Annotated in this window: 50 protein-coding genes (1 of these 50 running past the window's edge); 25 read left to right on the top strand and 25 right to left on the bottom strand. The window is 58.5% G+C overall.

The genetic code is table 11. From position 1 onward, the window contains the following. Positions 1 to 10: 10 nt before the first annotated feature. Positions 11 to 640 carry a helix-turn-helix transcriptional regulator gene (locus K3J57_RS12980; protein ID WP_259792270.1) on the top strand — a complete coding sequence of 210 codons (630 nt, stop codon included), beginning with the start codon at positions 11 to 13 and terminating at the stop codon, positions 638 to 640. Positions 641 to 743: 103 nt separating this feature from the next. Here K3J57_RS12980 and K3J57_RS12975 read toward each other — a convergent pair whose 3' ends face one another. From K3J57_RS12975 to K3J57_RS12915, 12 genes are all read right to left on the bottom strand, one after another. Further along, positions 744 to 1508: a CbiX/SirB N-terminal domain-containing protein gene (locus K3J57_RS12975; protein ID WP_259785108.1), complete on the bottom strand. Its 765-nt coding sequence runs from the start codon at positions 1506 to 1508 to the stop codon at positions 744 to 746. Beyond that, complete coding sequence (locus K3J57_RS12970; protein WP_259792268.1) at positions 1465 to 3036, bottom strand: nitrite reductase; 1572 nt, start codon at positions 3034 to 3036, stop codon at positions 1465 to 1467. The genes K3J57_RS12975 and K3J57_RS12970 overlap by 44 nt, the downstream gene beginning before the upstream one ends. Next, positions 3011 to 4225: a heme d1 biosynthesis radical SAM protein NirJ gene (gene nirJ, locus K3J57_RS12965; RefSeq protein WP_055192833.1), complete on the bottom strand. Its 1215-nt coding sequence runs from the start codon at positions 4223 to 4225 to the stop codon at positions 3011 to 3013. Before nirJ ends, K3J57_RS12970 begins: the two co-directional genes overlap by 26 nt. Positions 4226 to 4229: 4 nt before the next feature. Beyond that, complete coding sequence (ahbB, locus tag K3J57_RS12960; RefSeq protein WP_259796217.1) at positions 4230 to 4715, bottom strand: siroheme decarboxylase subunit beta; 486 nt, start codon at positions 4713 to 4715, stop codon at positions 4230 to 4232. Next, positions 4712 to 5161, bottom strand: coding sequence for an Lrp/AsnC family transcriptional regulator (locus tag K3J57_RS12955; protein WP_173486818.1), 450 nt, complete (start codon positions 5159 to 5161; stop codon positions 4712 to 4714). The genes ahbB (K3J57_RS12960) and K3J57_RS12955 overlap by 4 nt, the downstream gene beginning before the upstream one ends. Then, the gene (ahbB, locus tag K3J57_RS12950) at positions 5158 to 6153 is read right to left on the bottom strand and encodes a siroheme decarboxylase subunit beta (RefSeq protein ID WP_259796215.1); all 996 of its coding nucleotides are present in this window, start codon (positions 6151 to 6153) and stop codon (positions 5158 to 5160) included. Before ahbB (K3J57_RS12950) ends, K3J57_RS12955 begins: the two co-directional genes overlap by 4 nt. Positions 6154 to 6156: 3 nt before the next feature. Further along, positions 6157 to 7323: a cytochrome D1 domain-containing protein gene (locus K3J57_RS12945; RefSeq protein ID WP_259792259.1), complete on the bottom strand. Its 1167-nt coding sequence runs from the start codon at positions 7321 to 7323 to the stop codon at positions 6157 to 6159. After that, entirely contained in the window at positions 7320 to 7676 is a 357-nt protein-coding gene (locus tag K3J57_RS12940) for a c-type cytochrome (protein ID WP_259776011.1), read from the bottom strand. The genes K3J57_RS12945 and K3J57_RS12940 overlap by 4 nt, the downstream gene beginning before the upstream one ends. Beyond that, entirely contained in the window at positions 7669 to 8430 is a 762-nt protein-coding gene (gene cobA, locus K3J57_RS12935; RefSeq protein WP_173486815.1) for a uroporphyrinogen-III C-methyltransferase, read from the bottom strand. Before cobA ends, K3J57_RS12940 begins: the two co-directional genes overlap by 8 nt. Before the next feature lie 233 nt (positions 8431 to 8663). Beyond that, positions 8664 to 9092: a cupredoxin domain-containing protein gene (locus K3J57_RS12930; protein WP_254449734.1), complete on the bottom strand. Its 429-nt coding sequence runs from the start codon at positions 9090 to 9092 to the stop codon at positions 8664 to 8666. A 194-nt stretch (positions 9093 to 9286) separates the two neighbouring features. Continuing rightward, positions 9287 to 11086 carry a NapC/NirT family cytochrome c gene (locus tag K3J57_RS16060; protein WP_311196485.1) on the bottom strand — a complete coding sequence of 600 codons (1800 nt, stop codon included), beginning with the start codon at positions 11084 to 11086 and terminating at the stop codon, positions 9287 to 9289. A 116-nt stretch (positions 11087 to 11202) separates the two neighbouring features. Beyond that, positions 11203 to 12876, bottom strand: a complete 1674-nt coding sequence (locus tag K3J57_RS12915; RefSeq protein WP_259785098.1) for a cytochrome D1 domain-containing protein — start codon at positions 12874 to 12876, stop codon at positions 11203 to 11205. A 957-nt stretch (positions 12877 to 13833) separates the two neighbouring features. Between K3J57_RS12915 and K3J57_RS12910 the strand changes: the two genes are divergently transcribed. Further along, positions 13834 to 16971: a bifunctional diguanylate cyclase/phosphodiesterase gene (locus tag K3J57_RS12910; RefSeq protein WP_259796213.1), complete on the top strand. Its 3138-nt coding sequence runs from the start codon at positions 13834 to 13836 to the stop codon at positions 16969 to 16971. A gap of 140 nt (positions 16972 to 17111) precedes the next feature. Here the strand turns inward: K3J57_RS12910 and K3J57_RS12905 are convergent, their stop codons facing one another. After that, on the bottom strand, positions 17112 to 17795 hold the full coding sequence (locus K3J57_RS12905; protein WP_259796211.1) for a haloacid dehalogenase type II: 684 nt from the start codon (positions 17793 to 17795) through the stop codon (positions 17112 to 17114). A gap of 117 nt (positions 17796 to 17912) precedes the next feature. Beyond that, a complete protein-coding gene (locus K3J57_RS12900; RefSeq protein ID WP_259796209.1) occupies positions 17913 to 18677 on the bottom strand; it encodes a DeoR/GlpR family DNA-binding transcription regulator in 765 nt (254 codons plus the stop codon). Positions 18678 to 18902: 225 nt separating this feature from the next. Between K3J57_RS12900 and glpD the strand changes: the two genes are divergently transcribed. Together glpD and glpK are read left to right on the top strand one after the other, a co-directional pair. Beyond that, on the top strand, positions 18903 to 20510 hold the full coding sequence (glpD, locus tag K3J57_RS12895) for a glycerol-3-phosphate dehydrogenase (RefSeq protein WP_259796207.1): 1608 nt from the start codon (positions 18903 to 18905) through the stop codon (positions 20508 to 20510). Between the two features lie 71 nt (positions 20511 to 20581). After that, complete coding sequence (gene glpK / locus K3J57_RS12890; protein WP_259796205.1) at positions 20582 to 22069, top strand: glycerol kinase GlpK; 1488 nt, start codon at positions 20582 to 20584, stop codon at positions 22067 to 22069. A 2-nt stretch (positions 22070 to 22071) separates the two neighbouring features. Here glpK and arsB read toward each other — a convergent pair whose 3' ends face one another. From arsB to K3J57_RS12870, 4 genes are all read right to left on the bottom strand, one after another. After that, the gene (arsB, locus tag K3J57_RS12885) at positions 22072 to 23079 is read right to left on the bottom strand and encodes an ACR3 family arsenite efflux transporter (RefSeq protein ID WP_375542844.1); all 1008 of its coding nucleotides are present in this window, start codon (positions 23077 to 23079) and stop codon (positions 22072 to 22074) included. A 201-nt stretch (positions 23080 to 23280) separates the two neighbouring features. Further along, positions 23281 to 26331, bottom strand: a complete 3051-nt coding sequence (locus K3J57_RS12880; RefSeq protein WP_259796203.1) for an efflux RND transporter permease subunit — start codon at positions 26329 to 26331, stop codon at positions 23281 to 23283. Between the two features lie 9 nt (positions 26332 to 26340). Further along, positions 26341 to 27390 (bottom strand): efflux RND transporter periplasmic adaptor subunit, encoded by a 1050-nt coding sequence (locus tag K3J57_RS12875; protein WP_259792239.1) that lies wholly within the window; start codon positions 27388 to 27390, stop codon positions 26341 to 26343. Continuing rightward, positions 27387 to 27914: a MarR family winged helix-turn-helix transcriptional regulator gene (locus tag K3J57_RS12870; protein WP_259785064.1), complete on the bottom strand. Its 528-nt coding sequence runs from the start codon at positions 27912 to 27914 to the stop codon at positions 27387 to 27389. The genes K3J57_RS12875 and K3J57_RS12870 overlap by 4 nt, the downstream gene beginning before the upstream one ends. A gap of 378 nt (positions 27915 to 28292) precedes the next feature. Here K3J57_RS12870 and K3J57_RS12865 point away from each other — a divergent pair, with 378 nt between their 5' ends. The 9 genes from K3J57_RS12865 (at position 28293) to K3J57_RS12825 (ending at position 40052) form a co-directional block, all read left to right on the top strand. After that, positions 28293 to 29378: a TRAP transporter substrate-binding protein gene (locus K3J57_RS12865; RefSeq protein WP_173486804.1), complete on the top strand. Its 1086-nt coding sequence runs from the start codon at positions 28293 to 28295 to the stop codon at positions 29376 to 29378. A gap of 98 nt (positions 29379 to 29476) precedes the next feature. Then, positions 29477 to 30466 carry a TRAP transporter small permease subunit gene (locus K3J57_RS12860; RefSeq protein ID WP_259796201.1) on the top strand — a complete coding sequence of 330 codons (990 nt, stop codon included), beginning with the start codon at positions 29477 to 29479 and terminating at the stop codon, positions 30464 to 30466. Between the two features lie 14 nt (positions 30467 to 30480). Then, complete coding sequence (locus K3J57_RS12855; protein ID WP_259796200.1) at positions 30481 to 33135, top strand: TRAP transporter large permease; 2655 nt, start codon at positions 30481 to 30483, stop codon at positions 33133 to 33135. 213 nt (positions 33136 to 33348) lie between these two features. Beyond that, on the top strand, positions 33349 to 34938 hold the full coding sequence (locus tag K3J57_RS12850) for an ABC transporter substrate-binding protein (protein WP_173486802.1): 1590 nt from the start codon (positions 33349 to 33351) through the stop codon (positions 34936 to 34938). 9 nt (positions 34939 to 34947) lie between these two features. Beyond that, positions 34948 to 35904, top strand: coding sequence for an ABC transporter permease (locus K3J57_RS12845; RefSeq protein WP_055192810.1), 957 nt, complete (start codon positions 34948 to 34950; stop codon positions 35902 to 35904). Beyond that, on the top strand, positions 35901 to 36716 hold the full coding sequence (locus K3J57_RS12840) for an ABC transporter permease (RefSeq protein ID WP_055192809.1): 816 nt from the start codon (positions 35901 to 35903) through the stop codon (positions 36714 to 36716). Before K3J57_RS12845 ends, K3J57_RS12840 begins: the two co-directional genes overlap by 4 nt. Next, a complete protein-coding gene (locus tag K3J57_RS12835) occupies positions 36713 to 38350 on the top strand; it encodes an ABC transporter ATP-binding protein (protein WP_259785047.1) in 1638 nt (545 codons plus the stop codon). The genes K3J57_RS12840 and K3J57_RS12835 overlap by 4 nt, the downstream gene beginning before the upstream one ends. 173 nt (positions 38351 to 38523) lie before the next feature. After that, positions 38524 to 39360 carry an alkaline phosphatase family protein gene (locus K3J57_RS12830; RefSeq protein WP_259785046.1) on the top strand — a complete coding sequence of 279 codons (837 nt, stop codon included), beginning with the start codon at positions 38524 to 38526 and terminating at the stop codon, positions 39358 to 39360. Further along, positions 39357 to 40052 carry a fumarylacetoacetate hydrolase family protein gene (locus tag K3J57_RS12825; RefSeq protein WP_259792230.1) on the top strand — a complete coding sequence of 232 codons (696 nt, stop codon included), beginning with the start codon at positions 39357 to 39359 and terminating at the stop codon, positions 40050 to 40052. Before K3J57_RS12830 ends, K3J57_RS12825 begins: the two co-directional genes overlap by 4 nt. A gap of 17 nt (positions 40053 to 40069) precedes the next feature. Here the strand turns inward: K3J57_RS12825 and K3J57_RS12820 are convergent, their stop codons facing one another. Continuing rightward, positions 40070 to 40738 (bottom strand): GntR family transcriptional regulator, encoded by a 669-nt coding sequence (locus K3J57_RS12820; RefSeq protein ID WP_259792228.1) that lies wholly within the window; start codon positions 40736 to 40738, stop codon positions 40070 to 40072. Positions 40739 to 40988: 250 nt separating this feature from the next. Here K3J57_RS12820 and K3J57_RS12815 point away from each other — a divergent pair, with 250 nt between their 5' ends. Then, a complete protein-coding gene (locus tag K3J57_RS12815) occupies positions 40989 to 41954 on the top strand; it encodes a hypothetical protein (protein WP_259792226.1) in 966 nt (321 codons plus the stop codon). A gap of 86 nt (positions 41955 to 42040) precedes the next feature. On the opposite strand, the gene K3J57_RS12810 is transcribed toward K3J57_RS12815, so the two are convergent. Both K3J57_RS12810 and K3J57_RS12805 read right to left on the bottom strand, forming a co-directional pair. Next, positions 42041 to 42721, bottom strand: a complete 681-nt coding sequence (locus K3J57_RS12810) for a Crp/Fnr family transcriptional regulator (RefSeq protein ID WP_259796197.1) — start codon at positions 42719 to 42721, stop codon at positions 42041 to 42043. Positions 42722 to 42830: 109 nt separating this feature from the next. Beyond that, a complete protein-coding gene (locus K3J57_RS12805; protein ID WP_173495887.1) occupies positions 42831 to 43469 on the bottom strand; it encodes a GntR family transcriptional regulator in 639 nt (212 codons plus the stop codon). Between the two features lie 279 nt (positions 43470 to 43748). On the opposite strand from K3J57_RS12805, the gene K3J57_RS12800 reads away from it, so the two are divergent. From K3J57_RS12800 to K3J57_RS12780, 5 genes are all read left to right on the top strand, one after another. After that, on the top strand, positions 43749 to 45344 hold the full coding sequence (locus tag K3J57_RS12800; protein WP_259796195.1) for an ABC transporter substrate-binding protein: 1596 nt from the start codon (positions 43749 to 43751) through the stop codon (positions 45342 to 45344). A 71-nt stretch (positions 45345 to 45415) separates the two neighbouring features. After that, on the top strand, positions 45416 to 46423 hold the full coding sequence (locus tag K3J57_RS12795; RefSeq protein WP_055192799.1) for an ABC transporter permease subunit: 1008 nt from the start codon (positions 45416 to 45418) through the stop codon (positions 46421 to 46423). 5 nt (positions 46424 to 46428) lie between these two features. Then, positions 46429 to 47325, top strand: a complete 897-nt coding sequence (locus tag K3J57_RS12790) for an ABC transporter permease subunit (protein ID WP_055192798.1) — start codon at positions 46429 to 46431, stop codon at positions 47323 to 47325. Positions 47326 to 47328: 3 nt separating this feature from the next. Further along, the gene (locus tag K3J57_RS12785; protein WP_259773312.1) at positions 47329 to 48321 is read left to right on the top strand and encodes an ABC transporter ATP-binding protein; all 993 of its coding nucleotides are present in this window, start codon (positions 47329 to 47331) and stop codon (positions 48319 to 48321) included. Then, positions 48318 to 49292: a dipeptide ABC transporter ATP-binding protein gene (locus K3J57_RS12780; protein WP_259785031.1), complete on the top strand. Its 975-nt coding sequence runs from the start codon at positions 48318 to 48320 to the stop codon at positions 49290 to 49292. The genes K3J57_RS12785 and K3J57_RS12780 overlap by 4 nt, the downstream gene beginning before the upstream one ends. Positions 49293 to 49552: 260 nt before the next feature. On the opposite strand, the gene K3J57_RS12775 is transcribed toward K3J57_RS12780, so the two are convergent. Next, entirely contained in the window at positions 49553 to 50644 is a 1092-nt protein-coding gene (locus K3J57_RS12775) for a M24 family metallopeptidase (protein WP_259792217.1), read from the bottom strand. A 136-nt stretch (positions 50645 to 50780) separates the two neighbouring features. Beyond that, positions 50781 to 51557: a transporter substrate-binding domain-containing protein gene (locus K3J57_RS12770; RefSeq protein WP_259775990.1), complete on the bottom strand. Its 777-nt coding sequence runs from the start codon at positions 51555 to 51557 to the stop codon at positions 50781 to 50783. A 221-nt stretch (positions 51558 to 51778) separates the two neighbouring features. On the opposite strand from K3J57_RS12770, the gene K3J57_RS12765 reads away from it, so the two are divergent. The 4 genes from K3J57_RS12765 to K3J57_RS12750 all read left to right on the top strand — a co-directional run bounded on the left by K3J57_RS12765 (position 51779) and on the right by K3J57_RS12750 (position 54428). After that, positions 51779 to 52498 carry an amino acid ABC transporter ATP-binding protein gene (locus K3J57_RS12765; RefSeq protein ID WP_173486787.1) on the top strand — a complete coding sequence of 240 codons (720 nt, stop codon included), beginning with the start codon at positions 51779 to 51781 and terminating at the stop codon, positions 52496 to 52498. Between the two features lie 10 nt (positions 52499 to 52508). Then, complete coding sequence (locus K3J57_RS12760) at positions 52509 to 53273, top strand: amino acid ABC transporter permease (protein ID WP_259787070.1); 765 nt, start codon at positions 52509 to 52511, stop codon at positions 53271 to 53273. A 116-nt stretch (positions 53274 to 53389) separates the two neighbouring features. Continuing rightward, a complete protein-coding gene (locus K3J57_RS12755) occupies positions 53390 to 53731 on the top strand; it encodes a carboxymuconolactone decarboxylase family protein (RefSeq protein ID WP_259773309.1) in 342 nt (113 codons plus the stop codon). Between the two features lie 151 nt (positions 53732 to 53882). Next, positions 53883 to 54428 carry a VOC family protein gene (locus K3J57_RS12750; protein WP_055192792.1) on the top strand — a complete coding sequence of 182 codons (546 nt, stop codon included), beginning with the start codon at positions 53883 to 53885 and terminating at the stop codon, positions 54426 to 54428. A gap of 43 nt (positions 54429 to 54471) precedes the next feature. Here K3J57_RS12750 and K3J57_RS12745 read toward each other — a convergent pair whose 3' ends face one another. Further along, complete coding sequence (locus K3J57_RS12745; RefSeq protein ID WP_259792215.1) at positions 54472 to 55119, bottom strand: HAD-IB family phosphatase; 648 nt, start codon at positions 55117 to 55119, stop codon at positions 54472 to 54474. A gap of 103 nt (positions 55120 to 55222) precedes the next feature. Continuing rightward, a complete protein-coding gene (locus K3J57_RS12740) occupies positions 55223 to 56032 on the bottom strand; it encodes a FadR/GntR family transcriptional regulator (protein ID WP_259792214.1) in 810 nt (269 codons plus the stop codon). A gap of 279 nt (positions 56033 to 56311) precedes the next feature. Here K3J57_RS12740 and K3J57_RS12735 point away from each other — a divergent pair, with 279 nt between their 5' ends. Both K3J57_RS12735 and K3J57_RS12725 read left to right on the top strand, forming a co-directional pair. Continuing rightward, entirely contained in the window at positions 56312 to 57364 is a 1053-nt protein-coding gene (locus K3J57_RS12735) for a TRAP transporter substrate-binding protein (protein ID WP_259796193.1), read from the top strand. 162 nt (positions 57365 to 57526) lie between these two features. After that, a protein-coding gene (locus K3J57_RS12725; RefSeq protein ID WP_311196484.1) for a TRAP transporter large permease subunit crosses the window boundary here: on the top strand, positions 57527 to 57671 show its beginning. Its footprint extends 1946 nt past the window's final position; 145 of the gene's 2091 nt are visible here — the first part of the coding sequence; its start codon is at positions 57527 to 57529; the stop codon falls past the right edge of the window.

Raw genomic sequence — 57671 nt, 5'->3', positions numbered from 1 at the left:
CGGGAGCTCTTTGAGTTTCTCAGACCAGATTATTCGGATTGCCAATATCGAATTTGAAGGGGTTGCGTTCAAACGATATGATACGATCGCCGATTTCAGGACTTCCAAAGCCGCCCAAGGAAACCTGATTGCGGTCATCGTGGAAGAAGCCCTTGCGGGTCAACTGGGTGATCTTCTGGAAATGTTCCAAGAGCTAGAAGCAACATGTCAGGTCGTCCTCGGCTATCGGGATGCCAAGCTGGCGGTTTCCGTTTTTCAGAAACTATCCGGGCAGGGGGATCAATGCGAGGTCAGCTATTTGCCCATGGGGTTGCAGTTTGACATCTGGCTGTCAGTTCTGCGCCTGCTGCTATGTGGCGGGAAATTCATTCCGGTTGAGATGGTGGCGGATATGTCCGGCGGACCGGAAGACAGTCTGCGGATCGCAAATGCTGATGCCGGTCTTTCCGAGTTGACCGAAAGGGAACGGGAAGTTCTGGCTCTTGTGTCCGAGGGCAAGCCCAATAAAACCATCGCAACCGAGCTTGATCTGTCCGAACATACAATCAAGCTTCATATCCACCATGTGATCAACAAGCTTGGCGTGCGCAACCGGACTGAAGCGGCGATCCTGTTTCTGGGGGGGGGACGGGCAGCGTGAAGGCTGGCCCGTCACGAATGTCCCGCAACCCGGAAACGGTTTGGGGGATGGCGCGCAAGATACCTAAAGCGTTTAGGACGAGCGAAGCATCCGAGGCCGTTTTTTAACCGCGACGCCGCTTGGAAAGTGCCAGGCTCAAGGCGTCGATGGCAATTTGCTCGGCACCTTCGATATGGCTGATGGATGGCATGATGGTCCCCTCAAACCCTCCCATCTTCAAAGCTGCGGGAACGTCCAATCGCACATGGTCACCCTTCATGGCAAAGAACGGCAGGCAGATTGCGCCGGGTCCCAGGGCCTTGGCCTTATCGCCGATTGATGGTTCCTGTTCCAGAAAGCCAAGTTCGATCGCGAGGTCTGGCAACTCGGCCTGTAGCCGGTCTGTGAACAGGCGGGCCGAGGCGGCAGGGGCGTCACCAAATGCTGACCCATGGGCCACCACCAGCAATTTGTCCGATCCGGTTGCGGCCAGTTCTTTGCGGACATTTTCCGCGGCTACTTTTGGCAGGGACGAAGCCAGACCGTAGGGGGGCATGATGCTGACCACAATCCCAAGCGCCGCTTCTGAAATCCGTTTGATCAGGGCGGTGCGCACGAACCAGCCATCTGCCATGAAAAGGGGGTAAATGACCCCCCCATCTTCCATTTGTGCAAGCTGCGCCTCCAGTTTTCCGGGGGCTGCCAAAGTGGCCGAACGGATCACATGATCCGGGAGAGCCGCCTGAATAACGGCTGCATATTCCGCCAGCGCCTCTTCCGCCGGTTCCGGGTCCGAGGGCTGGCCGTGTGAAACGATCAGCGCCTCGATCGGTGCTTGGTCTTCATCAGTGGCTGGTGCCTTCGGAGAAGGTGATTTTGTTCCAGACATTATATTTCCCTGATGGTTTGCGCATGGGCAGGCGGTTTACGATTTCCAGCGTCTTTGCGTCATAGATCAATACTTCGCCTTTGTCTTCCCAAACTGATACCAGCGCGTGGCTGCCATCCTTGGTGAACTCAACATGGGCCACGGTCGCGCCGGGGACGGGTTGAAGCGTTTTGACGATCTCAAGCGTTTCCTTGTCGATGATATGCATCTTGTCCTTGTTGGGGCCAAAGAACACATCCGCCCAGACATAAGGCGAGTTTTCATGGCTGCGCATGAAGAACCCGGGCCCTTCCGTCTTGATCTGCTTCACGGTCTCCCAGCTTTCCATGTCGATGACAGACACGGTTCCATCTCGTAGATGCGGGGTGGCCATCACGGTTCGGTCCCCGCGTTTCCACGTGATCCCAGACCCGAGATGCGGCATGCCGGGCAGGTCAAGATCAGCGACTTTCTGGCCAATCACCAAATCGATCACCAACCCTCCGGCCCCTTCGCGTGATGCGCCCATCACGTATTCGTAAGACTGGTCAAAGAAGAAATCATCCAGGAAATCCGGCGTGGTGATCCGGCGGATGGGAAATCTGGTTTCCTGTGGAACCGGGCCTTCGATCTTCCAGTCATGGGCTAGCCCGCCGGCAAAATAGTTCATATCCGGGTATTCTGCATAGGACACTTCCCAGATTTCCGGCACGTCCTTCAGCGCCAGAACGAAACTTTCGCGGGGGGGCGCCTGATAGACGGCAGACACGCGCGAGGGGGTGCCATCCTTGCCCACGACCTCATGCACCTCGGCCACTGACAGGTCTTCGGTCGACAGGATGGTCAGTGAATTGGGCAGATAGCTGGCCACCGCAAGCCATTTCCCGTCGCCCGACATGGCGATGTTGCGACTGTTCAGGCCCGCCCGAACCCGGCCAACCTCCTGCAAAGACCAGATGTCATATTTCTGCACCCAGCCATCGCGTGACATGATGAAAACATAATGCCCATCCGGGCTGAATTTCGGTCCGCCATGCACGGCGAAAGGTGTGGCGAAACGATCAAGCCGTTCAAAGGTATCGCCATCCAGAACCGACACGTGGTGATCACCGGTTTCCACCGCCAGCGTGATGTTCATCGGATCGGATTTCCAGACCGGCGCAGGGGCGGCCACATAGTCTTCGTTCAACATGCGGCTGGCCATGATCTCGTCTTTGCCCCAGGGCGGGATCTCATCCAGCGGAGATTTGAGGTATTCCGCCAGCGCCTTGATCTGCTCATCCGACAGGTCTTCGCCAAATCCGGGCATCTGGGTGGCAACGCGCCCTTCGCGGATGACCGCTTCGATTTTTGGTCCCCTCATGCGCTTGAGCGTTTCCGGGATCAAGGCGGGGCCAGCGGCGCCAAGACGGTTTTCCAGATGGCAATCGGCACAATATTCCTTGTAATCCGCGACCGGATCGGCGCTTGCGGTGCCACTCAGCACCAATGCCCCGAGACCGACCAGCCATGCGCGCGAGCGTTTAAAAGAACTGATGTTTCGGGTCATTGCTCTTTCCTCGGAACGGAGTGGTTTCAAGACGTTCGGCATCGGCCACGCCGATCTCGTCATTTGTAAGGTAACAGGCGGGATCTTCCGCCCAGGGATCACCGGTCACCTGCAAGGCGCGAATGCGGGTGTTGCCGCCGCAGATATCCTTGATCTTGCACGCGCCGCAACGTCCCTTCAGTGGGCGCGGGCGGGTGCGCAATGTGGCCAGCATCTGGTCATCGCTGGTCCACCATTCGGAAAACTTCTTCTTCTTCACATTGCCAATGGTGTAATCGGACCAGTAGGTGTCGGGGTGCACATATCCCAGATAGTCGATATTGGCGACGCCCAGACCAGAGGAGTTCCCCCCCCAGGCGGTCAGGTGTTCGCGCAGATTGGCCACCTTGTCGGCGTCAAACCGCTCCTCTGCCCATTGCAGGAAATAGCCCGCATCGGCGTCATTGTTGCCGGTCACGATGTCCAGTGGCTTGTCTTCCGATACAGCCTGCCAGGCGCGTTCCAGCAGCATGTCCAACCCTTTGCGGGTCATCTGGTGATGCGCATCTTCGCCACGGTGCTTGTCGCCCCGCCCGGCGTAAACCAGGTGCGAGAGGTAAAACTTGTCCACCCCTTCGTCGTCACAAAGCTTCAGCAGATCCGGCAGGTGGTGCTGGGTGCCTTCGGTCAGGCAAAAACGCAGCCCCACCTTCACGCCGCGCTTCTTCAGCTCGCGCACACCGCGCACGGCGGCATCATAGGCGCCGTTCACACCGCGGAACCAGTCATTTGTCTCGCCGATCCCGTCGATCGAGATACCTACATAGTCAAACCCGATCTCGGCCACCTTGTCGGCGGTTTCACCAAAGATCTTGGTGCCGTTTGTGGACAGCGCCAGCACACGCACCTTGTCCCGCGCGGCTTTCGCCAGTGGGAACAGATAGGGGCTGTCGAGCGGCTCGCCGCCTGAAAGGATCAGCGCCGGGACCTTGAAATCCCCCAGGTCGTCCAGCACGTTCATGGCCTGCGCTTCATCGAGCTCGCCGGGGAAATTCACATCCGCCGACACGGTATAGCAGTGACGACACCGCAGGTTACACCGGCGGGTCAGGTTCCAGATCACCACCGGCTTCACCATTCCCGAACCGCGGCGCTGGCGCACCGGGGTCGGATTGACAAGTTGGTTCATATATTCGGTCAGGCGGAACATTGGTTCACCCTTTCTTACGAAGCCGAAGCCCCGTCTTTTTCAAAATGCGGGTGGAATAGAGAATGTCTTTGCCGCGCAGCGCGTCACCCAGAATGCTGGTGATTTCGGCGCGTTTCTCTTCCACTTCGCCTGCGGTTTCGCCATGGATCATGGCAAACAGGTTATAGGGCCAGTCGGGCAGTGCCCGGGGGCGTTCATAGCAATGGGTCACGTAAGGAAGTGCGCCGATCTTCTGGCCCAGCTCCGTCAGCTGATCGTCCGCCACATCCCAGACGCTCATCCCGTTTGCGGTCATCCCCAGCTTGTAGTGATTGGGGGCGGCAGCAATGCGGCGGATCACGCCGCTGTCCTTCATCGCGGTGATCCGCTCCATGATTTCGGCTTCATCCAGTCCAAGAATGGCCCCCAGATCAGCATAGGGCGTGGGCGAGAGCGGCAGACCCGACTGGGTTACCTCAATGATCTTGCGGTCTGTTGCGTCGATAGTCATGCCGCCACCCGGAAGCCGATGTAGAATTCCTGCAGTTTGGGGAATTGGTGGACCGTCAGTCCGGTTTCCCCTTCGATCACATCCGCGATCTGGCCAATCCCTTCGGGCGTTTCGCAGGCCAGAACAAACCACATGTTCAGCGAATGCTTGCGTTCATAATTATGCGCCACCTCAGGATGTGCATTGACCTTTGTTAGGACCGCTTCAAATTTGTCCTCGGGCACGGCCATGGCGCAAAGGCAGAAGGCCCCCCCCATGGCAGCGGCATCAAAGAACGGCCCAAAGCGGGTCAGGACACCGGCATCTTTCATGGTGCGGATCCGGTCCAGAAGCTCGGCCTCGGTGATGCCCAGATCGTCAGCCAGCGGCTGAAACGGGCGGTGGGTCATGGGCAGGTCATCTTGCAGCGCGTTGATGATCTGGCGGTCAATCTGGTCCAAAGTCATGCGGGGACCTCCGTATTGCGGGCGCGGTCGATCAGCGCCCCTTTCTGTTTGAAGCAGCGGGTGGAAAAGAGCACCTTCCGGCCCGTGCCGGAAAGCTCAGGCAGGCTGGCCGCCCTCTCAATATTTTCCAACGCCACTTCGCGGGATTTTGCGTGGAACATGGTGTAAAGGCGCCAGGGCCAGACGTCCTCGACCGGGCGACGTTCATAGCAGAGCGTCACGCCCTTTTGCGCGGCCAGTTTCGGGCCGATCTCGCCAATCTGATCTGCGTCCACATCCCAGACCACCATTGCGTTTGAGGACCAGCCCAGTTTGCGGTGGCGCACGATCACCCCCAGGCGTGAGATAAGCCGGGCCTCTTGCAGGATGCGGATACGCGCACGAAGATCCTCTTCGTCCCGGCCCAGTTCGGTGGCAAGGTCGATATAGGGTGTCGCAGAGAGGGGCATGCCCGAGGACAGCGCCGCCATGATCGGCCGGTCGCCCTCTGTCAAAACAGAGCGGTCCACCTTGCGGGCGGGCGGCATTGCCTCACCCTTGCCGGTCAGTTTGAAGCCAAGGTCAATGTTGAACGGGCGCACCAGCCGCAGATCAAGCACCCGCAGCCCGGTGCGTTCACTGATCCGCTCCAGTGCCGCGTCCACATCTGCGCGATCCGGGCCGGTCATGACAAACCAGATGTTCCAGATATCTTCGCGCAGATAGGAGTGATTCACGCCGTCTTCTTCATTGATCAGGGCAGCGATCTCTTCGATCTGGTCTTCGGGTGCTGCCACGGCGGCAAGTGTCGAGGCCGAAACAGTGTTGGGTGCGCAGGTGGCGCCGATCCGGCTGATCTGCCCGTCATCAAGCAGGCGTGCATATCGGCTCAGAACGGCATCTTCGCCAATGCCCAACGCGCTGCCAATGGCCTGAAACGGGCGCTGCGAGAGGGGGAACTCCCGTTGCCACCCGTCCAAGAGGGCGCGGTCAATGTCATCAAAATGGTCCACGGGTCACAGCCCCGTGCGGTGGGCGCGGGCGGTAAAGAAAATGCCTGAAGGGCTGTCGGCTTCAATTTCACGCAACAGCTCAAACGTGCGCGTGTCGTAGATCTTGACCTTGTTTTCATCGCGCACCGAGACCCAGATTTCATTGCCGCGCGGGGTGAATTCCATGTGCAGCACGGCGGGGCCGGGTTTGAATTCGTGAATGATTTCTTTCGAGACGCTGTCGATCACCTGGATCGTGTCATTCAGCGGGTGGGCAAAGTTCACCCAAACCTGCCGCCCGTCGGGGCGCGCCATCGCAAAAACAGGCTGGCCATAGGTTTTGGTGCGCGCAGTTTCCTCAAGCGAGTTTGCATCGATCCAAAGAACCTCGTGATGGCCCACAGCGGGCAACACAAACTCGGCGCCGGTATGCGCCCAGCCTTCGAGGTGGGGCATTTTATAGACGGGCATTTCTTCTTGTCCGCGGCCATAATTCGGCAGCACACGGATCGGTTCGGGTGTCTCATCCCAAAGGTCCAGCGCAGTCAGCCCGTCCTCACCAAACAGTCCGGTGATATAGGTGCGGCCATTGGCAGTGACCAGCGCATCATAGGGGTTTTTGCCCATATCAGGGATCTTGGTGATCTGGGCTTCGCCCCCCGTGGCCACGGCCGACATGTCGGCAATCCAGGTCTCCCCGGTGTCCCACATGGTAAAGACGAAACGGCGACCCGGCGCATCCACAAGGCCAATGGTTTTCGACCCGGTGGGAATATCGGCGACGAGGTCCAGCGTGTCCGCGTCAAAGATCTTCACGCCGCCGGGTTCATAGTTTGACACCGCCACGAGCTTTCCATCGTCAGAGATGGCGCCGCCGATCGAATTGCCCCCCTGAACAACGCGGTTGGCCACTTTGCGCTCGACGATATCGACCTTGGTCAGGCCCCCGTCACGTCCAAACACATAGGCATAACGCTCATCCGGTGAATACACCATTGATGCGTGGCTGAGGTCACCCAGCCCTTCGATCCGGGCAAGGGCGGCGCGATCGGACTGATCGACCAGAACCACCGACCCCTTGGCGCGCTCGATCACCAGCCCCAGATCGCCGGTGGCGATGGTCCTGGTTTCGGCCAGCGCCGTGGTGGTCATCAGAAATGAAAGTGCGAGCGCGGTGCGGAACGGTTTCATTGCGCGTCTCCATTCAAAAGGTAAAGGGCGATCCACTGGGCTTCCTCTTGGGTGATGAGGGGGCGCCATGGCGGCATCGCCGTGTCCGGGATCCCGTCAAGGATCACCATTTCCAGAATGTCCGGGTCGTAATGGGTGAGGTTTTCCGGACGGATATCGGGGCCAAGCCCCCCTTTGAGCGTCAGCCCGTGACAGGACCCGCAGTCCTGGTGCACCAGGCGCTTCAGCTCTTCGGTATTCAGCCCCCGATCCGCACCGGCACTGCCTGCCAATGCGACCGGGGGGGTAAGCGCCGCCAGTGCCGCAATCGCCATTGCGGGCAATAGGGAGAGAGGGGGCAGCGCATTAGCCATTGGCAGAGATCCCTTCGGGCTCCACCTGTTCGGATTGGTAAAGTGAGACCACGCGCCCGATGATAAACAGGGTAGGGGGCTTCAAACCGGCGTCACGGGCATCCTGTGCCACCCGGTTTAGCGTAGAGACCATGCGGCGTTCATCAGGTGTGGTCGCGCGGGAAATCGCAAAAACCGGGGTGGCGGGATCCAGCCCTTCGGTCATGAGACCAACGGCGATCTGACCAATATTGGCCACGCCCATATAGACCACCAGCGTGGTCATCGGATCGGCCAGACGTTTCCAGTCGAGGTCAAGCTTTTCGTCTCTTGCGCGGTGGCCGGTGACATATTGCACGCCGGTGGCCAAATCGCGATGGGTCAGCGGCACGCCGGAAATAGATGCGGCGCCCTGGGCTGCGGTGATCCCCGGAACATATTCGCACTCCACACCCTCAGCGGCCAGGTCTGCCGCCTCTTCGGACCCGCGCCCGAAGATCAGCGGGTCGCCGCCTTTGATCCGGGCCACATTGTTGCCCGCCTTGGCCTCACGCACGAGAATGGCGTTGATTTCGTCTTGGGGCACCGGGTGATTATGGGCAGATTTTCCAACGAAAATCATCTTGGCCTGTTTCGGAGACATGGCGATGATTTCGTCTGAGACCAGCCGGTCATAGACCACGACATCCGCCTCTTGCAGCAGGCGCACGGCCTTCATTGTCATTAGCTCCGGGTCGCCGGGCCCCGCGCCGATGAGATATACTTTACCCGTCATATCTGGTCTCGCTCGTCCTATGGATGGCTGGACGCCGGACCCTCTCCGGTTTGGCGACATGGCTGCCTGTGGGTGGGGGTGAGGGGCAGCGATGAGAACGGAGCCTTTGAGGGCCAGGCTTTATGACCACAGAATTAACGGCTCGTCGGTGTGATTCCTTGACATGTGTTAAGGTGGCCCGGTTTTTGGGCGGCTGCGCTTGTTAACGGTGAAAATATTTCCCCAAAACCGGTTCAATTGCCGGATGTATCAACGGTAATGCGGCCAATCATGTCCTGGGTTTCCCAATGGGGGCCGCAAAGAATCTCCTGCGGGCCGTCGGTCAGGAAGGTGAATTCAAGGAACTCTTCCGGAAAGGCGCGGTCGCTTTCCGGTTCGCCGGAGCCTTTCACGATCACCGAATGGCTGGTGCGTTTGTCCACATTGACCCAGCGGACGGTGGTTCCGAGCGGGACGGTCAGGTCAACCGGGCAGAAGCTGTATTTATACATCTTCACAACCGTCACCCCTTCTTCTTCGGAAGACGGATGGCCGAACAGTTCGACGTATCGCTCTTCGGCTTCGCCGCAGATCTTTGCCATGTCCTTTTCCTTGGCCCAGGTCGGGGCCGCGGCCAGACAGGTCAGCAACAGGATCGGTAGGGATTTCGTCATCTGCATCATTGTTCTCCTGTGGGTGATGAAAAGCCGCTGGGTGGGTCGTCTTCGCATCATAGAACGCTTTGATCTGTGGGAACGCACAGAGAAGTCCAAGTGCAAATCTATACGGGTTTCAGGGAGGTATCAAACAAAACGGGCCCCGCGTGATGCGGGGCCCGGTTGCAGGCCGGAGGGGGATCCGGCCAACCCTCTGGGGGTTATTGTCCAGCCACGTTGATCTGGGCGTCTGCGTTGTCCAGGGCCATGGTGGTGTTCAGCGTGACATGGTGGAAGCGCGCTGAGGCAAAGTCGTCATGGATGGCAAAGCCAACCGTGTAGGTTTTGCCTGCTTCCAGAGCAACGTCGCCTACGGCACCGGCCAGCGGACGGGCGAAGGTGACGGTCCACATACCGCCGGACAGGTTGGCAGAGGCGGTGATCTCACCGTCATTCTGCACCCGGCGATCCAGAAGATAGCCGTTTGAGGCAGAGCCGTCGGCATAGACTCGCATCAGGTCCATAAAGGTTCCATCTGCCAGCATCTGCTCGATCTCTTCCGGTGACTTCAACTGATCCCAGCCACCTTGTGCCTTGCCGCGACGCCCCTTGATCTCGATCTTGGTGCGGGTTTGCGACAGGTATTTGGTGATCGACCCCTGAGCCTGCAGTTGCGCGGCCACAGTATCATTGGCGGCAATCGCATCTGCGCCCGGATCAAACGGCATGTAGGTGTTGTCTGCATGGCAGGTGGCCCAGCAGCCGACCTGATCGCCCATTTCGACACTGTCACCAGAGATCATCATGGCCACTTTGACCTGATTTTCCGGGTCCATCTTGCCACCATCCACGAAGGGGGCGGGGTTGTGACCGGTATCTGCCCAGCTGAGTTGGACATACATGTTGTCCGCATCATGGGCAGCTTTCAGGGTTGCGCTGATGATGCCCGGCTTGCCCGGGATCGGGGTCGGTTCCAGCTCATCTTTCTTGCCGCCACCGCCAGCAACGATCTTGCCGCCGATCGCGTCAAGTTCTTTGGCGTGACAGGTGGTGCATTGATCGCCACCCTGGGTCAGCGGGCGTGCACCGCCGTGCTGTTTACCGTTCTGCACCCATTCAAACGAGGCTTGTCCCGGATAGAACAGGGTCAGGTCGGTCGACGGGACAGCGGCCCAGTCAATGCCGGGGGCCACATCTGCGCCACCGTCGGCTGCTGCCGGGGCTTCCCCAGCTGCCAGCGCGCGCTCTTCAGCCACTGCTGCATCAACTGCCGCGGCGATTCGCGCCTGCAAGGCCTCTTGCTCGGCTGCTTTTGCGGCCTTTGCGGCTTCTGCTTCGGCGGCTTCCTTGGCTTCTACCCGTGCAAGGCTCTCCATATACTCCTTCGGAATTTCACGGATGAAATCCGGGTTCGGAGCCTCGAGAACTTCGAGATATTCATCTTCGGCCCGGTCACGAATGTTCTTGTGTGCGATGCCCTTGTGGCAGTCGATACAGGTCTGACCCGTGGACATGGCGTTCAAGTGCTGTTGGCGTGCACGCGGTCGCTGGAATTCCGGCATCATCGATTCGAAATCGTGACAGTTACGGCATTCGCGCGAGTCGGTGGCCTTCATCCGCTCCCATTCGTTCATCGCCAGATGCAGGCGTTTGGCATCAAACTTCTCGGGGGTCGAGATCGTGCCGGTCAGCTTGCCCCAAACCTCTTTCGAGGCTTTGATCTTGCGGATGATCTTGTGGGTCCAGTCTTTTGGCACGTGACAGTCGGAACAGACCGCGCCGACGCCCGATCGGTTCACATCGTGGATCGTGCCTTTGTATTCTTCATAAACGTAATCCTCCATCTCGTGGCACGAGATGCAGAATGGCATTGTGTTGGTTGCTTCCATGGCGGTGTTGAAACCACCCCAGAAGATGATCCCGGCGACAAAGACACCGGCGATTCCGGCAACGGGCATTCCCCAAAGGAAGTAGCGTCGCCAAATTGGCTTTTTCGGTTCAGCACCGTTGGTCTGGGTCATGTCCCGGCTCCGTTTGGCTGTGTTTGGTTTTGTTGGGCGCGTGAGGGGCGCCAAAAAAAGGGGCGGGCGTAAAGCCCGCCCCTTTATAGGCTCGCCCTAGGGGGCGATGTCTTGACTTAGGTCACGTGGTTCGAACGGTTGTAGACGTTGAACTTACCGGTCGGAGCATAGAGCCCTTTCACGCGGCCGATCTCTTCCAGAGTTTTGGCGTCATAGATGACCATTTCGCCATTCGGCTCTTTCGACGTTGCGCGGTTCCATTTCGAAACCCAAACCTCGGTGCCGTCCTGGTTGAATTCGAAGTGAACAGCAACGTTGCCTTCTTCTTCGGTAATCTGGATCGTTTTCACGATCTCACCAGTCTCTTTCGAGATGACCTGAACCGATTGCTGCACTTCGAGATCCGGAGTTTTGGTCTGGTCAGCCCAGATGTAATCCGAGTTCGGGTGCGTCCGGATGAACAGGCCCGGGCCGTCGGTTTCAACCTCGTAGCAGGTTTTCCAGGCTTTGTCCGGGGTGCCTTCGGGGTCGTTGCCCCAAACGGTCACAGTACCTGCGCCGAGGTGGGTGGTGCCAGCCACCGGACCGCAGTTCGGGTCGTTCCAGTTGGCGCCCGGGCCGGGGTGCGGCAGGGCAGCAGTGTCGATCAGGGCCTCAAGCTTGCGCTCTTTGGTGTCGACAACAACCATTTTGTTCGATGCGTTTGCAGCGATCTGGAAGTAACGACCGGTCGGATCAAAGAAGCCATCGTGCAGGAACTTGGCCGAGTTGATCTTGTCGATGCGCAGGTTGTCCAGGTCCGAGTAGTCAACTTGCCACAGCTGGCCAAGTTCTTTCACGGCAACGATCCAGGTCGGTTCGTTCGGGGTGGTGTAGATGGCTGCCACGCGGGCTTCTTCCACATAGTCACCGTCAACGTTCACACCGCGGGTCGAAACAACTTTCAGCGGTTCCATGGTCATTGCATCAACGATGGCGAAGTGCGGAGGCCAGTAAGCGCCACCAATCACGTATTTACCGTCGCCGGATACAGCCACGTCACGGGCGTCATAGCCAATGGTAACTTCCGAAACCAGCATCTTGTCCGGCGTCTGCCAGAGGTCGATCTTGGTCATTTTGCCGTCGCGGCCCATGGTGTACCAGAAGCGACCCGGGTTTTCCGGCTCTTCCAGTTTGTGGTGCTCAGAGGCTTTCAGCACGTGCACAGCATAACCGGTCGGGATGTGTGCCAGAACTTCTTTGGTGTCGCCGTCGATCACGGCCACCTTGCCTACGTCACGCTCGATGACAACGAAGAAGTTTTCCCAGTTGCGGCCGTGCAGCGGCTCGGTCGGGTAGTCAGCTTCTTCGACATAGACCTTGCGGGTCTGTTTCATCTGAGCAAGCGACATTTCTGGCGGCTTCGGCGGATCCATCTGGATGTAGGTCGCCATGTCCTTGATTTCTTGCTCAGACATGATGTCCGAGAAGTTGTTCATGCCGCCTTCGGTCCCCCAGGAGATGATTTTCTCCAGGCGTTCCTGGCCCAGTTTCAGCGTGCCGCTGATGGTCTCGGTGCCGTCGGCGTTCTTTTTCTTCACAACCGGCTCAAGGCTTTTACCGGTGGCGCCTTTGCGCAGAACGCCGTGACAACCGGCGCAACGCTCAAAGTAGAGTTGTTTCGAAGCTTCAAATGCTTCCTCGCTCAGGGTCGGACCTTCAGCAACAGCCGGCAGAGCGACGCTGCCGAGCAGGATTGCGAAACCGATCCCTAGCGTGTGGCGTGTTTTATTGGTGATTCCAAGTGACATGATCACTCTCCGTTTGCTTGGTAAGGCTGAGGGAAAGATGAGCGGTGGGGCCTTGGTGAGTCTTGACATTTGTCAACGAGGCTAACGAAAATTTGAACTTTCGTGCGTGACCCGGCATTGACCGAAAATCTGGCCAATTAACCGGATCGCGTCACGCGCGCGCGGATAATATGTGTAAACGGCTCCGCCATTTTTCCGACAGAGTGCAGGTATGATGCCAGTTTCCCGTCGATTTCCCCCGATCAAAAAAGTTTCACGAACTGCGACAATCTTGACTTTCGTTAAGAACGCACCGGGGAAAGCTCGTCATGCTGCAGGTAGGTTTACACCGGCCGTGGGGTGAAGTCTTGCGGCCTTCAGCAAGGAGGAATTGATGGGGTCACCCCAAAGGTACGTGGAGCGCTCCGGGTTTGCCCGGTGCAGACGACATAGGCCGATTGTCCCCGCTTCTTTCATCTCGAACACCCCGTCTTGCCACTCTCTCCTGCGATTTCGACCTCCCACACGTCATTCGCGAAATCGAGTTTTACCGGCAGGTTCGTGGGTCAGGCGCCAGCTGGCTGCGTCCCTTGTCCGGCTGGCGCCGACGCATTTTCCGTCCTTCGGGACGCGTTTGTCATCGCAAACACGGAATGCGGCCTCTTCGTTTCCAATCCTGCTGTCTTTGGGTGAGGCCAGCAGCCACCGGGAACGATCATGTGCAATGTCCCGTGAAGGAACGGTCATGGGCGAGCCGCACATACTGCCAGCCGTCTGACTGCATCTAGGTGCAAAATGAGGCCGCTACCGATCTTGTATCGGTGGGCGGCTGGCCTTCTTTTCCCCCTGTTTTAGCCCGCACATGCCCCGTGTCTATCGCACGCCACTTCCCGTGTATTCGTGAAGGGTTTTAAATCTTGGGTTGCGTTGTTTGGGGCAGCTTTTAGGATTGTTCAAAGTTTTTGAGTATAATTTACAATGAAAACGCTCCACGCCCGCCTCAGATCCGTTCTGTTGCTGTTGGCTTTGCCTACGGTGGTTCTGGTTGTTCTGCAGGCCTTTTTTGAACGTCGAGAGGTCCTGATCGGGATCGGTGAACAGGCAGAGCGGACTGCTGGCGCCCTGGCGTTGGAGCAAAAGCAGTTCATGGATGAAGCGCGACAGTTTCTGATGCGGCTGGCGCGCTCCCCGCAGGTGCGGGATGCCCAGCAATGCTCAGCGTTCCTTGCTGAGGTGGTTGATCTGAACCCGACCTATGACAACCTTGCGGTGGCGCGCGCGGATGGGGAACTTTTATGCAATGCCCCTGCGCCGCCCCGCGCTGTCAATGTGCAGGACAGGCCCTATTTTCGTCAGGCCCGGGACCAGCGCCGTTTTTCGGTGTCCATGATGCGGGAGGAGATGCAGGGGGAGCGCGCGGCGGGATTGCCAGACATGACTTTTGCGTATCCGATCCAGTCGGACGGGGCGGATGGGCCGGTTGTTGGCGTGGTGGTTGCGGCGGCCTCACCGAAGCGATGGGCGCCGCAGCGCGATCTGTTAACCGCGCCGAAGGCTGTCATTTCCTATGTGGTTGAGGAGGCGCAACGCGTTGTGGCCCTTGCGCCTCGACGCGGAGAGGTATTGGGGCAAGCCCCGCCACCGCCCGAGGGGGGGCGGGGACAGAACGGGGCCGAGAGGAATGGCGTTGTCGCAGGACCTGATGGTCAGCGCCGCCTGTTTCGCCACGAGCGCGTGTTTGAGGATGATGCGGGGGCCGTGCTTTACGTGGGTGTGGGGCTGCCAATTGATGCCGCACTTGCCGTTGCCAACTGGCGGGCGTTCCTCGGTCTGGCCCTGCTTTTTGGGTTCGGCGGGGGCCTTCTTTGGCTGGTCAGGCATGTGACGCAGCGGGCAATCTTGCAACCCCTGCAGGACCTGAAACAGGAAGTTGCGAATGACGCGGTGTGGGCCCCTCACGCCTCGTGCTCTGCCAATGTGGAGGAGTTCGGCTTTCTGAGTGCCGAATTCGCGAAGGCAAAAGGGGGGCGTCTTGCGGCAGAGAAGGCAGAGCACATGCGCCAGGAACAGCTTGAAGCTGTTCTGGATGCCCTGCCCGATCTCTATTTCCGTCTGGATCGGAATTACCTGGTTCTGGATTACAAGGCCCGGGAACATGATGACCTCCTGTTTCCGCCAGAGGAGTTTCTGGGCCGGAATATGGAGGATCTTCTGCCGTCGGAGGCTGCGCAGAAATTTCGGGAAAACATCGAAAGACACCAACAAAGCCAAGATATGGTCAGTTGGGATTACAGCCTGGATATCAACGGAGAGACACGCCATTTCGAGGCACGCGCCTGCCCTGTTCACGGGGGCCGGGAAACCATTCTCATCGTGCGTAACATTACCAATCGGCGCAATGCAGAGGAGGCAATGCGCCTTGCCGCAATGGTGTATGAAAGCAGCTCTGAAGGTATGATTGTTACCGATGCCGCGCACCATATTCTGACAACCAACCCGGCATTGACAAGGCTGGTTGGGCAGGATGACAAGGCCCTGATTGGCCGCAATTTACGGTCACTCTTGCCCGCCCCGATGCGGCGCAAGCTGCGCAATGGGTTTGCTCGTGCCAGGGCCGGGGGAAAAGGTTGGGGGGGGGAGGTGCAGATCCTGTGTCGTGCCGGGCGATCCATTCCGGTCTGGTTGACGATCAACGCCATTTTCGACAAGACGCATTCCCCTTATCGCTATGTCATTCTGGTGCGAGATATGACCGCTCAGAAGAAGGCAAATGAAACGATTTGGAAGCAGGCGCATATCGATGTGTTGACTGGCCTGCTGAACCGTGCGGCGCTGGGCGAATATCTTGAGGATGTGATCCGGGACGCCAGCGCGGGCCGCAAGGAAATTGCGCTGTTGTTCATGGATCTCGACGGGTTGAAACAGGTCAATGACCGGTTGGGTCATGCGGCCGGCGATCAGGTGTTGAAACGCGTTTCCGACCGACTGCGCAACTGTCTGGATCAGGGGGTGACAATCGCGCGCTATGGAGGGGATGAGTTCATTGTGGTGCTTGATCAGGGCCATATTGCCGAGCAGGCGCAGATTGTCGAAACCTTGCTCGAAGAGATTGCGATCCCGTTCGGGATTGAGAAAGACGTGGTGCATCTGACCGGCAGCCTGGGTATTGCGCGCTATCCGACGGATGCGGTCACCGCAGAAGATCTGATCTCGGCCGCGGATCAGGCGATGTATGTTGCCAAGTCGGGTGGACGGAACCGGGCGGTTCCCTTCAGTTCCGGAATGCGCCGGGCTGCGGTGGAAAAGATGAACCTCGTGTCCGCATTGCAAAAGGCGGTGCACAACAGGCAGATGGATGTCCATTTCCAGCCGATCATTGATTTGAAGACCGGAAAGATCTGCAAGGCGGAAGCCCTGTTGAGATGGCACAGCGACTCACTTGGACAGGTGCCGCCTGCGCAGTTCATTCCGCTGGCCGAAGAAGCAGGGTTGATCGACCGGCTGGGGGATCTGGTGTTTGAGCAATGCTGCGAAGCTTTACCATCATTGCGTCGCTGCTTCGGGCACGCCTTTCAGATCAGCATCAATGTTTCCCCGCTGCAGTTGATCTCTTCCATAAAGGGTTTCCAGAGCTGGCTGCAAAGGCTGGAGGAAAGTGGACAGAGGGGAGATGGGTTCATCATCGAGATCACCGAAAATGCTTTGCTGGAAACGCAAGGCCCGTTGGTGGGCAAGCTGGACACCCTGCAGCGGGCAGGTTTCCAGCTTGCGCTGGATGATTTTGGCAAGGGGTATTCCTCGCTTTTCTATTTCCTCAAATACAAGATCGACTATCTCAAGATTGACCAGGCCTTTGTGCGCGATCTGTCTGGGAATAACACGGCCGAAACCCTGTGCCGATCAATGGTCGAAATGGCCCATCGCCTGAACGTGCAAGTTGTCGCTGAAGGGATCGAAACAGAAAACCAATGCGCCTTTCTGGCACAGATCGGCGCTGATTTTGGTCAGGGCTATCTGTTTGAGCATCCCGTGCCGTTGAAGGATCTTCTGAACAGCCGAGAAGGTGAGCGGGTGACCCGTGTTGCAAAGGCGAAGGCTAAAGCGTTTTGGACCTGACCTGAGGCAGGGGAAACGGCCTTGCCTTAAAGTGTTTCGCCTTATTATTGAGACACAATAATGAGGCGAAACGCTCGAAACCTACTGATGTTGCGGGCGTTTCGAAATCAACTTGTGTCTCAAGTTAATCTCGAAACGCTTTAGCTTTGGTTCGCAACGATTTCGGCCACATCCTTCAGGGACGCGCCGGTATGATGGGGCGTGACATCCAGCTGCTCAAGGGGCAGGCCGTACCGGTTCAGCCAGATCGTCTGATACCCAAACCAGGTTGCGCCACAGGCATCCCAGCAATTCGAGGATACAAACAATATGTTCTCTGCAGGCAGGTCGAACGCATCCGGCCCCAGTTGATAGGTTTCCGGGGCTGTCTTGAACCTGCCGACACTCTCGACGCTCAGCACATGGTCGAACAGGTCTGAAAACCCGGCATTCTGCGTCACCCGTTGCAGCATGTCAGCTGTGCCGTTCGACAGGATGGCAAGCGGTATGCCTTCTGCCTTCAACTCCAAAAGCACAGACCTGTTTTCGGTGAAAGCCTCCAGCCTGTCATATTGCCCCATCAGCTGGTTTCTTGCGTCGGTTGTCAGGTCCAGATCAAGCAGCGCGCAGGTATAGACCAGCGCATCCTGCGTTACCTTCCGAAAGTCCGCATGGCGGTTGCTAAGGGTGCGCAACCGTGTGTATTCGATCTGCTTGTCGCGCCAGATTTGCGCCATCTCGCGCCCTTTTCCCGGAAACAGATCCTCTGCAAGTTTGGCGATTGAAAAGACATCAAACAGGGTGCCGTAGGCGTCGAATATGACGGCTTTGATCTTTTGTGGCATGAGGCCTCCGGTAAAGCGTTTCGAAACGCCGTAAGAGCTATCGATAGCTGGTGCCTTTGAAGGGTAGCGTTTCCGCCCGCTGCAAAGCAATGCTTGTGGTCGAGGTGATCGGAGGGCTCACGCCTCACAGACCCGGATCTCCGTGTGCCAGTCGGCACAACGCGCAGAAAGCTGTTCCGCGACGGGCTGATCGGTGAAGAAGGTGTCGATCTCCTGCAAAGAGGCGATCCGGGCGGGGGCGCTGCGATGGAATTTCGAATGATCCGCCACCAGGAAGGAGCGACGCGCCTTCGACAGAATCACCCGGCTGACATTCACTTCCTGCAGGTCGAAATCCATCATGTCGCCCTCCGTGTCCAGCGCCGAACAACTGGTCACGGTGTAATCGAATTTGAACTGCTCGATTGCGGCGATGGTCAGATTTCCCACCAGACCCGCGTCGGTGCGGCGCAGCACCCCGCCAGCCACAATGATCTCACATTGGGGATTGGCGGCCAGTATTTGGGCAACGTTCAGATTGTTTGTGACCACCAGAAGATCCCGATGCGACAGCAGCTCTTGCGCAACCGCCTCGGTGGTGGTGCCGATGTTCAGGAAAACGGATGCCCCGTCCGGGATCGCCTCGGCGCAGGCGCGGGCAATATCGGCCTTCGCGGTTTCATGCAGGCCCCTCCGATCCGCATATCCGATATTGGACACGCCCGAACTCAGCACCGCCCCCCCATGCACGCGCTCCAGTTTGCCCGCGTCAGCAAGCTCGCTCAGATCACGACGAATGGTTTGCACGGTCACATCAAACCGGGCGGCCAGCCCTTCCACCGTAACCCGCCCATCGGTCTTTGCGATTTCAAGAATATCCGTCTGGCGAAATGAGAGGGACATGGGGGCACCTTTGGTGAGGGGAAGAGCTGGCGCATTGTGCGGGATTGTTCGGATTGTTTCAACCCGCCTGAGTTTCCGGCATATTTTGAGAAAGCCGGCACGATTATCACCAATAACGAACGAAAAGCGCAATAAGCGAAGAAAAGCGAAAAAAGAAGTGGAGAATCGCGCAATCTCGGTGTTAGGGTTTCAGGGATATGAAATAACGGCATCGCAGGAGCCCCCTTGGCCAGTTCTTCCCCCAACTCTTCCACGCCCGAGATCTGCGACCTTTTTGTCATCGGGGGCGGCATCAACGGGGCCGGGATTGCCCGCGACGCTGCTGGACGGGGTTTGTCCGTGATGCTGGCCGAAAAAAACGATCTGGCCTCCGCCACGTCCTCGGCGTCAACAAAGCTGTTTCATGGCGGGCTGCGCTATCTGGAATATTTTGAACTGCGTCTGGTGCGCGAGGCGCTGATTGAGCGCGAAACCCTGCTCAGGGCGATGCCGCATATCTCCTGGCCGATGCGTTTTGTGCTGCCGTATCATGACGATATGCGTTTTGATGCGGAAACACCGGTGTCCCGGCTGCTGCGCATCGGGATGCCGTGGATGAAGGGGCGGCGGCCCGGCTGGCTGATCCGGATGGGCCTGTTCCTGTATGACCATCTTGGTGGACGCAAAATCCTGCCGGGCACCACCTCGATCAACCTGCGTCAGGGGCCTGAAGGCAAACCGCTTCAACACCGCTTTGCCAAGGCGTTCGAATATTCCGATTGCTGGGTTGAGGATGCCCGTCTGGTGGTTCTGAACGCCCGGGATGCCGAAGCGCGTGGGGCGCAGATTCTGGTGCGCACCGAAGTTGTTTCCGCGATGCGAGACGGACCGCATTGGGCCGTGACCTTGCGCGATGGGGTCACCGGGGAAACCCGCGTTCAAAAAGCGCGTGCTCTGGTCAATGCGGGCGGGCCATGGGTCGGGGACGTGATCCAGTCGCGCATCCATGTGCCCTCGCGCGAAAACGTGCGTCTGGTGCGGGGCAGCCATATTGTGACCAAGCGTCTGTTTGACCATGACAAATGCTATTTCTTTCAGGGGCAGGACGGGCGGATCATTTTCGCAATTCCCTATGAGACCGACTTTACCCTGATTGGCACCACGGATCAGGATCACGCGGATCCGGACACGCGCCCGGTCTGCACCGAGGCCGAGCAGGACTATCTGTGCAACTTTGCCTCTCAGTATTTCGAACGCTCTGTGACGCGTGATGACATTGTCTGGACCTATTCCGGCGTGCGTCCGCTTTATGACGATGGGGCATCAAGCGCCACTGCGGCCACACGCGACTATGTTCTGACGCTGGATGATGCAGAGGGCGTGCCGGTTCTGAATGTGTTTGGCGGCAAGATCACCACCTATCGCAGGCTGGCAGAGGCGGCGCTGGAGAAGCTTGCCCCGCATTTTGCGGGACTTCCCGGCAAGTGGACCGCTGGTGTGGCCTTGCCGGGGGGGGATTTTGCCGTCGATCAGGTGGATCGGCTGGTCGAGCTGCTGTGTGCGGAATACCCGTTCCTGTCCGCCTTCTGGGCGCGGCGCCTGATCCGGGCCTACGGAACAGAAGCGTGGCAGGTTTTGGGCAATGCCATCAGCGCAGATCAGCTGGGTGAGGATTTTGGTGCAACTCTGACCGCGCGTGAGGTGACATGGCTGATCCGCAAAGAGTTTGCACGCAGCGCGGAAGACGTGATCTGGCGACGCAACAAACTTGGCCTGCGTTTAAGTGAAGATGAGATCTCCCGGCTCCAGAACTGGATGGAAACCTATCTGGCAGCGCCCGCGCAGAGCGGATGAAATCAGGGTTTGGGAAAATATCCCGCCCGGTGTAAACCCATAAGGAACAACAGAAAACAGTCGAGGTCTCCATGTCACATATTCTGGCGATTGATCAGGGCACCACCTCCTCGCGTGCCATTGTGTTTGATCAGGCGATGCGTGTGCAGGCTGTGGCGCAACAGGAATTCCCACAGCATTATCCTGCTTCCGGCTGGGTGGAACATGATCCGGCAGACCTGTGGGAGAGCACTCTGACAACCTGCCGTGAGGCTTTGGACACGGCGGCGGTTCCCGCAGCGGATGTTGCGGCGATCGGGATCACCAACCAACGCGAAACCACCCTGGTGTGGGACCGGATCACCGGCGCACCCGTCTATAACGCCATTGTCTGGCAGGATCGGCGCACCTCGGCTCTGTGCCAGACCCTGCGTGAGGATGGCCATGAGGAGATGGTGACAGGGCGCACCGGCCTGCTGCTGGATCCCTATTTCTCGGCCACCAAGCTGGCGTGGATCCTGGACAATGTTGATGGTGCGCGGGCAAGGGCAGAAGCAGGTGAGCTTCTGTTTGGCACGGTGGATTGCTATCTGATCTGGAAGCTGACCGGTGGCAAAAGCCATGCCACAGATGCCACCAATGCCGCGCGGACACTGCTTTACGATATCCACAAAGGGCGGTGGAGCAAGACCATCTGCGCGCTTCTGAATATCCCGATGGGCATGTTGCCCGAGGTCAAGGATTGCGCGGATGCGTTTGGTGTCACTGACCCCGCTTTGCTGGGGGCCGCCTTGCCGATCCTTGGTGTGGCGGGGGACCAGCAGGCCGCGACCGTGGGGCAGGCCTGTTTTGAACCGGGGATGATGAAATCCACCTATGGCACCGGATGTTTTGCGTTGCTGAACACTGGGGAAACGCCGGTCCGCTCCGGGAACCGCCTGCTGACCACCATTGCCTATCAATTTGATGGAAAGCCAACCTATGCGCTGGAAGGGTCGATTTTTGTGGCGGGTGCGGTGGTGCAATGGCTGCGCGACGGGGTGAAGCTGATTGATCAGGCAGGTGATACGCAGGCATTGGCTGAGGCGGCAGACCCGGCGCAGGACGTGGTGCTGGTGCCGGCTTTTGTCGGGCTTGGTGCGCCCTATTGGAACGCTGATTGTCGCGGTGCGGTCTACGGGTTGACCCGGAATTCCGGGGCGGCGGAACTGTCCAGGGCGGCGCTGGAAAGCGTGGGGTATCAGACCCGCGATCTGATGCAGGCCATGGTGGCAGACTGGAGCGGCGATGGCGGTGATCAGGTGCTGCGCGTGGATGGCGGGATGAGTGCGTCGGACTGGGCGATGCAGTTCCTGTCCGATATTATCGGCGCCCCCGTGGATCGGCCGGAGGTGCTGGAAACCACCGCTCTGGGGGTTGCATGGCTTGCGGGTATGAAGGCGGGCATCTACCCGGATCAGGCGGGATTTGCTCGGGAGTGGGCGTTGGAGAAGAGGTTCACCCCGGTGATGTCCAGCCAGGAACGGGAGGCAAAATACGCCCGTTGGAAACGCGCTGTGGCGGCAACATTGTCGGTCTGATGTCAGGCAAACCGGGCGCGGGTTCGATTGGCAAATCCCACCAGTGACAGCATCACCGGCACTTCAACCAACACACCGACCACCGTGGCAAGGGCTGCTCCGGAATGCAGGCCAAACAGGCTGATTGCAACGGCCACCGCCAGTTCAAAGAAATTTGACGTGCCGATCATGGCACAGGGGGCGGCAATGCGGTGCGGCACTTTCAGCGCATAGGCGGCGCCATAGGCCAGGGCAAAGATGCCATAGCTCTGGATCAGGATCGGCACGGCGATCAGCCCGATGACCAGAGGACGTGACAAGATCACCTCCCCCTGCAGGCCAAACAGGATGACAACGGTGGCAATCAGCCCGATGATGGAGATCGGTTTCACGCGGGCAATGAAGCGGCTGATCGCTTCCTCAGATCCCAACGCCCGGCGGGTGATCAGCCCCGCGATCAGTGGCAGCACCACGTAAAGCACCGTGGCCAGAACCAGGGTCTGCCAGGGGACCGTGATTTCGGTCACGCCCAGCAAAAACGCCACGATCGGGGCAAAGGCCACCACCATGATCAGGTCATTCACGGAAACCTGCACCAGCGTGTAGGTGGCGTCGCCGCGGGTGAGTTGTGACCAGACAAACACCATTGCCGTGCAGGGGGCGGCCCCCAGTAAGATCAGCCCGGCCGTGTATTGGGCGGCGTCTTCGGGGGTGATCCACGGCGCAAAGACATAATCGAAAAAGAGAACCGCCATCAGGGCCATGGTGAAGGGTTTGACCAGCCAGTTGACCACAAGGGTCACGATCAGGCCTTTCGGCTGACGGGCCACGCCGGCCACGGCTCCGAAATCGACACCAACCATCATCGGATAGACCATCGCCCAGATCAGCACGGCGACCACAAGATTGATCGAGGCGAGCTCTGCACCCGCCACAATTCCGACAAGGCCGGGGGCGATGGCGCCCAGTGCAATGCCACCTGCCATTGCCATCGCGATCCAAAGGGTCAGGTAGCGTTCGAAAAAACCCATGGCACTTTCGGTGGGCAGGCTGTTGTCGCTCATGGGGGCTCTCCAAACGGGTTAGGTGGTCGCGTCTGTCGCAATAGGAGGCGCACCCCGTCCGGGTCAAGGCCCTATGGTGGCCGGGCCGGAGTGGCCTTGGGGTGGGTGTGAAAACGACCCCATGAGGCGGGGTCGTTTTTCTGTGGTCATGTTGGGGTCAGGCCGGGGTCAGGCGGCGAGCCCTTCCAGTTCCCGTTTTTCGCCGCGCTTGAAAAAGATGTAATAAAACACCGGGGCTGCGACCAGCGTGAGCACCGAGGCGAAGGCAAGCCCTCCCATGATTGTGATCGCCATCGACACAAAGAACGCATCCCCCAAAAGCGGCACCATGCCGAGGATCGTGGTGATTGCCGCCAATGCCACCGGACGCACCCGCGAGGCCGAGGCGTCGATGATGGCCTTGCGCATGGGCACCCCGTCTTCGCGCACCAGATCAATCTCTTCCACCAGAACAATGCCGTTCTTGATCAGCATGCCCGACAGGCTGAGCAGCCCCAGAAGCGCGGTGAAGGTAAAGGGCAGCCCGGTGCCAAGAAGGCCAATCACCACCCCGTTTACCGACATCGGCACCAGAAGCCAGATGATGATCGGCTGGCGGATCGCGTTGAACAGAAGGATCGAGATCATCACCATGATCAGCAGGCTGATCGGCAGTTGCTTGCCAAGGCTTTCATTGGCCTTCGAAGAGTTCTCAAACTCGCCGCCCCACTCCATCGAATAGCCAATCGGCAGATCCATGGCCTCAACCGCGGCGCGGATTTCGCTATGAACCGATGCGGCGGTCAGGTCGGCAGGGATGTCGGCCCCAACCGTGATGGTCGGCACGCGGTTCCAGCGGTTGAACTGGGTGTTCTCGACCCGAAGGTCAAACCCGTCCGTGACCTGCTCAATCGGCAGATACCCCCCCTTGACCGAAGAATAGACCAGTTGGTTGTTCAGGTTGTATTCGCCATCTGCGGGCCTGCGTGAAATGATCGGGATCAGCCGTTCGCGTTCACGATAGGTGCCCGCGCGCACCCCGTCGGTTGAAAAGGCCAGGGCCTGTGCGATGTCATCGCGGCTGACGCCCGCAGATTGTGCCCGGTTGGTGGCATAGATCGGGGTGATGGTCAGTTCCTGTTCGCGCCAGTCGATACGCATGTTCAGCAGGTTGTCAGAGGCGTCACGCATCACCTGTGCGGTCTGCTCGGCCAGGTGGCGCAGCATTTCGGGGTCACTCCCGGACAGGCGCACCTGAATGGGGGCACCGCCGCCGGGGCCAAAGATCAGCCGTTCAACCCGGAATTCCCCTTCGGGGAAGGTTTCCGCGCCGAAGGTTTCCAGCCGTTGGCGCAACGGGGGGATCTCGGCGATGCTTTCGGTGCGGATGATCAGGTGCCCGTAGCCCGGATTTGATTTCCCGGCATCATAGGTGAGCATGAAACGTGTCGCCCCCTGACCCGCATAAGAGGCAACCGAGACCACCTCGTCCTGCGCCAGCAGCCAGTCCTCCATGACCTTCAGATCGTCCGAGGTTTTCTGGATCGAACTGCCCTGTGGCAGCTGGTAACGGACAAAGAACAGTGGCGTGTTGGAATTGGGGAAGAACTGCTGTTTCACCAGCCCAAAACCTGCATAGCAGATGACAGTTACGGCAATCAGACCCGCGACCACCAGCCATCTCAGGCTGAGTGCCCAGTCGAGTGACGCCTTGTAGATGCGGAAAAACGGGCCGGAAAAGGCGTCATCCGCGCTCTGATTTCCGTGTTTGAACAGAAGATGGCCCAGATAGGGGGTTACGGTCAGGGCCAGCACCCAGCTCAGCATGAGCGAAATGCCGATCACGGCAAAGAGCGAGAACAGAAACTCGCCGGTGCTGTCCGGGGACAGGCCGATGCCGGAAAAGGCCATGATGCCAATCACGGTGGCCCCCAGAAGAGGGATCTGGGTTTTCTTGGCGGCATCGTCTGCGGCCTGACGCGAATTGCGCCCGCGCAGCATCGAGATCTGCATCCCTTCGGCCACCACAATGGCATTGTCGACCAGCATCCCCATCGCAATGATCAGGGCGCCCAGCGAAATCCGTTCCATCTCGATGGAAAAGAGCCACATGAACATGATGGTGCCCACCACGGTCAGCAGCAGCGTGGTGCCGATCACGATTGCCGCCCGCCAGCCCATGAACAGGCCCAGAACCACAATCACGATACCCACCGACATGGCAAGGTTGACCAGAAAGTCGTTGGAGGCCTGTTCGACCACCAGATGCTGTTGGTAAATCGGGTGCAGTTCGACACCATAGGGGATGTCCGCATCCAGTTCCGCCAGCTTGGCGTCAACCTTGTGCCCCACCTTCACGATGTCTTCGGTTTCCAGCCCGGCCACGGCAAGGGTAAAGCTGTCCTGCCCGTTGAAGCGGATGATCTGGGACGGATTGGCGTCTCGTGCACGTGTCACATCCGCAAAATCGACGAGGTTCAGGAGCTCTCCATTCACCCCCACGCTCAGTTCGGCAATGGCCGAGACCGTATCGGATCCTTCCGGCGTCTCAAGCCGGGTTCGATTGGTCGGGCCGCTGATCGCCCCTGCGGACGCAACCGAGTTGGCATCACTCAGCGCGCCGTTGATCGCATTGGGGGGAATGCCCTGATTTGAGGTCAGTGTCATGTTGGGTTCGACATAGATCACTTCTTCAGGAAGCCCGGAGACATCAACATCGGCCACCCCGTCAACAGTCAGAAGCTCTCGTCGCAGAAATGTGCCCAGCTCATGTAATTCCGCATCAGAAAACCCCGGTGCAGTGACCGCAAAATACAGCCCGAACACATCACCGAAACTGTCATTGACCATCGGGGTGGAGACCCCCTGAGGCAGGCCACGTGCCGCATCCCCGACCCGGGCGCGCAGCCGGGTCCAGATCGCAGGCAGTTCATCGGCCTTGAACGTGTCGCGGATCTCGACGTCGATGCGGGAAATGCCGGGCTGGTTGTCCGAGGTGATCTTATCCACCTCTTCCATTTTCTGGATGGCGCTTTCCAAAGGTTCTGAAACCTCTGTGGCGACCTGTTCGGCGCTTGCGCCGGGATATTGGGTAATGACCACCGCCTGTTTGATGGTGAAGGCCGGATCTTCCAGCCGCCCAAGGTTGAAGAACCCGTAGATGCCGCCAAGCAGCATGGTCAGGATGACAAGCCAGGTGTAAAGCGGCTTGTCGATGGATGCTTTAGCAATATTGACCATGGGATGTTCCTAGTTCGAATAGCCGGTAAACGGGCGCACGGCTTCTCCATCGGACACCTGTCCGGCCCCGGCGGCAACGATGGTCTGGCCTGCCGCCAGCCCCGAGGTGACGATCACATTGCCGTTTTCAGCAGGGGTGGCCTGAATGGGGGTTTTGTGCACAATTCCGGACCCGGTTTCGGTTTCCGTATAGGTCATCACCGAAAGGGATTTGTCCGAATTGGTCACGATTGCGGTGACTGGCACGATGATTTCGCGATCATCGGTCTCTGCATGGGCAATCACTTTCGCCGAGGACCCCGGCAGGATCTGCAACCCGACAGGGGCCTTCATCCCAAGCGTCAGCCGGTAGGACTGTCCCACCCCTGATGCATCTGCGTTGAACTCTCGCAATACCAGAGGATACTCGGTGTCGTTGGCGGGAAAACGTGCCGTCAGGCGGACATTCTTGTCGCCGCTGGCTTTCTGAAACAGGATTTCCGGCACATCAATGTCAATGCGAATTTCGCTCATGTCGTGCAGGCGCACAACCGGGGTGCCTGCCGCCGTGGTGACGAAATTCCCGACATTGCGTTCAGCCACCAGCGCGTCAAACGGCGCAACAAGGGTGGTGTGTTCCAGATCGAACTCTGCCTTGCGAACGGCCACATCGGCCAGGTTGGCCTGGGTGGCGGCATCATCCAGCGCCACCTGGCTGACGGTCTGGCCGCGCAGCTTTTCCAGCCGGGTCAGGGTGCGGTCGGCCTGATCCTTCTGCAAAACCGCCTTTTCCAAAGCAAGCGCATATTGCTCCTGATCCAGCTGTGCAATCAGCGAGCCCTGTTTGATGACATCCCCTTCGATCACCGGGAAGTCGATGATTTGCCCCCCCACCTGAAAGGACAGATCAATGGTCTGGCGGGCCACTACCTTGCCAAAAAAGATGCGGTCAAGATCGGCGCTGCCTTCAACAACCGTCATCAGTTTGACCGGTTTGATCGGGTCTTGGGCAAAAGCCGGGGTGAAGGACAGGCCAAGGGCAAATGTGGCCGCTGCCAGAACGGGTTTCAAAAATGTCATGCTGGGGTTCTTTCCAGGGAAGAGGTGTCAAGCTCATCAATCAGCTGGGGGTTCTGCACCACGTGCTGAATGTTGGTGTGTATTTTGGTGCCGATCCGGGCAAGCGTTTCAAGTTCCGCATCATCAAGATGCAGAAGGTCCTGCAGCAGGCGGCGCGACAGGCGGGTGTATTCGTGACGCAGCTGCTGCCCGGCCTCGGTGAGGGCCAGCAGCCATGCGCGCCGGTCGTTCGGATCGCGCTGGCGGCTGACCAGGCCCATCCGCTCCATCTGGTCTGCGGCGGCGGTCATGGTCGAGGGGAGCGAGCTGGTTTCACGGGCCAGCTGGCCAAGGCGTTTGGGGGCTTTCAGCCGCACGATAATGCTGGATTGCAACTTTGTCAGTTCCGCCCCCGGATGGTGGTCGCACATCTGGTTTTCCAGAAAGGAGTGAAATGCCATGATGCCCATGAAGGCCCGAAACTCTGGTTCAAGCTGCGGGTCGGCCTGGTGCATGTGGATACGGTCGTCGTTGCGGGAACTCATCTGTGCCTCTGTGATCTGCAATCCTGCCAATATAGTTCATTTATTGAAATATCCAATAGAGAAAATAAAACCCCTGCCAAACCGGGGGCAGCGGGGGTGGCGCTAAAAGTGGCCGTAACGTCAACTTTCTGGCCTTCTGCGGGTGGAAAAAGGCCTGGGCCAGAAAAACAAAGCGGTTGCGCCGCCAATCATGGGGTGTGTGTTGCTGGTGGGGTGAATTGGTAAAGCCACCTTACCAGATCTGGAATTTATCAATTGAAATCTGGACCGACTTCCGTAGTAATGACCATGGCAATATGGCTGATTTCGGACAGATCTGCGGGATTGGCCGCAATTGACTATAAAATGAACTGAAGATCTCGGAGGAGGAATTTTCATATGGAACGCCGTAAGTTTCTGACAGGCGCCGCGCTGGGCGCAGGTGCAACCGCACTGGCGACGCCGGCACTGGCGCAAAGTGGTAAAACCCTGACCATCGTGTCGACCTGGCCGCGCGATTTCCCGGGCCTGGGTATTTCGGCGCAGCGCCTCGCCGCGCGTATTGCACAGCTGTCGGATGGCGCCCTGAATGTGGAATATTTCGCCTCGGGTGAGCGCGTGGGCGCATTTGATGTGTTTGACGAAGTGGCCTCTGGCAACGCGCAGGCCTATATCGGCGCCGAATATTACTTCACCGGCAAACACCCTGCCTTTGCCTATTTCACCTCTGTGCCGTTTGGCATGACCAACCCGGAATGGAACGCCTGGATCAAGTTCGGCGGCGGCCAGGAACTGTGGGATGAAGTGTCGGGTGAGTTCGGCCTGAAAGCCTTTACCGCAGGCGCGACCGGCACCCAGGCCGGCGGCTGGTTCAACAAGGAAATCGAAAGCGCAGATGACCTGAAGGGTCTGAAAATGCGTATTCCGGGCCTTGGCGGTCAGGTGATGTCGAAACTGGGCGCCTCAACCGTGTCGCTGCCGGGGTCGCAGATCTATGAAAACCTCGTCTCGGGTGCCATTGATGCGACCGAATGGGTGGGTCCGTTCAACGACTATTTCATGAAGTTCTACGAAGCCGCCAAATTCTATTATACCGCAGGTATGCATGAGCCGGGTGGCGGTCTGTCCTTCTCGATGAACAAGTCGTGGTTCGACGGCCTGTCCGACTGGGAAAAAGCCGTGATCGAAGCGGCCTGTATGGAAGAAAACGCAGCCGCTTACGAAGAAAACATTGCTAAGAACGGTGAGTATCTGGCCAAGCTGGTGGATGAGCAGGGCGTGCAGATCCGCAACTTCAACGACGATGTCTGGGACAGCTTTGGGGAAGCGGCCGCGGAAGTGTTCGAAGAAACCCGCGACCATTCGGACCTCGCTGCGCGCGTCGATGACTCGTTCCAGTCCAAGCTGCGCGAGATGGGCACCATGAACGCCAATTTCGAAATCGGCTATGTGAACCAGCGCAACCGCGTGCTGGGCCTCGTCTGATAGACGATCGGGTTGAAAACACGAGAGCGGGGCTTCGGTCCCGCTCTTTGCAATCGTGCGGCGGCCCAGTGCCTGCGCGCGTTTGAGGGGAGCATATCGTGACGGATTTCACTGACATTCCACGGACCGGAGAACCTGCCATTGCCGCGCGCCTGTTTGCATGGGGCATGCTGGGGTTCCTGTTTGCCTTTCTGGTCAACAACGCGCTCGAGGTCGGCTTCGGGCTGCCCGGGGCCAGACAGATCCTGACGGGAAATGGCGCCGCCGGGGCCTGGGTGAATGTGGCGGTTTATCTGGTGTCGATTGCGCTGGCGGCCGTTTACGTTCTGGGACGTCGCGCCACGTCCCTCAGGTGGGACGCCATGGCAATCCACCGGTTCAATGTCTATCTTATCCGCGCCTGTTTCTGGTCGGTTCTGTTTATCGGTGTGGCCGACAGTGCCATTGCCTTCATGCGGGTTGAAGGTCTGCTGGAGATTTTCTTTTCGCAAGACACCACCAAGCTCTTTGCCAAATCCCGCTGGGTGGCCCCCTATATCCACATCCCGCTGCTGATCGCGGGGTTTGTCATGGCGGCCTTCACCCGCACGCTGGGCTTCACATGGCTTGCGCTGATGATTGTTATGGCTGAGCTGATCATTGTGCTGTCGCGCTTTGTCTTTTCCTATGAGCAGGCGCTGATGGGGGACCTCGTGCGCTATTGGTATGCGGCGCTGTTCCTGTTCGCTTCGGCCTATACGCTGTTTGAAGAGGGGCATGTGCGGGTTGATGTGCTTTACGCCGGTTTCGGCCGCACCACCCGCGGCTTTGTCAACGCGTTCGGCTCGATCGTGCTGGGCATGTCGACGACATGGGTTATCCTCATGGTCGGGCTCAGCGGCAAAACCTCGATCATCAACAGCCCGGTGGTCAATTTCGAGATCTCGCAGGCCGGGGCCGTGGGGATGTTCATCAAATACCAGATGGCGGCCTTTCTGGGCATTTTTGCCATCACCATGCTGATCCAATTCGTCAGCTATTTCCTTGAGGCCGTTGCGGATAAACGCGATGAACCCGGCCACCGGGAAGTCGCTCCGGCGGCACATTAAGAGGATAACAGAATATGGAACTCTATTTCCTCGCCCTTCTTATCCTGATCATGGCTGCGGCTCTTGGCTCGGGTTATCCGGTGGCCTTTGCGTTGCCCGGTGCCGCGATCATCACCATCGGGCTGGCGGCAGGTGCCGGTTACATCTTTGCGGGCTCGACTGACGCCTATTTCCATTCAGGGGGCCCCAGTCAGTGGCTTTCTGCGGGGGTGACAAACCTCAGGGGGGTTTACTGGGAGGTTGAGCGGGACACGCTGATTGCCATTCCGCTGTTCATCTTCATGGGCATCATGCTGCAGCGGTCCAAGATCGCCGAAGACCTTCTGGTCACCATGGCGCAGCTGTTTGGCCCGGTGCCGGGGGGGCTGGGAATTTCGGTTGTTTTCGTGGGGGCGCTTTTGGCGGCCACCACGGGTATCGTCGGCGCCACCGTGGTGGCGATGGGGTTGATTTCCCTGCCTGCGATGCTGCGCAACAACTATTCTTCACCTCTGGCAACCGGGACCATCGCCGCCTCGGGCACGTTGGGGCAGATCATCCCGCCGTCGATTGTGCTGATCATTCTGGCAGACCAGCTGGCCTCGGCCACGGATCAGGCCTCAACCGCGCGCAAACTGCTGCACAAGGATGCCACCGGCGAGCTGTCGATGCCGTCCGTGTTCGACGTCGCCTCCACCTCAGCCGGTGAGATGTTCCTTGGGGCCTTTGTGCCGGGCATGTTGCTGGTCGGGCTTTACATGGCCTATATCCTGATCTTCGCAATTCTGCGTCCGAAACAGGCCCCGGCGGTGCCTTACGAGGGCAAATACGATCTGAGCTTTGTTAAAAACGTGGCCATCACCCTTGTGCCGCCACTGGCGCTGATCTTCCTGGTTCTGGGCTCGATCATTGCCGGGATTGCCACCGTCAACCAGGCCGGGGCGATCGGGGCAGCTGGCGCGATGATCATGGCAAGCTATCGTCTGCCCAAAGGGGGCAAGTCGCTATACTATCCTGCGTTTCTGGCAATTGCGGCGATGGTGCTTGTCGGCGTTGCCCTTACCAATTTCGATATGAATGTGAAGTCGATCGAGGACGGGACCGACCGTTTGGGAATCGCGCTGGGTGTTATGGCCACGGTGCTGTTGCTGATTGCGCTGATCTGGTCGGGTATCCGTATCTTCAAGATCGACAACACGTTGCAGGGGGTGATGCTGGAAACGGCGAAAACCACCTCGCTCGTCTTCATCATCCTGCTGGGCGCTGCGATGCTGACCGCTGCCTTCCGCGCCTTTGGTGGCGAAGAGCTGGTGAAGGAGTTCCTTCTGGGGCTGCCCGGCGGGTTCTGGACGCAGTTCATCATCGTGATGCTGGTGATCTTCATTCTGGGGTTCTTCCTCGATTTCATCGAGATTGCCGTGGTGGTGGTGCCGATCGTGGCGCCGATCCTGCTGGCGGATCCCTCGGCAAATATCACGGCCGTCTGGCTTGGTGTGATGATTGGCCTGAACATCCAGACCAGTTTCCTGACACCGCCCTTCGGGTTTGCGCTTTTCTATCTGCGCGGCGTGGCGCCTGCGGTGGTGAAAACGGTGCAGATGTACAAGGGTGTGATTGCCTTCATCCTGCTGCAGATCTCGGCCCTGGCCATCGTCGGACTGTATCCGCCGCTGGTGAATTACCTGCCGAACCGGGTGAGTTTTCTTTCCGAAAGCAGCCCACCGCCGCGTAACCCCAAGCTGCAACTGTGTCTCGAGGATTACGTGGGGCAACAGCTGGCGGAAAGCAGCGCCACGCGGGATGCCATCAAGCTGGCCCGTGGAATGGATCTGTCCGTCCTGCCCAAATCCCTCGCCAAGGATCTGACCGAAGGGTTTGATCAGGCCGATCTGGCAGTGGCGAAGCTGAACGAAGCGTTTGACGCTGCGGCGACGGTTCAAGCAGCCGCCCCCGCCTATCGCCCGATGCATGGAGAGGTGCGTGCTGTTGAGAAACAGATCCGTAATATCGAAGCACATGCGCGGGACCTTGAAACCACGATCAGCCGTATGCGGGATGAAAGTGAGGCACAGAAGCGGGCGAAGCTGCAATCGCAACTGGACCTGCTGGTTGCCGAGGCTGATGCGCTGCGCGCAACCATCCCTGCGGAATGGGCCGAAAAACAGGCTGAGTTCCTGAAGCTGACACAGGCCGAAAACAAGGCGCGGTCGCTTTATCGTCGCGCTGCGGATGCCTCTTACGAGGGGCCGGAGGAGGTGCTGGCGGTGCTTGACGCCAATGCGGCCTACACCAAGCTGCAGGTGGATCTGCTGGCCCTGCGCCAAAGCATCGAAACCCTGCCTGAGAAGGAAGGGGAAGGGGTTGTGAAAGACTTCGCAAAGCGGGTTGGTGACGTGGAAGGGGCAGGTGATGTGAAAAAGGCGCTTGGCAAAGTCCGCAATGCGCTGAAATCCAAGATCCCGGATCGCGAAAAAGCCCTGGCCGAATACGAAAAGGCGCTGAAAGCCTATGAAGCGCAGCTGACGTGGCGTCAGGATGCCGAGGCCAAATTGCGCCCCGGAATTGAAGCCTATCTCGAGGGGATTCGAGGCACTCTGGGCGTGCGTTTGCAACCCAGATTTACCCGTGATCAGGCGCTCTCGATGGCGTCTTGCACCGCCTATCACAGGGATATCTCACTGAATTTCTGATATCTCACGAGAAATTAATGAAAAGACCGGGCACGCTCCCGGTCTTTTTTATTGCGCAGTGGGTGTTTGTCGCGAACAATCACCCCTGTGTCGTATAAATGACATGGCTGGTCGGTTACGACCCTTGTCATCCGCTAACTTCTGAGCAAAGTTTTGATCAGACAGCAAGAAAAAATATGTAGGTCGAACTGACCTCGATCTAGGGAGAAATAAATGTCCAACGAACTCGAATATCTGTCCAAACGCGTGGCCCAACGAAAGATGTCGCGCCGCGACTTCATGGGGCGTGCTTCTGCGCTTGGCGTTTCTGCTGCCGCAGCCGGGTCGATGCTGTCCACCGCTGCGCTTGCCGAGGGGCCAAAGAAAGGCGGCACCATGAAGATCGGTATGTTGGGGGGCGAAAGCACCAACACGCTTGATCCGGCTGTCGCGGCCACCCAGGTTCCCGGCATGAACCTGCGCCTTTATGGTGATCAGATCGTGGATGTTTCACCTACGGGTGAGATCGAACTGCGCCTGGCCGAAAGCATTGAAAGCTCGGCTGACGCGCGCGAGTGGCGTTTCACGGCCCGTGAGGGTGTGGAATTCCACAATGGCAAGACCATGACCGCCGAAGATCTCAAACGCACCGTTGAGCGTCACGCCAATGAAGAGTCGAAATCCGGTGCACTGGGCGTGCTGCAAGGCATCGAAAGCCTGAGCGTCGACGGTAACGACTTTGTCGTAAAAATGGAAAACCCGACCGCTGACCTGCCCTATCTGATGGCGGATTGGCACCTGGTTGTGCAGCCGGACGGCGGGTTCGACAATCCGACCGCAGGCGTCGGCACCGGCCCGTATATGGTCGAGGTGGATGAACCGGGCGTGCGCCACGCCTTCAAGAAAAACCCTAACTACTGGGATGACACCCGCGGCCACGTGGATGAGGTTGAGGTGCTGGTCATCAATGACAACACTGCCCGTATGTCCGCCCTGCAATCGGGGCAGGTGCACATGGTCAACGGGGTGGACCCGAAAGTGGCCAGCCTGCTGAACCGAGCGCCGAATCTGGAAGTGCGCAATGTGGCTGGTCGTGCCCACTATGTGTTCATCATGCATTCGAATACCGCACCGTTTGACAACAAAGACCTGCGTATGGCGCTGAAATACGCGATCAACCGCGAGGAAATGGTTGAAAAGATCCTGCGCGGCTTTGGGTCTGTTGGAAATGACATGCCGGTTAACGCAGCTTACCCGCTGTTTGACGATACGATTGAACAACGCAAATATGACCCGGAAATGGCGGCCGAGCTTTACAAGAAGTCGGGCCATGACGGATCACCCATCATCCTGCGTGTGTCGGATGCCGCCTTCGCAGGCGCGGTCGATGCCGCCCAGCTGTTCCAGCAATCTGCCGCTGCTGCCGGTATCCCGCTGGAAATCAAGCGTGAACCGTCGGATGGCTACTGGTCGGAAGTTTGGAACAAACAGCCGTTCTGCGCGTCTTACTGGTCAGGTCGCCCGGTGCAGGATCAGATGTACACCACCGCTTACCACTCGCAGGCGGACTGGAACGACACCCGCTTCAACAACGCCGAGTTCGATGATCTGCTGATCAAGGCGCGGGGCGAGTTGGATCCGGTTAAGCGCAAGGCGATGTATTCGCGTATGGGTCAGCTGGTGCGTGACGAAAGCGGCCTGATTGCGCCGATGTTCAACGATTTCGTGGACGGCGTGTCGAAAGACGTGATCGGGTACGAAGATGATCCGAATGGCTTCCTGATGTATTCCTGGGCACCGATCAAGTGCTGGTTGAATGCATAAGGAAAACTCATGCATCCTATCTTAAAACTGGTGGCTCAGCGCTTGGCGCTGAGCACCCTGCTTCTTCTTGCGGCGTCGGTGCTGATTTTTGTCGGCACCACGATCCTGCCAGGCGACGTGGCCCAGAGCATTCTGGGGCAGGCCGCCACGCCGGAAAGCCTTGCCAATCTGCGCAAGGAACTCGGCATGGATGTTCCCGCAACTCAACGATATTTCAACTGGCTGTTCGGCGTGATGCAGGGGGACCTTGGGACCGCGCTGACAAACGGGCGTGACATTGCCGACAGTCTGGGCGGACGCTTGAAGAACACACTGTTCCTTGCGTTTTGGGCCGCTGTCGTGGCCGTGCCGCTGGCCATTTTCCTTGGCCTTCTGGCGGTGCGCTATCGTGAACGCTGGCCGGACAAGCTGATCTCGGCGGTAACGCTCGCCTCGATTTCGGTGCCCGAGTTTCTGATCGGTTACGTGCTGATGTTCTATGTCGGCGTAAAGCTGGGCTGGGCCCCGACCGTCTCAACGATCTATGACAGCATGTCGCTGGGCGAAAAGCTTTCGGCCATTGCGCTGCCTGTGACCGTTCTGACCATGGTGGTTTTGGCGCATATGATGCGTATGACCCGTGCCGCAATCCTGAACGTGATGCAGTCTGCCTATATCGAAACGGCGGAACTGAAGGGTTTGACCAGCTTTCAGGTGATTGCACGTCATGCGTTTCCGAATGCGATTGCGCCGGTTGTGAACGTGGTGATGCTGAACCTGGCCTATCTGGTTGTTGGTGTTGTCGTGGTCGAGGTGGTTTTTGTCTATCCGGGCATGGGCCAATACCTCGTGGACCATGTGGCCAAACGTGACGTGCCGGTTGTGCAGGCCTGTGGCCTGATCTTCGCTGCGGTCTATATCGGGCTCAACATGGTGGCTGACATCGTGTCCATTCTGGCAAATCCAAGGCTGAGGCATCCGAAATGATGAGAATACCTCCTGCGGCCTTGATTGGCCTGTTTTTCACCGGGCTCTATTTCTTTATGGCGATCTTCGCCCATTGGATTGCGCCCTATTCCATGACCGAGATTGTGGGGGACGTCTGGGAACCTGCCTCGGCTGAACATTTGCTTGGCACTGACAATATCGGTCGCGATCTGCTGACCCGGATGATCTATGGCGGGCAGACAACGATTTTCATCGCAACCGCCGCCACCATCCTCAGCTTTGTCACCGGGTCGATCCTGGGTTTTAGCGCGGCTGTGATCGGGGGCTGGATTGACCAGGTTCTGTCGCGTTTCGTTGACCTGATCATGTCGATCCCGACGCTGATCTTTGCCCTTGTGGTGCTGTCCGTGATGCCGGTGACCCTGCCGATCCTGATTGTCGTGATGGGTCTGCTGGACTCCACCCGTGTCTATCGCCTGGCACGTGCTGTTGCGGTGGATATCAATGTGATGGATTTCGTCGAAGCGGCCAAGCTGCGCGGCGAGGGAAATCGCTGGATCATCTTCCGTGAAATCCTGCCCAACGCCCTGTCTCCGCTCGTGGCCGAAATGGGGCTGCGCTTCATCTTCGCCGTTCTGTTTGTCTCGACCCTGTCGTTCCTTGGTCTTGGCGTGCAACCGCCAAATGCGGACTGGGGCGGCATCGTGAAAGAAAACAAAGACGGGATTGTCTATGGCATCCCGGCAGCCCTTGTGCCTGCCGTCGCCATCGCCACGCTTGCGATTTCCGTGAACCTTGTGGCCGACTGGGTGCTCAACCGCACCACCAGCCTGAAAGGGGGCCGCGGATGAGCGAGACACTTCTGAAAGTCAAAGACCTGAAGATCGGGGCTCGGATTTATCCGCCGGGTGAAAAGCCCCAGGATATCGAGATCGTGCATGGCGTGTCATTTGAGCTGGAGAAGGGCAAGGTGCTTGGCCTGATCGGCGAAAGTGGCGCTGGCAAATCCACCATTGGCCTCGCCTCGATGGCTTATGGCCGTGGTGGGGTTGAGATCACCGGCGGCGAGGTCTGGGTCAATGGGCGGGAAATCCTGCACACCAATCTTCGCGATCTGCGCAAGCTGCGTGGGCTTGAAGTGACCTATGTGTCGCAATCCGCGGCGGCGAGCTTCAATCCGGCCAAGAAGATCATGGAGCAGGTGGTTGAAGCGTCCCTTCACGCGGGCAAGTTCTCGAAAAAGGACGCCGAAGCCCGCGCGGTGGAGCTCTTTACCAAGCTTGGTCTGCCGGATCCCGAAAACATCGGGGACCGCTATCCGCACCAGGTGTCGGGTGGTCAGCTGCAACGCTGCATGACCGCGCTGGCCCTGTGCCCGGAACCGGATCTGGTGGTGTTCGACGAACCCACCACGGCGCTGGATGTGACCACGCAGATCGACGTGCTGATGGCGATCAAGGACGCGATCCGGGACACCGGCGTTGCCGCGCTCTACATCACCCACGATCTGGCCGTTGTGGCGCAGGTGTCGGATGAAATCATGGTGCTCAAGATGGGTGACATGGTGGAACATGGCACCACCGATCAGATCATCAACAACCCGCAGGAAGAGTATACCCGTGACCTCGTTTCGGTGCGCTCGACCCAGCATGAGGGCAAACCGCCCACGGATAATCCTGTGTTGCGGGTTGAGAATGTGACCGCGCGCTACAAGGGCACGAACTTTGACGTTCTGCACAATGTGGTGATGGATCTGCATCCCGGCCAGACCCTTGCGGTTGTGGGCGAAAGTGGCTCGGGCAAATCCACCACCGCCCGCGTGATCACCGGCCTTCTGCCGCCGCGTGATGGCAAGATCATCTTTGATGGTCGTGAACTGTCATCGGATCTGGAAGGGCGCTCGCGCGAGGACCTGCGCGAGTTGCAGATGATCTACCAGATGGCGGATGTGGCGATGAACCCGCGCCAGACTGTCGGCACCATTATTGGCCGCCCGCTGGAGTTCTATTTCGGCATGAAGGGCAAGGAAAAGCGCAAGCGGATCATTGAGCTTCTGGACGAGATCGAACTGGGCGAAGCCTTTATGGATCGTTACCCGGCGGAACTGTCAGGCGGGCAGAAGCAGCGTGTCTGTATTGCCCGCGCGCTGGCCGCCAAACCCAAGGTAATCATCTGTGACGAGGTGACCTCGGCGCTGGATCCGCTGGTTGCGGACGGCATCCTCAAGCTTCTGGAAAACCTTCAGAAAATCGAGGATGTGGCCTATCTGTTCATCACCCATGACCTGGCGACCGTCAAGGCGATCGCCGACAGTATTGCGGTGATGTATCAGGGCAAGGTGGTGCGCTATGGCACCAAGGCCGAGGTGCTCAGCCCGCCGTTTGACGACTACACCGACCTGCTGCTCAGCTCGGTGCCGGAAATGCGTCTGGGCTGGCTGGAAGAGGTGATTTCCCATCGCAAGATGGAAAGCGCCGGGAACTGATCTGTGGGTCAGTTGACCGGGTGAAAATTGACCGGGGGCGTCCGACCGCTGCCCCCGGTTTTTCTTTTGAAATGGTCAAAAACCGACCGGCTTTTGGCGTGTCTGTTACATAAATCAGCGACACCACCGCCCAATCTGACCGGAACGAAATGCGCAATGGGAAAGGCGCTGACATGGATAGAAAACTTCTGTTGCTCATCATTGACGGGGTGCCGCTTCGCAATTGGCTCAAGCTGTTTGGCAATATGGAAGGCTGGGCGCAGTCCGGCGAGGCCAAACGGTTCACCATGCGGGCGGTGCTGCCCTCGACCTCGGCCAGTTGCTATGCGTCGATCCATACCGGTGTGACCCCGCAGGAACATGGCTGCACCGGCAACAACAATGTGTTTCGCCTGTCCCACGATGATATCTTTTCTCAGGTGCGCAAGGCGGGGGGCGTGACCGGGGCGGTCACCCATTCTTTCTGGTCTGAATTCTTCAACCGTGCGCCCTTCGACGTGGTGCGCGACATTGAATATGACGAGCCGGAAAGTGACACGATCAACCATGGCCGTTTCCACACCATGACCGGCTATAACCTGATCAACCAGACCACGCCCGCCGACACCGACCTGTTTGCCACGCTGACCATGCTGTGTGAGCGCAAGGGCATCGACTACGGTATCCTGCACACCTGCACCCTCGACAGTATGGGGCATCGCTTTGGCCATGAATGTCATGAGATGGATCATGGCTGTTTTGCCCTCGATGAGCAGATGGCGCCGTTCATCCGGCGTTGGCGTGATCTGGGCTATGACATCATTGTCACCGCCGATCACGGCCAGTCGGATCGCGGGCATCATGGCGGTCATGAGGATGTTCAGCAGGACGTGGCGCTTTATTATTTCGGGGATGCCGAGGTGGTGGATGACAGCGAAATCCTGTGCCAGACCCAACTTGCCCCCACCGTGTTGTCATTGTTGGGGGCCCCGATTGCCGAGACGATGAAAGGCAAGGTGTTCCTGAAATGAGTTGGGTGTTTGCCCCGTCGCCGCGCCCTGCGCTGCCTGTTGTCGGGACCGAGGAGCAATTCCCCGTGCGGCGCATCTTTTGCGTGGGTCGCAACTACGCCGCCCATGCGCGCGAGATGGGCCATGACCCCAAGCGTGAACCGCCGTTTTTCTTTTCGAAACCTGCGGATGCTCTGGTGGGCGACGGGGTGGACATCCCCTATCCGCCCGCCACGAAGAACCTGCATTTCGAGGCCGAGCTGGTGGTGGCGATTGGACAGGGCGGGGCAAATATCCCGTCCGGCACCGCGCTGGAACATGTGTTCGGCTACGCCATCGGCAACGACCTGACCCGCCGCGATTTGCAGGCGGTGGCGAAGGAAATGGGGCGCCCATGGGACATGGCGAAAGGGTTTGACCTTTCTGCGCCGATCGGCCCGGTCCATCCGATAAAGGGCGGACAGCATCCCATATCGGGGCGCATCGCCCTGAGCGTGAACGGTGAAACCCGGCAGGAGGCAGACCTCTCGGACATGATCTGGTCGGTGCCCGACGTGATCTCCTTTCTGTCAGAGATGGTGAGATTGCAACCGGGGGATCTGATCATGACCGGCACGCCGGCAGGGGTCGGGCAGCTTGTGCCGGGGGATGTCTGCCGGGTCGAGATTGCCGGGCTGGGGCAGTTGACAAACCGGATCGCGCCGCCTGGTTGATGGTGTTTAACCGCCGGTCACAACTTGCTGAGGTTCTTCAGCAGGCTGTCTTTGGATCCGAGGATGTGCTGGCGGGTCAGCTCTGCGGCGGTGTCCGCGTCGCCCCGTTCGCAGGCGGCCAGAATGCGGATATGTTCATCATTGGCGCGGATCATGCCATCGCTCAGAACCAGTTGCGCGCGCAGATATCGGTCAATCCGGTCCAGCGCGCTCTCGATGGCTTCCAGATGAAAGCTCAGGCCGGATGCATTATAGAGTGTTGCGTGGAACTGTCGGTTCAGGTTGCCCCATTCCATCGGATCTTCCGACTTGGCAAACGCCTCAAGATAGGCGCGGGCCTTGGTCAGAATGGCCGGGGTCATGTTGGGCACGGCTGCGCGGATCACATGGGGTTCAAGCAGGGACCGATAATCGAAGATCTCATCCGCTTCCTCCGCTGAGAGGCCAGAGACCACCGCCCCCTTATAGCGCTGCGACTTGACCAGCCCGTGTTCTTCCAGCCGTGAGATCGCTTCGCGCACGGGTATGCGGGACGTCTTGAACATGCGGGCAATCTCATCCTGGCGCAGCGGCGCCCCTTCCTCCAGATCCCCTTCGATGATCGCCTTCTTCAACGCGTTGAAGATGATCGAGGCGGCAGAGGCCGTTTTGGAGATATCAACTGGATCGACTGACTTGAGCTGCATGTTCCCTCACGTTTTCAGAGAGGCTAGCAGGTTGCCTCGCTCAGATGAAGAGAGTTGGAGGGTGAAAATTGCATGTTGGATCCAATTTTCTCGCAGGTTGTTCGAAATCCCGCATCAGCGAAAAACGGTAGGGAATGGCCTGAAATCGGCAGAGCTTCGCCAAGACCTATCCGAAAGGTTAGGAATGCCTCAAACAGGCCCTATTCTTATGACAAAACAGTTCCAAAGATGCGAATCGGAGGAAAGACGTATGCGCCCCCTGAAAGGTATTGTCGGAGTAATGGTTCTGTCCGCAGTTGGACTGATGGCACCCGAACTGGTGTCAGACACATTGGATGGATCCACCGCACAAATCGGCGCGGCCCATGCCAAGAACGGTAATGGCGGTGGCAATGGTGGCGGCGGTGGTGGTGACCGCGGCGACCGTGGTGACCGCGGTGGCAAGGATCGTGATGGCAAAGATCGCGGTGGTAAAGGTGGCGGTCGCAAGGACTGGAGTGCAAAAGGTTCCAAATCCGGTGGCGCAAAGTCTTCTGGCGCGCCCGCACCCAAGGCGGCGACAAAAGCCCCCCGTAAAACGGCTCCGAAATCTTCTGTCCGACCCGCCGTTAAGCCCAAGAACATTCATGCGCAGCTGGGGGGGCTCAATTCGCTCAACCGCAACATCAATGGGCTTATGAACAGCTCTGATCCCAAGATGGCAGGGTTCCGCGACTATCTTGAGGCCAAGGCCGCCTATATGGAGCAGCAAGCCGAGATCGAAGAGATGGAAGCTGAGCTGGAGCGGATGAAGGACATCGAGGAGCCGGTGGCGCCTGATGCCGGTGCCTATGAAGATGAAGCGGCTTACAATGATGCGATGGCAGCCTATGAAGAGGCCCGGCAAGGCTGGGAAGACGCGCAGGCGGCAATTGAAACTACAGAGGCAGAACTGGAAGCCGCCAAGGCTGCTCAGGAAGAGCAGGCAGCCGAGCTTGATGCCTCCCTTGATCAGGCCATCGTGGATGGTCTGAATGCAACCGGCAATAAAACCGTGACGGATGCCGATGTGACCGACGAGATGCGGGACTGGGTCGATGGCCAGATGGAACGGCTTGAAGGGGAATATCAGGAGTTGCAGGAGAAAGCCGCCGAAGAAGTTGCCGATGGCGATGCGGAAGACGGTGAGGGTGACGCGGAGGAGGGCGACGGTACCTCGGAAGACGAAACTGCCTGATCCGATACTCAGGACATATCAAAGCCCCGGTCGAACTGGCCGGGGCTTTTTGTTTGGCTCAGGTTAGCCGCCAATGGGCAAACGGATCAGGCACATTCCAGAAAGAAGTTTCGCAGCCCCGCCACATTGCCCAGATGCACTTTCCGATCCTGGCTGGCCACCCCAAAGGGTTTAAGCTGGCGAAATGCGCGCGACAGGCTTTCCGGTTTCATGCCGAGCTTGCTGGCCAGAACCTTTTTGCCAAAGGGCAGGGTCAGCTCTTCTCCGTCATCATTCGCGCTGATCAGGTCCAGCAGGAAACCGGACAGGCGTTGCGCCCCGGTCTGGCCTTTCAGCTGCTCGATATGGTGGATCATGTCATGGGCGTGATCATGCGCGGCCTGCAGCACAGCAAGATGCAGTTCCGCGAAGGCATTCTTGCAGGTGCAGATTGCGCTGAGGTCGAGATGCAGCACCGAGCAGTCGGTGATCGCTTCCGAGGATTGAAAGGCGGCGCTTGAGGACAGGGCGGGCACCTCGTCAAAACTTTCACCATGTTTCAGCATCGCCAGGGTTGCCTCTTCTCCGCTTTGGGTGAGGCGGTAAAGCTTGACCCAGCCAGAGATCACAATTTTCAACGTGGGGTTCAGATCGCCTTGCAGGGCGATAAGCTCTCCGCGCTTATGGCTGCGGATGGTGGATTTCTTGATCAGGCAGGCGCGTACATGGGGGGACAACTGGGAAAAGAACGGAAGTGACGCCAGGGTGTTGGTGGGCTTTTCGCGCATGGGGTGTTCCTTGATGACAGAGGAACATCTTAACGAGTGAAATGTAACAATGGATTGACGCAGATCAAAATTTTCAAATTGGTTTCTCAGCTGAAAGAAGATTGCAAAATCAATCTTTTAAAGCCTGAGCATGGATGGCCACGACACCCATCAGGGTTTCCATCTGTTGGAAGGCGCGCAGGTCATCGCGGGCCAGAACTGCATCCATGACCGCGATATGGCCCTGTGCCAGACGCTCCATGCTGTCGCGGGAGAAATAGCGAAACCAGAAGCGGCGCGAATGGGTTTGCAGGGGGGCCAGGATATTGGTCAGATAGGGGTTTTCGGCCGCGCCCATCAAGGCCTCATCAAACCCTTTATCCGCTTTGAGGTAAAGTGAGGCGTCCTGATCAGGCAGGCTGTCCAGCATCATTTGCCGATACTGTTGAATGTCATCCAGCAGATTGGGGGTGGCGAAACGTGCGGCCGACCGGGCCAGCCGTGGTTCCAGCACCTGCCGCAATTCCGTGACCTTGGCGCAATCTTCGGCGCGAATATCGGCAATTTTGATCCCGGCTCGCGGGCGCACTTCGATCAGCCCCTCCCAGGACAGCCGTTGCATCGCCTCGCGCACCGGGGTGCGGCCCAGCCCGATCATGTCAATCAGACTGCGTTCGGAAATCAGCGATCCGGGTTCCAGCACCAACGTCACGATCCGTTCCTCGATCGCGAGATAGGCCTGGGTGGCAAGATTGGGCGGGTTGGACATGGGGTTGATTCCGGCTGCTGGCCGCGTGTTGGCGTGTCACTAATATATCAGTAACGCCGCAATTTTGAAGACCTTTCCGTAAAGTCAGGTGAATCACTTTTTGGTGGGCGCTTTACCAAAAGATCAAAATACCCCATGATGGCGGTAACAATATTGCGTAAACGCATGTTAATACGGCAAATATTTTGCTGATATATCAGTGTTGATTTGCGTTAATCTTCCTCATAAGCTGCCCCCATTCCGCGCCGTTTGGCGCGTAGACCTGATTGGGAGGAACTCATGAAAAAACAATTCACGCTGGCCGGCTTTGCCGCAGCCGCAATCATGACTGCGTCAACAGCCCTGGCTGGTGGTACGCTGGTCTATTGCTCGGAAGGCTCACCGGAAGGCTTTGACGCAGCACTTTACACCTCGGGCACCACGTTTGATGCGTCGTCAAAGGCGATCTATAACCGTCTGACCGAATTTGAAACCGGCACCACCAATGTGATCCCCGGACTGGCCGAAAGCTGGGACGTTTCCGAGGATGGTCTGGAATATACGTTCCACCTGCGTTCGGGTGTGAAATTCCACTCCACCCCCTACTTCACCCCGACCCGTGACATGAATGCCGACGACGTGATCTTCACGTTTGAGCGCCAAGGTGACGAAGCGAACCCGTATAACAAAGTGTCGGGTGGCACCTGGGAATATTTCAACGGCATGTCGATGCCGTCTCTGATCAAAGAGATCGTTAAAGTCGACGACATGACGGTGAAATTCGTGCTGACGCGCCCCGAAGCGCCGATGGTCTCGAACCTGGCCATGGATTTCGCGTCGATCGTTTCGAAAGAATATGCAGATGCGATGCTGGCCGCTGGCACGCCTGAGAACCTGAACCAGCAGCCGGTGGGCACTGGTCCGTTCCAGTTTGTGGGCTATCAGAAAGATGCCGTTGTGCGCTATGCCGCCAACCCGGACTTCTTCCGCGGCAAAGCGGATGTGGACAACCTGATCTTTGCGATCACCCCGGATGCGGCTGTTCGTTATCAAAAGCTGAAAGCGGGCGAATGCCACGTCATGCCCTACCCGAACCCGGCTGACATTGACGCCATGCGTGCAGATGCTGACGTCAACCTGACCGAGCAGGAAGGCCTGAACGTTGGCTATCTGGCGTACAACGCGATGGTTGCGCCGTTTGACAAGCCGGAAGTGCGCAAGGCGCTGAACATGGCGATCAACAAGCAGGCCATCATCGACGTGGTGTTCCAGGGCGCCGGTAAAATCGCCAAGAACCCGATCCCTCCGACGATCTGGTCCTATAATGACGCGATCGTTGACGATCCCTATGATCCGGTGAAATCGAAAGAGATGCTGGCAGCCGCCGGTGTGACCGATCTGTCAATGAAGATCTGGGCGATGCCGGTTCAGCGTCCCTACAACCCGAATGCCCGTCGCATGGCTGAGCTGATCCAGGAAGATTTCGGCAAGGTTGGTGTGCAGGCCGAGGTTGTGTCTTACGAATGGGGTGAATACCTGTCGCGTTCGAAGGACAAGGACCGTGACGGTGCCGTTCTGCTGGGCTGGACCGGTGACAACGGCGACCCCGACAACTTCCTGGCCGTTCTTCTGGGCTGTGACGGTGTAGGTGGCTCGAACCGCGCGCAATGGTGTAACGATGAGTTCCAGTCGCTGATCGAACAGGCCAAGCAGGAAAGCGATCCGGCCAAGCGGACCGCGCTTTATGAAGAAGCGCAGGTTGTGTTCAAGCGTGAAGCGCCCTGGGCAACCATCGCGCACTCGATCGTGCACATGCCGCTGCGCAATGAGGTCAAAGGCTATAAGATCGACCCGCTGGGTGGTCACATCTTCTACGGTGTAAGCCTCGAAAACTAATAAGTTTTTCAACGAAATAAGGGCCGGGCGCATCATGCGCCCGGCCTCGCCAGTTCAAGCGAGCCACAACCATGCTGTCCTTTCTGCTGCGCAGACTGCTGACCTTCGTGCCCACGTTCATCGGGGTGACGATCGTCTCTTTCCTTTTCATCCGCCTGCTTCCCGGAGACCCGATCCTGCTTTTGGCAGGGGAACGGGGTGTCGGCGAAGAACGTTATGCTGAGCTGGTCAAACAGTTCGGTTTCGATCAACCGATCTGGCGACAATATGTCGACTATCTCTGGGGCGTCATGCAGGGCGATCTGGGCACGTCTTTCGTGACCAAGAAACCTGTTGTGTCCGAGTTCTTTGCGCTGTTCCCGGCAACGCTGGAGCTGTCGATCTGTGCGATCATTCTGGCCATTGTGGTGGGCATTCCGGCAGGTGTGATTGCAGCCGTCAACCGGGGCAAGTTCTTTGATCAGGCGCTGATGACCGGCGCGCTGATCGGGTATTCCATGCCAATTTTCTGGTGGGCTCTCCTGCTCATCATCGTGTTTTCCTCCGGCCTGGGCTGGACGCCTGTTTCAGGGCGGATCTCGTTCCTTTACTTCTTTGACGAAGTGACGGGCTTCATGCTGATCGACAGCTTCCTGTCGGGACAGAAAGGCGCGTTTGCCTCCGCCGTGAGCCACCTGATCCTGCCGACCATTGTGCTGGCCACCATCCCGCTGGCTGTGATTGCACGCCAGACACGGTCGGCCATGCTGGAAGTGCTGGGCGAGGATTATGTGCGCACTGCCAAGGCCAAGGGGTTGTCACCCTTGCGGGTGAACGGCCAGCACGCGCTGCGAAATGCGCTTATTCCTGTCGTGACCGTGATCGGCCTTCTGGTCGGCACGCTTCTTGCCGGTGCGATCCTGACTGAAACGATCTTTTCCTGGCCGGGCATCGGCAAATGGATGGTCGACAGTATTTTCCGCCGTGACTACCAGGTGGTGCAGGGCGGGCTTTTGCTGATTGCGTCCATCATCATGATCGTGAACCTGACCGTGGATGTGCTCTACGGCTGGATCAACCCGAAAATCAGAAAGGGCTGAGCGAGATGACCGATACCTCCGCAACCCAAACGATGCAGCCGCCCAGCCCTCTTCGCGAGTTCTGGAGCTATTTCCGCGAAAACCGGGGTGCCGTGATCGGCATGTATGTGTTCATGGCGTTTTTCATCATCGCCCTGATTGCCCCGCTGATTGCCCCCTATGCCCCGAACGAACAGTTCCGTGACCACCTGTTGCAGCCGCCATTCTGGCAGGAAGGCGGATCAGCCGAGTTCCTTCTGGGCACCGATCCGCTTGGCCGCGATATGCTGTCGCGCCTGCTGCACGGCGCACGGTTCTCGTTCTTCATCGGTGTGATTGTTGTGTCGATCGCCTCATTCTTCGGGGTGATCATCGGCGTGATCTCAGGCTTTGCGCCGAAATGGGTCGATACGCTGATCATGCGCCTGATGGACATCATTCTGTCCTTCCCGTCGCTGCTTCTGGCGCTGGTGCTGGTGGCCATTCTTGGGCCGTCCCTGATCAACGCCATGATCGCCATCGCGCTGGTTCTGCAGCCGCATTTCGTGCGCCTGACCCGCGCTGCGGTGATCTCGGAACGCACCAAGGATTACGTGACCGCTGCCAAAGTGGCAGGCGCAGGCCGTCTGCGCACCATGTTCGTGACCGTGCTGCCCAATTGTCTGGCGCCGATCATCGTGCAGGCTGCGTTGTCGTTCTCAACCGCCATTCTGGACGCGGCGGCCCTGGGCTTCCTTGGCATGGGCGCGCAACCCCCCACGCCGGAATGGGGCACCATGCTTGCCGAGGCGCGAGAGTTCATCCTGCGTGCCTGGTGGGTGGTCACCCTGCCCGGTGTCTGCATCCTCGTGTCCGTGCTGGCCATCAACCTGATGGGCGACGGGCTGCGCGATGCGCTTGATCCCAAGCTGAAACGGAGCTGACGCATGAGCCTTCTCGAGATTAAGAACCTCACTGTCGAGTTTCGCACCGCAAACGGGCCTTTCCGTGCGGTGGACAGCGTCGACATGACTGTGGATGCAGGCGAGCTGGTTGCCATCGTGGGGGAAAGTGGATCCGGTAAGTCCGTGTCGATGCTCGCCATGATGGGGCTGTTGCCCTGGACCGCCAATATCACTGCCGACAAGATGGAGTTTGATGGAAAGGACCTTCTGACCCTGTCGCCGAAAGAGCGTCGCAAGATCATCGGCAAAGATGTGTCGATGATCTTTCAGGAACCGATGTCATCCCTGAACCCCTGCTATACGGTTGGCTTTCAGATCAAAGAGGTGCTGCGCCAGCACACCGATCTGAGCCGCGCCGAGCGGCAAACCCGCGCGGTGGAGCTGATGGAGCAGGTCGGCATCCCCGATCCGAAGAAACGCCTGAACGTCTTCCCACACCAGCTCTCGGGGGGGATGAGCCAGCGGGTGATGATCGCCATGGCGCTCGCGTGCAAACCCAAGCTGCTGATCGCGGATGAACCCACCACCGCGCTGGATGTGACCATCCAGGCGCAGATCCTTGATCTGCTCATCGACCTGCAGAAAACCGAAGGCATGGCGCTTATTCTGATCACCCATGACATGGGTGTGGTTGCGGAAACCGTGGAACGTGTCAGCGTGCAATATGCCGGCCAACGGGTGGAGGAGCAGGAAGTGAACGCCCTGTTTGCCAACCCGCATCACCCCTATACGGCGGCCCTGCTTGCAGCCCTGCCGGAACGGGCCACCGGGCGGCATCTGCCGACCATTCCGGGGGTGGTGCCGGGGCAGTTTGATCGCCCGCAGGGGTGCCTGTTCTCGCCCCGTTGCGCCTTTGCCGATGACCTGTGCCGCACCAAACCGCCGGTCGCGGCCCATGCGGATCTGGGCAAGGCCCTGTGTCACCGCCCGCTTGAGCAGGGTGAACCACAAGAAATCAAGGAGGTCCCGGCATGAGCGCCCCGATCCTGACCGCAACCGACCTGCGCCGCCATTTCGAGGTGAAATCCGGTCTGTTTGGGCAACCCCACACGGTGCGCGCGCTGGATGGCGCCAGTTTTGAGCTGGTGCCCGGCCGCACCCTTGCCGTGGTGGGGGAAAGTGGGTGTGGGAAATCCACCCTCGCCAACCTCGTAACCATGATCGACACGCCCACCTCGGGGTCATTTTCCATTGACGGGCAGGACATCCAGCCCGGTGATGAACTGCGCGACAAGGTGCTGCGCGCCAAGGTGCAGATCGTGTTCCAAAACCCCTACGGTTCGCTCAATCCACGCCAGACCATCGGCAAGATCCTGATGGAACCGCTGCTTTTGAACCGTCCGGAGGTCTCCGCCGAAGAGCGCGAACGCCGGGCCCGGGAAATGGTGGAACTGGTGGGGCTGCGCCCCGAGCATTTCAACCGCTACCCGCATATGTTCTCGGGCGGTCAGCGGCAGCGGATCGCGGTGGCCCGGGCGCTGATGCTTGAGCCGGAAATCCTGGTCCTTGATGAACCTGTCTCGGCGCTGGACCTTTCGATCCAGTCGCAGGTGCTGAACCTGCTCACCGATCTGCAGGACAAGTTCAACCTGGCCTACCTGTTCATCAGTCACGACCTCTCAGTGGTGCGTCATTTCGCGGATGATGTGATCGTGATGTATCTGGGCAAACCGGTGGAGCAAGGGGCCAAGGAAGAGGTGTTCGAAAATCCGCGCCATCCCTATACCAAGGCACTTTTGTCCGCGACCCCCATGGCCGATCCGACCCGCCGACAGGAGCGGATCAAACTGGAGGGAGAGCTGCCCTCACCGCTCAATGTGCCCGTAGGCTGTGCCTTCAACCCACGTTGCTGGAAGGCCACGGAAGACTGTCGTGCCTCACGTCCGGATATGAGTGATGGCGCACATCGGTTTGCCTGTTTCCACCCGGAGAACGGTGCGACCTAAAGGGAAAGGGGTGCCAATCGGCGCCCTTTTTTCTTGCCCCAAATACCTCCGCCGGAGGCACAGGCTCAAACCGTAGGTTTGAGCCACCCCAAAGCCTGTCGACCGTAGGGAGAAAAGGCGCGGGCGCAATGGGTGGGCAGCGGGCGCTTTTACTTGCGTTCCAGCGCGCTTTTGGTGGCTCACGTCGTGAGCCTGAGGGGCGCTGCCCCTCACCGCTTGCGCGGCTCACCCCGAAGTATTTCTGGCAAGGAGAAACTGGCTCAGTTGCGGATGACCATGTCGCGGGGAAGGTTGGAAAAAACCTCGGGGCCGGTGGCGCGCAGGATCACAATCTCTTCAAGGCGGATGCCGAACTGATCAAGAAGGTAGATGCCGGGTTCAATCGAAAAGACATTGCCTTCTTCGAGCACGACATCTGAGTTTGACACGATGTCGGGCTTTTCATGCAGATCAAGACCGAGCCCGTGGCCGACGCGGGCCGCGAGGGTTTCGCCGTAACCTGCGGCAATGATCACGTCCCGTGCGGCCTTGTCGACGTCGCCTGAGGTTGCGCCGGGTCTGGCTGCGGCCAGTCCGGCTTTGACAGCCTGTTCGACAATGGCAAAAATCTCTTTGTAGTGATTGGTTGGTGTGCCGAACCAGCCGCATCTGGTGTTGTCAGCGGGATATCCCATGTGGCGGCACCCGCAATCAATCTGCACGGCCATCTCTCGGCTGAGCGTGGTTGGGCCAGTGTGGTGATGGGGGAAGGCGCCGTTGGGGCCGAAGGCCACGTTGATGAACTCGACCTCTGCGCCATGTTCGGCGTAGGTGGCGGCAATGATCGCGGCCACGTCCTCTTCGCTTATCCCGTCCTGCAACCCGTCAAAAGCGCGGGTCAGAGCGATGTCGTTGACAAGGTGGCTTGCCTTCAGCGCATCATATTCGGCGGGTTCCTTGACCTTTCGCAGCGCACCGATTGTGTCTTGCATAAACGCATGTGTGGCCCCCGGCAGTTTGTCCAGCAGCAGGAAGGAGAAGTCGGATCGCATCATTTCGTCCAGAGCCAGTTTCGGCTGGACGGGCAGGGTGAGGCGGGTGAGGATATCCTCCAGCGCGCCGTGCGGCCCGTCAGCGTCTTTCCAGGTGGTGAAGGGCAGCGCGGTGTGCTGGCGCACGCTGTCGGCATTCAGGGCAGGCATCAGAAACTCGGCCTGATCCTGTGTGATCAGCAACAGCACCGGGCGCTCATCCCCATGCGGATCCAGCCCGGTCAGCCAGGCCAGATGGCTGGTTGGTCCTACTGCCACCAGATCGGTTCCGGTGTCACGCATTTTTTGGCGCAGGCGGGTCAGGCGGGCGGAGTAGTCCATCAGCAGTCCTTCATGTGATCGTGGGGCATGGGCGCATGACGGGGTGGTTTCGTCAAGTGGATTTTGGATCCAATTGCGCTGCGCAAGAAAAACGGAGGCCGAAGCCCCCGTTTCACAGCGCAGATTTTATGCGTTCTTACTGAAGACCCCATTTGGCGGCGGTGGCCGCGAAGAACCCCTTTTCCTGTTTCAGCTTGATCCAGTTGTTCACATAGTTGATCCAGACCTGATCAGCCTGCGGCAGGATCATGGCGATGGGTGTCGGGCGCGCGGGGGCATCGACCTCCATCCGGCGTATCTGGGGGAATTTCTCGGTCAGCGTGGCGCCTTCGATATTTGAGGTGATGAAGACGTCAGCCCGGCCTGCGATCACTTCCTGATACCCGCGGGCCGGGGCCTCGACCACCTTGATATCTGCGTTGGGGAACCAGTCCCGCACCATTTTCTCAAACGAGGTGCCCAGGGTCGTTGCCACTTTCACGTCCGGTGCGTTGATCGAGGCGAAATCCGTGAACCGGCCCAGCTTGTCTTCGGTTGTGTAGGGCCCGATCTGCACCGAGATATAGGGCGATGAGAACCCCGCCACCTTCATCCGGGAGGGGGAGATCGAAGCGGATCCGGTCATGTGGTATTTGCCTGCGACAATCCCGTTCACCAGCGTCTTCCAGTCGGTTGGTACAAATTCCAGCTCAACTTCAAGATCCTTGGCCAGCTCGGTCATGACATCAATGTCATAGCCTTTGTAGCTTTCCGTGGCCGGGTCGCGCACGGACATCGGGTTCCAGTCGCCGGTGGTGCCAACTTTCAAAACACCGTTGGACAGAATGTCATTCAGGGCGGACTGGGCCTGCGCCGGGGCTGCAAGGGTCAGACCAGCGACCAGAGCTGCGCCGAGAGTTCGTAGAAATGCCATGGAAGGTTCCTTTTCTTATGTGCGACCCCGTCTGTTTGGCCAGCTCCAAGGGTGAGGTGCAGGTATCATATTCATGTTGCACGCATTTTGTCACAACCCTGTGAAACGGTGCGCCGCGAAACGCTTTGGGCTATCAGATGCGGTTCGTTTCTTTATATTAGAACAAAATGTGAATTGTCGTCACCACCTCACGGATTGGTGATCACTTGTAAGGACGTGCGATGCAGGCTGCGGTGAGGGTGAACGGGCTGAACAAATGGTTTGGCGAGTTTCAGGTGCTCAAGGATGTGACGCTTGAGGTGGCGGCTGGTGAGAAACTGGTGATCTGCGGACCGTCCGGGTCGGGCAAATCCACCGTTGTGCGTTGCATCGCCAATCTTGAACCCTTTGAAGGAGGGGAGCTGCGCGTGCTTGGCGGCGGGCCTGCCGATGTCGGGCGCGGGGATGTCGGCATGGTGTTTCAGCAATTCAACCTGTTTCCGCATCTGAGCGTTCTGGACAACCTCACCCTTGGGCCGATCCGTGCAATGGGCCTGACCCGCCACGCGGCAGAGGAGCGGGCGCGGGCGCTTTTGGAACGGGTGAAGATACCCGATCAGGCGGCGAAAAAACCGGGGCAGCTGTCGGGGGGGCAGCAGCAGCGGGTGGCGATTGCGCGCGCGCTTTGCATGGAGCCCAAGGTGATGCTGTTTGACGAACCGACCTCAGCCCTGGACCCGGAAATGATTGCCGAGGTGCTGGAGGTGATGGAGGAGCTGGCGGCAGATGGCATGACCATGATCTGCGTGACCCATGAAATGGGGTTTGCCCGCCGGGTGGCGGATCGGATTGCCTTTATGGATGGTGGAGAACTGGTTGAGGTGGGGACGCCGGACCAAGTGTTCACAGCGCCAAAATCCTCCCGCTTTGCGGATTTCCTCAACAAGATCCTGAGCCATTGAGGGCGAAATGATGAAACGAATTCTGCCCTTTGCCCTTCTGGCCTTGCTTGCGGGCTGTGCAAGCCAACCCGGCAATTGGGGCTGGTATGTGATCGACCCGACCACAAAGGCGGGCTGGACCAATATCCAGTTTCTGATGCGCGGGTTTTCCTCGACCATCCAGGTGTCCTTGCTGGCGGCGGGGGCCTCGATCATGATCGGGCTTTTAGTGGCCCTGCCCAGCCTGTCGCCCAATCGCTGGATCCGTCTGCCAAACCGGATTTATGTCGAGTTCGTCCGCGCCATCCCTTTGCTGCCGATGTTGTTTTGGGTGTTTTATGGCCTGCCGGTTGTGCTTAAATCCGTCGGCATCTCTTTGAATATTGATCCCTTTTGGGGGGCTGTGATCACTCTGGCGATCTCGGACAGTGCTTTTACGGCCGAGATTTTCCGATCAGGGATCCAGTCCGTGCCCCGCGGACAGAGCGAAGCGGCGCAGGTTGTTGGTCTGACAAAGGCGCAGGCGATGCGCCATGTGATCTTGCCGCAGGCGGTGCGCCGGATCCTGCCGCCATTGGCCAACCAGTTTATCTATATCGTGAAAATGTCCGCTTTTGCCTCGGTGATCGGCATGCAGGAACTGACCCGCCGCGCCAATGAGCTGGTGGTCACGGAATATCGTCCGCTGGAAATCTATTCGTTGCTGATTCTCGAATATCTCGTACTGGTGCTGATCATCTCCTCCGCCGTGCGCTGGCTGGAGCGGCGCATGGGGGCGGATGAGCGCGGGGTTTGATCGCGCTGTGCCACCGGGGTGATCACGTCCCGGTCACCTCTTCGTCACCGGACTTCCCTTCGCCTCTTTTCCCGCCAATATGGGTGAGTGCAGAGAAGACCAGAAGGAGTGGTGGGATGGATTGGGATGGGTTCATGGCAGAAACCGTGGGCAATATCGGCCGTTTTGGCAAGGATGTGCCGGACACGATGAAAGGGTTCACCCAAATGGGTGTGGCCGCCAAGAAGGACGGGGCACTTTCGGAAAAGACAAAGGAATTCATCGCATTGGGGATTGCGATCGCAACCCGCTGTGACAGTTGCATTGGCTTTCATGTGCAGCATCTGGTGCGACTGGGGGCTTCGGTTGAGGAATTGAACGAGGCGCTGGCCATGGCGACCTATATGGGTGGTGGCCCGTCGCTGGCCTATTCCGCCAAGGCGCGCGCCGCGTTTGACCATTTCAGCGCGCAGGGTTGATCTCGGAAGACCACGCCTGCCCCCATCTGCGTGACGCGGGTGGGGCTTTCATTCGAAAAAATCGTTGCAAATGAAATGAACTTGACAGGCGCCACATGGATCCCGATAGTGCACCCGTTAAGAATGGCCGCCGGGAGAGGAGACCGCACCCATGAAAATCGAACAGATCCACCACGTTGCCTATCGGTGCAAAGACGCCAAAGAGACCGTGGAATGGTATGGAAAAATGCTGAACATGGATTTCATTCTGGCGATTGCCGAAGACCATGTGCCCTCGACCCACGAACCCGACCCCTATATGCATATCTTCCTGGATGCGGGCATGGGCAATGTGCTTGCCTTTTTTGAACTGCCCACAAAGGCGGAGATGGGCCGGGATCTGAACACGCCGATCTGGGTGCAGCATATCGCCTTCAAGGTGAAAGATCGCGCCACGCTGATCGAGTTCAAAGAGCACCTGGAAGCAAATGGTGTTGAAGTGCTTGGCGTGACCGACCATTCGATCTTCCACTCGATCTATTTCTTCGACCCGAACGGGCATCGTGTCGAACTGGCCTGCCCGGACCCGGAAGAAGAAGCCATGCTGAAGCGCATGGATGAGGTGAAATGGGACATGCTGAACGAATGGTCCGTGACCAAAAAGGCGCCCAAACACGCCGATTGGCTGCACGCGAAAGAGCTGAACAAAGACGGCTGATACGGACGGGAAAAGGGGGCTACGGCCCTCTTTTTCTTTGGGGTCAGGCCGGGGTGGTGACGTCTGCCAGCAGGTCAAGCAGCCGTGTCTCGCGATATGCGATGTGGTCAGCGGCGGCAATCACCGCTTCGGCTGGTTCATGCACAAGCCCACAGGCAATTGACAGGTCTGCCAGGCGCATTGCCCCGGCATCATTGTCCCCGTCGCCCACAAAAACCACATAATTTCCGCGGGCCTGCAAATCCGCCACGACATCGGCCTTGCGCAGGATATGTGTGACGCCCGACACCTTGCCATCAACAACCTGCCCGCACGAGCTGTGAACCTGGCAGCCAAAGCGCATGAGCAGGGTGGAAATCCAGACATCCAGATTGCCCGTGGCGACGATGCAGTCACTTTGCCGGCGCTGAATGAACTCAAGCAGCCCCTCGAATAAAGGGATATCCGCCAGCAGCTGATCCACCGCATCCACGGGAAATTGCCCGAGGATCCCAACCCGTTTCAGAAAGCTGTCTTCAAACGGAATATGGCCGCGAATGGTGCGTTCGGTCAGCTCGGCAATCTCTTCCTCAATATGGAAATGGCGCGCGATCAACGGCAGGGTTTCCACCCGTGTCAGGGTGCCGTCCAGATCAAAGACATATTTGACATCCTGTGCCAATGTGCGCCCCGCCCCTCTGTTCAGGTTCATTCCGTCTTGCCAAACAGGCCCGGTCGGGTCTGAGGCGCCGTTGAATTAGCACCCAAAGAAAGCTTTGTCACCGCCAGCAGCGGCATGTTCCCGTGTCCAAACGTCAGTCCCGCGACAGTTGCCGTCTCTTGGCGGCACGCTCTTCGCGCAGCTTTTGCTCCTGACCGAGGCGAAAGCTGGTTTCCACGAATTTCAGATGGTCGCGCGCTGCCTTTTCCGCGCGGTCGGGGTCGCCGTCCAGAATGGAATGCACAATCTCGCGGTGCTGATCCAGAAGCATCCGTCCGCTCCCGTCCATCGTGCGCAGGAATTTGCGATTGTAGAAAATCCCCTGCCGGGTGAGGTCGTAAATCGAGCTCATCATGTGAATCAGCGTGGTGTTCTGGCTGGCATCCACCACCGCCACATGCAGCGCGAGATCGGCCTCGCTTGAGGCCTCGGCATCGCCGGTTTCCCACGCGGACTGAAGATCGTTCATGATATCCTTCAGACGTTCCTTGTCAGAGGAGGTGGCGCGTTCAGCAGCAAGGCGGCTGGCAAACGCCTCCTGTTCCGAGCGATATTCCAGATAGTCGTAAAAGGCGCTGCCATGGCGGGCATAAAGGGCCAGCATGGCAGGGGACATGGCGCGGCCTGAAAGGGTGGCGATGAAGGTGCCTTCGCCATGGCGCACATGGACCAGTCCGCGATCTTCCAGTGTCTGCAATGCCTCGCGCAGCTTCGGACGAGAGACGCCCATCGCCTCGGCCAGCTCTCGTTCCGAGGGCAGTTTGCGCCCTTCTTTCAGGATACCGTCGACGATCATCTGCTCGATCTGGTGCACCACGGCTTCGGCAATCGATTCGTGCCCCACCTGCTCAAACGGGCTTGTATCCCCCATGTCCTGCATCCCCTGAACTGTGCCGGTTGTCATTTATCTTTACCGCTTTTGCCTCGGATCTCAAAGGAAAGTTGGGGGAAATTCCTGCGGCAATTCTTGCTTCAATGCGCTGATGCAGATCGGTTTTTTCGGGATTTCCCGGCCCTTCCTTCATCCGGCTGGGATGAGCGCATGGCTCGGGTGGAAAGGTTTAACTGGTAAATTAATTTGTTGACATAAATTGGTGGTAAAGAATATTGACCAATTTAGGGAGTGCCCGATGGCACAGGGCAGCCGTGGAGGCGGTCTGCTTGCATCTTGGAGGAGATACACATGAAAAAGACCCTGACATCGGTGGCAATTGCCGCCACCATGCTGACCGCACCGATTGCGGAAGCCGCTGACAAACTTCTGTTGAAAACCCCGATTGCTTTCTCGACCGCTCTGCCCGGTCTGGGATCGCCCATTCCACGTGTGGCCGAACAGCTGCAGCTCATGTCGGGCGGTTCGCTCAAGATGAAAGTGTATGAGCCGGGCAAGCTGGTGCCGCCGTTTGAGATCCTTGATGCGGTCAGCTCGGGCAAGATCAATTCGGGTTACACCACCGCCGGATATTGGGCCGGCAAGATCCCGGCCGCACCGCTGTTTTCGGCCGTGCCCTTCGGCCCCGAGGCGGGGGAATATATGGCGTGGCTTTACTATGGCAACGGCATGACCCTGTATCAGGAAATGTATGATCAGGCCGGGTTCAACGTCAAAGTGCTGCCCTGCGCGATCATCGCCCCGGAAACCTCGGGCTGGTTTGCAAAAGAGATCAACCAGCCGGGTGACCTGGACGGGTTGAAGATGCGGTTCTTTGGCCTGGGCGGCAAAGTGATGCAACGTCTTGGCGTGGCCACCAGCCTGCTGCCGGGCGGTGAGATTTTCCCGGCGCTTGAGAAGGGCGCCATCGACGCAACCGAGTTTTCGATGCCCGCCATCGACGCGCGTCTGGGGTTCCACAAACTGGTCAAATACAACTACTTCCCCGGCTGGCACCAGCAGGCCACCGTGTTTGAACTTCTGGTCAACAAGGACGTGTGGAACGAAGCCTCTGACCAGCACAAGGCCATCATCGAAAACGCCTGCAAGGCCTCGATGACCGACAGTTTTGCTGAAGGGGAAGCGATCCAGCATGCCGCCCTGATCGACAACGTGGAAAACAATGGTGTCGAGATCAAGAAATGGAATGATGAGATGCTGGCCACCTTCCGCGAAAACTGGGACGCCGTGGCGCAGGAAGAGGCCGCGGGTGACGCCTTCTTCGCCAAGGTTCTGGGTGACATGACCGAATTCCGCGATGGCTATGCCATCTGGAAGGAAAATGCCTTCCTCCCGCGCAAGTAACCCATTCTTGCGCCAATAAGGCAAACGGGGGGCGGTGGCCTACCTGCCCCCCACACCTTAGCGCGGCACGTTCAAGCCGCGCCCCTTTTCCCGCATTTGTTTGTGACCTTTCCATCCTGTGACCCGTGCCATTTGCGCGCAAGTTTCTGAGGAGGACGCCCCATGGCCCAGAACGTGACCCAGAATATTCCCGCCCCAAATGATCCCGATCTGGATCCGATTGATGTGTATGAGCACATCCTGGAACATGAGGATCGTGACACGCAGGTGGCCGCCGTTGCCATCGACAAGACGGTCAAAACCGTCG

Source organism: Aliiroseovarius crassostreae, from assembly GCF_025137635.1.
In the GTDB taxonomy this organism is placed as follows: Bacteria; Pseudomonadota; Alphaproteobacteria; order Rhodobacterales; family Rhodobacteraceae; genus Aliiroseovarius; species Aliiroseovarius crassostreae.
Note: the sequence above shows the minus strand (reverse complement) of the source record. Positions and strands in the feature narration are given on the sequence as shown.

Coding starts and splice junctions, on each gene's coding strand:
- K3J57_RS12900 (WP_259796209.1), bottom strand. CDS start 18,677: ATGTCCCTCTCATTTCGCCAGACGGATATTCTTGAAATCGCAAAGACC.
- glpK (WP_259796205.1), top strand. CDS start 20,582: ATGTCACATATTCTGGCGATTGATCAGGGCACCACCTCCTCGCGTGCC.
- K3J57_RS12740 (WP_259792214.1), bottom strand. CDS start 56,032: ATGACAACCGGCACAGTTCAGGGGATGCAGGACATGGGGGATACAAGC.
- K3J57_RS12820 (WP_259792228.1), bottom strand. CDS start 40,738: ATGCAGCTCAAGTCAGTCGATCCAGTTGATATCTCCAAAACGGCCTCT.
- K3J57_RS12830 (WP_259785046.1), top strand. CDS start 38,524: ATGGATAGAAAACTTCTGTTGCTCATCATTGACGGGGTGCCGCTTCGC.
- K3J57_RS12845 (WP_055192810.1), top strand. CDS start 34,948: ATGCATCCTATCTTAAAACTGGTGGCTCAGCGCTTGGCGCTGAGCACC.
- K3J57_RS12810 (WP_259796197.1), bottom strand. CDS start 42,721: ATGCGCGAAAAGCCCACCAACACCCTGGCGTCACTTCCGTTCTTTTCC.
- nirJ (WP_055192833.1), bottom strand. CDS start 4,225: ATGTTCCGCCTGACCGAATATATGAACCAACTTGTCAATCCGACCCCG.
- K3J57_RS12970 (WP_259792268.1), bottom strand. CDS start 3,036: ATGACCCGAAACATCAGTTCTTTTAAACGCTCGCGCGCATGGCTGGTC.
- K3J57_RS12905 (WP_259796211.1), bottom strand. CDS start 17,795: ATGCCACAAAAGATCAAAGCCGTCATATTCGACGCCTACGGCACCCTG.
- K3J57_RS12770 (WP_259775990.1), bottom strand. CDS start 51,557: ATGGCATTTCTACGAACTCTCGGCGCAGCTCTGGTCGCTGGTCTGACC.
- K3J57_RS12750 (WP_055192792.1), top strand. CDS start 53,883: ATGAAAATCGAACAGATCCACCACGTTGCCTATCGGTGCAAAGACGCC.
- K3J57_RS12785 (WP_259773312.1), top strand. CDS start 47,329: ATGAGCCTTCTCGAGATTAAGAACCTCACTGTCGAGTTTCGCACCGCA.
- K3J57_RS12910 (WP_259796213.1), top strand. CDS start 13,834: ATGAAAACGCTCCACGCCCGCCTCAGATCCGTTCTGTTGCTGTTGGCT.
- arsB (WP_375542844.1), bottom strand. CDS start 23,079: ATGGGTTTTTTCGAACGCTACCTGACCCTTTGGATCGCGATGGCAATG.
- K3J57_RS12915 (WP_259785098.1), bottom strand. CDS start 12,876: ATGTCACTTGGAATCACCAATAAAACACGCCACACGCTAGGGATCGGT.
- K3J57_RS12835 (WP_259785047.1), top strand. CDS start 36,713: ATGAGCGAGACACTTCTGAAAGTCAAAGACCTGAAGATCGGGGCTCGG.
- ahbB (WP_259796217.1), bottom strand. CDS start 4,715: ATGACTATCGACGCAACAGACCGCAAGATCATTGAGGTAACCCAGTCG.
- K3J57_RS12840 (WP_055192809.1), top strand. CDS start 35,901: ATGATGAGAATACCTCCTGCGGCCTTGATTGGCCTGTTTTTCACCGGG.
- K3J57_RS12870 (WP_259785064.1), bottom strand. CDS start 27,914: ATGAGTTCCCGCAACGACGACCGTATCCACATGCACCAGGCCGACCCG.
- K3J57_RS12825 (WP_259792230.1), top strand. CDS start 39,357: ATGAGTTGGGTGTTTGCCCCGTCGCCGCGCCCTGCGCTGCCTGTTGTC.
- K3J57_RS12780 (WP_259785031.1), top strand. CDS start 48,318: ATGAGCGCCCCGATCCTGACCGCAACCGACCTGCGCCGCCATTTCGAG.
- K3J57_RS12850 (WP_173486802.1), top strand. CDS start 33,349: ATGTCCAACGAACTCGAATATCTGTCCAAACGCGTGGCCCAACGAAAG.
- K3J57_RS12940 (WP_259776011.1), bottom strand. CDS start 7,676: ATGGCTAATGCGCTGCCCCCTCTCTCCCTATTGCCCGCAATGGCGATT.
- K3J57_RS12815 (WP_259792226.1), top strand. CDS start 40,989: ATGCGCCCCCTGAAAGGTATTGTCGGAGTAATGGTTCTGTCCGCAGTT.
- K3J57_RS12755 (WP_259773309.1), top strand. CDS start 53,390: ATGGATTGGGATGGGTTCATGGCAGAAACCGTGGGCAATATCGGCCGT.
- K3J57_RS12855 (WP_259796200.1), top strand. CDS start 30,481: ATGGAACTCTATTTCCTCGCCCTTCTTATCCTGATCATGGCTGCGGCT.
- K3J57_RS12945 (WP_259792259.1), bottom strand. CDS start 7,323: ATGAAACCGTTCCGCACCGCGCTCGCACTTTCATTTCTGATGACCACC.
- K3J57_RS12765 (WP_173486787.1), top strand. CDS start 51,779: ATGCAGGCTGCGGTGAGGGTGAACGGGCTGAACAAATGGTTTGGCGAG.
- K3J57_RS12975 (WP_259785108.1), bottom strand. CDS start 1,508: ATGTCTGGAACAAAATCACCTTCTCCGAAGGCACCAGCCACTGATGAA.
- K3J57_RS16060 (WP_311196485.1), bottom strand. CDS start 11,086: ATGACCCAGACCAACGGTGCTGAACCGAAAAAGCCAATTTGGCGACGC.
- K3J57_RS12800 (WP_259796195.1), top strand. CDS start 43,749: ATGAAAAAACAATTCACGCTGGCCGGCTTTGCCGCAGCCGCAATCATG.
- K3J57_RS12735 (WP_259796193.1), top strand. CDS start 56,312: ATGAAAAAGACCCTGACATCGGTGGCAATTGCCGCCACCATGCTGACC.
- K3J57_RS12805 (WP_173495887.1), bottom strand. CDS start 43,469: ATGTCCAACCCGCCCAATCTTGCCACCCAGGCCTATCTCGCGATCGAG.
- K3J57_RS12745 (WP_259792215.1), bottom strand. CDS start 55,119: ATGAACCTGAACAGAGGGGCGGGGCGCACATTGGCACAGGATGTCAAA.
- K3J57_RS12795 (WP_055192799.1), top strand. CDS start 45,416: ATGCTGTCCTTTCTGCTGCGCAGACTGCTGACCTTCGTGCCCACGTTC.
- K3J57_RS12875 (WP_259792239.1), bottom strand. CDS start 27,390: ATGACATTTTTGAAACCCGTTCTGGCAGCGGCCACATTTGCCCTTGGC.
- K3J57_RS12760 (WP_259787070.1), top strand. CDS start 52,509: ATGAAACGAATTCTGCCCTTTGCCCTTCTGGCCTTGCTTGCGGGCTGT.
- K3J57_RS12775 (WP_259792217.1), bottom strand. CDS start 50,644: ATGGACTACTCCGCCCGCCTGACCCGCCTGCGCCAAAAAATGCGTGAC.
- K3J57_RS12930 (WP_254449734.1), bottom strand. CDS start 9,092: ATGATGCAGATGACGAAATCCCTACCGATCCTGTTGCTGACCTGTCTG.
- K3J57_RS12865 (WP_173486804.1), top strand. CDS start 28,293: ATGGAACGCCGTAAGTTTCTGACAGGCGCCGCGCTGGGCGCAGGTGCA.
- K3J57_RS12955 (WP_173486818.1), bottom strand. CDS start 5,161: ATGACTTTGGACCAGATTGACCGCCAGATCATCAACGCGCTGCAAGAT.
- K3J57_RS12880 (WP_259796203.1), bottom strand. CDS start 26,331: ATGGTCAATATTGCTAAAGCATCCATCGACAAGCCGCTTTACACCTGG.
- cobA (WP_173486815.1), bottom strand. CDS start 8,430: ATGACGGGTAAAGTATATCTCATCGGCGCGGGGCCCGGCGACCCGGAG.
- K3J57_RS12790 (WP_055192798.1), top strand. CDS start 46,429: ATGACCGATACCTCCGCAACCCAAACGATGCAGCCGCCCAGCCCTCTT.